Raw genomic sequence first — 56,911 nt, 5'->3', positions numbered from 1 at the left:
GTCTTGCCGCCGAGTTCCAGCGACACCCGCTTGAGATTGCCGGCCGCGGCCCGGACGATCTCGCGGCCCACCTCGGTCGAGCCGGTGAAGGAGACCTTGTCGACGCCGGGGTGGTCGATCAGCGCGCGGCCCGTCTCCGCTCCGCCCGTGAGCAGGTTGACGACTCCGGCGGGGATCCCCGCCTCCTGGCACAGTTCCACCAGCCGGACGGTGGTCATCGGAGTCTGCTCGGCGGGCTTGACGACCACCGTGTTCCCGCAGGCCAGGGCCGGGGCGATCTTCCAACTCGCGATCAGCAGCGGGAAGTTCCACGGAGTGATCAGTGCGCAGACGCCCACCGGCTCGCGCCGGGTGTACTGGAAGACCCCCGGGATGGACACCGGCTCGGTCTCACCCGCGATCTTGGTGACCCAGCCGGCGTAGTAGCGGAAGTGCTCGGCTGCTCCCGCGACGCTGATGGCGTGGGCGACGCCGAGGGGCTGTCCCTGGTCGCGGGTCTCCAGCGCGGCGAGTTCCTCGGCGTGCTCCTCGATCAGGTCGCCGATCCGCCACAGGACGCGGGCCCGCTGGGCCGGGGTGAGGCCGCCCCACTCCGCGCTGTGCAGGGCCGAACGGGCGGCGCCCACCGCCGCGTCGACGTCGGCACCGGACGCCTCGGAGCAGCGTGCGTGCGGCTGCCCGGTCGCGGGGTCCAGGGTGTCGAACTCGGCGCCGGAGGCGGCTGCCTGCCACTGGCCGCCGATGGAAAGGGTCTGGGCGGTGCTCATGAGGACTCTCCGAGGACGAAGTCGGCGCAGCGCTCGCCGATCATGACGGCGGGTGCGTGGGTGTTGCCCGAGGGGACGGCAGGCATGACCGAGGCGTCGGCCACGCGCAGGCCCGGTACGCCGTGGACGCGCAGCATCGGGTCGACCACCGCGTCGGGACCGGTGCCCATACGGCAGGTGCCGACCTGGTGGTGGTAGCTCATCAGGGCCTTCTTGGCGTACGCGGCGATCTCGGCATTCGTGACGACGCCGGGGCCCGGAGCGATCTCGAAGGAACGCCAGTCGCCGAGTGCCTGCTGCCGGCCGATCTCGCGGACCTGCTTGATCGCCGTCACCATGGCCGCGAGGTCGTACGGATCGGCGTAGTACTGCGGATCGAGCGCGGGCGGCTGGGTGGGGTCGGCTGAGCGCAGCCACATCCGGCCGCGGCTGAGCGGGCGGATCGTGCCCGCCATGACGGTGTAGCCGTGCCCCTCGGCCGGTACGTCGTAGCCGGCCACGGGGATCGGCGCATGGGACATCAGCGGCTGGAGGTCGGGGGCCGGCATCGTCGGATCGGTCTTGGCGAAGTAGTGCGCCTCCAGCTTGTTCGCCGTGCCCGGCGGCAGCGGACGGCTCGACTGCCACACCACCGGGACGAGCGCGTGATCGTGCAGGTTGGAGCCCACTCCGGGGAGGTCGGCTGCCACGTCGATGCCGAGCGCGCGCAGTTCGTCGGCCGGGCCGAGCCCACTGAGCAGCAGCAGCTGGGCCGAGCCCATGGTGCCGCCGGAGAGGATCACGTCACCTGAGCAGCGGATGGAGGCGGCGGAGCCCTCTGCGATCACCTCAACGCCGCGGGCGCGCCCTGACTCGATGATCACCCGGGAGACCGGGGACCCCGTCATCACGGTGAGCAGCGGGTTGTCCAGCACGGGCTGCACGAAGGCGGTCCAGGCGCTGACCCGCTTGCCGTCACGGATGGTGCGGTGCAGCAACTGCACACCGAGGATCTCCTCGGCGTTGCAGTCGTCGTTGCGCGCGATCCCGTACTCCTCGCACGCCGCGATGAACGCGCTGGTCACCGGGTGGGGGTCGCGGTTGCGGGTGACCGGCAGCGGGCCGCCCGTCCCGTGGTAGTGCGAGGGCCCGTCCTCGAAGTCCTCCGAGCGTCTGAAGTACGGCAGGACCTCGTCGTACGACCAGCCGGTGGCCCCGTGGCGCTTGGCCCAGTCGTCGTAGTCGGAGCGGTGGCCCCGGACGTAGATCATGCCGTTGAGGGCACTGGATCCGCCGAGGACCTTGCCGCGCGGCCAGAAGACCTGCGTGCCGTCCGCGTGTTGCTGGGGTTCGGTGAGGTAGGCGTAGTCCTCGGGGGCGTTCCACAGTTCCCAGGAACGTCCCGGGTCGTGGATGGCCGGGTTGTCGTCACGTCCCCCGGTCTCGATCAGCAGGACCTTGCGACCGGCGTCCACCAGCCGACGTGCGATGACACAGCCGGCTGACCCGGCGCCCACCACGATGTGGTGGTAAGTGGTGTTTGCGGCTTCCATGACCGGAAGCGTGCGGCCTGGAAGCGGTCAGGGCTTGCGGTGTGGTGCACGGGTTCTTGCGTTGTCGTGCACGGTGTCGCGATGCCGACCGGTGCCGTCACCGGGCGCAGCTCTAGCCACGCCCGGCCTGGGGCGGATGCGGGGCCCGGCCCGTCCGAACCTCCCGAGGGCTCATGCCGTAAGCGGCCTTGAAGGCATGGCTGAAGTGAGCCGGGTCCGGGAACCCCCAGCGCCCCCCGATGGCGCCCACCGACAGGTGTCTCAGGGCCGGATCGCCGAGGTCGCGTCGGCAACGGGCGAGACGCTGGTCCCGCAGCCACCCCGAGACGGTGTAGCCCTCCTCGGCCATGAGTTTGTAGAGATGGCGACGCGAGACGCGATGAGCGGCCGCGATCTCGTCGGGGCCCAGCGCCGGGTCGTCCAGGCGTTGCTCCATGTACGTCAGGATGCGGCGGACCAGCAGGTCCCGGCCCTCGTCTCCCGGTGCTCGGTCCACGCCCATGTACTCGGTGAGCAGGGTTCCGATGAGGTCCGCCACGTTGTGGCCGAGCCGTGGCGTGTCGAGGGACTCGGACTGCTCCACCTGCCGAACCAGCCCGTCCAGAAAGGGACGCACCAGAGTGCCGACGCCTTCGTGGCACGGCACGCGGGTCGCCGTGACCCGCGCCAGATCGCGCTCCGGCATCCGGAGCAGGTCCCGCGGGAACATCAGGACAAGGCCCCGGTAGGGCCGGTCCAGGTCGAGCGAGTAGGGACGCCGGGTGTCGTAGACCACCAGGTCGCCCGCACCCAGCTCGGTCTGGTTGCCACCCTGGGACAGCACGCACCGCCCGTGGAACAGCAGGTTGACCTTGACGTAGTCCGGCGGTGCGGATCCGATGTGCCGCCGGGTACGGGCGATGGCGTGCGGTTGGGCGGTGATGACGGAGACCTGGACCGGGCCGATGCGGGCCGTGCGCAGCTCGGCACGGAAGTCCGGAGTCTCCCGGGGCAGCGCTTCCAGGGGAACGAAGCTCTGGCTGACGACGTCCCGCCAGAACTCGAGTCTTCGTTCCGAGGTGTCCTCGGCCGACGTCACTATCGAGGGCATGCGGTTCTCCCCTCAGCGAACTGGATCAGGGCACCGAGTTCGATTACCGAGTCAACCTAGGTAGCCGCACTTCAGCGTGTCAACGGGTCGCGGCGGTCCGGATTCAGGCCTCCGTGGCCCCGGCGAGGAGCTTGGTGATCCGCTCGGCCGCCTCGGCGAGGGTGGGCGCATGGTCGGTGAAGCCGGGCGTGCGCGTGGTCGGCACGATGACCGCCAGACTGGCGACCACCTCGCCGTCCCCGTCGCGTACCGGCACCGCCAGGCCGTACGCGCCGACGCGTAGCTCGTCGTGCGTGACGGCGTAGCCCAGCGCGCGCACCTCGGCGAGGCGCCGGGTGATCCGCTGGGGTTCCTCAGTGCGCGCGGTGAGGGTTTCGCGTTCCTGCTCGCCGAGGAAGGCCAGCAGCGCCAGGCCGCTGGCCCCGAGGGTGATCGGGTGACGGTAGCCGAGCTCGTACTGGGCGCGGACCAGGTGGTGGGAGCCTGCCACCTGCTCGACGATCACCACTTGGTCGTCCTCGCGGACGGCGAGCACGAGCGTCTCGTGCAGCCGCTCCGCCAAGTCGGCCATCACGGTCCGGGCGACCGCCCGCAACTCCGGCTCGAACTGCCCGGCCATGCGCATCAGCGCCGCCCCGAGGGCGTACCGGTCGCCGCGCTTGAAGACGAATCCGCGCCCCTGCAGCGTGGCGAGCAGCCGGTGCACGACCGTGCGGTTCATGCCGGTGGCCCGGGCCAGTTCTGCCGGGGTCCGGGCGCCCTGGTCGGCGATCCGCAACAGCAGGACCAGTGCCTGATCGGCGGTCTTGGAGATCTCCATCGCTGCCTTTTCGAACGTGGGACATCGTAAAACGAACGATAGTCGCGCCCGCAGCAGCACGTCGACCCCATGAAGCGGTGCGATCACGCTTGTTGACAAGCGTATCGCTGCCACCTCACGATGAGCCCCAATGAATCGAACTCATGAGTTCGTTTAACGAACCACAGGGAGAGTCGGATCACGTGCCTTACTTCATGCAGATGGGCGAGACGCCCCGCACCCGCCACACCCGGTTCCGCCGACCGGACGGCGTCCTCTACCGCGAGGAGCTGATGGGCGAGGAGGGCTTCGTCTCGGATTCCTCGCTCCTCTACCACCGGGAGACGCCGACCGACGTGGTGGCGGTGGACGCGGTGGAGGGAGCCCGGCCGTCGCTGGCGGCGAACTTCCCGCTCAAGCCGCGGCACCTGCGCCCGCACGAGCTCACGGGCAAAGGTGACCTGGTCCGCGACCGGCACGTGCTGCTGGGCAACGACGACGTGGTCATGACCTACTCGGTCGCCGACGAGCCCTCCCCGCTCTACCGCAACGCCATCGGCGACGAGCTGGTGTACATCGAGGCGGGCAGCGGACGGCTCGAGTCGGTGTTCGGCACCCTGGAGGTCGGCAAGGGCGACTACGTGATCGTGCCCACCGCCACCACCCACCGCTGGGTCCCGGCCGACGGCGACGCCCTGCACGCGGTGGTGTTCGAAGCCTCCGGACACGTGCGGCCGCCGAAGCGCTTCCTCTCCGAGGCCGGGCAGTTCCTGGAGAACGCGCCCTACTGCGAGATGGACCTGCGGCGCCCCGAAGGCCCGTTGCTCGCCGAGGGCACCGACGTCGAGGTCCTGGTGCGCAACCGGGACGGCGTCACCCGCTACGTGCACGCGACCCATCCGTTCGACGTGGTGGGCTGGTTCGGCTGCCTGTACCCGTACGCCTTCAACATCGCCGACTTCTCGCCCGTCACCGGCTCCCTGCACCGGCCGCCGCCGGTGCACCAGACCTTCGAGGGCCCGGGCTTCGTCATCTGCTCCTTCGTGCCCCGCCTGTTCGACTACCACCCCGACGCGGTGCCCGTCCCGCCGTTCCACGCCAACGTCGACTCCGACGAGGTGCTGTTCTACGCCGACGGCAGCTTCATGAGCCGCAAGGGCACGGGCATCGGCCAGGGCTCGGTCTCGCTGCACCCCGCCGGGTTCATCCACGGCCCGCACCCGGGCAGCATCGAGGCCGCCCTCGGCGCCCGGCGGACCGAGGAGACCGCCGTCATGCTCGACACCTACCGGCCCCTGCGCCTCGGTACGGCCGCCATGGACTGCGAGGACCCCGCGTACCTGAGCAGCTGGCGGGTCCGGCGATGAACACACCCGACCGGGAGCTGCTGGCGGTGCCCATGCGCACCCCCGCCTCCGCGAACGAGATCTACTCCGGCGTGGCCCGGATGGCGGGGACGCTGTGGTGCACCCGACACCGCGCACGGCCGGGGAGGATCGCCCGCACCGCGGTGGTCGCCGTCCACCCGTCCTCGAACTTCCTCGGGCACTACGCGCTGGGCGCCTTCGCCCGCGCGGGCGTGGACGCGATCGGCATGACCACCCGCTACATCGGCAACGACACCGCCCTGCTGCTGGAGAACTGCGTCGTCGACGTCGGGTCGGTCGTCCGGCACCTGCGGGAGGAGGGCTACGAGCGGGTCGTGCTCTTCGGCAACTCGGGGGGCGGGGGCCTCGTCTCGCTGTACCAGAACCAGGCCGAACGCCCCACGATCACAGCGGCCCCGGCGGGCGGCGGACCCGACCTGACCCAGGCCGACCTGCCCCCCGCCGACGCGCTCGTCCTCGCGATGGCCCACCCCGGCCGGGCCCAGTTGCTCGCCGAGTGGCTCGACCCGGCGGTCCGCAGCGAGCAGGACCCGTTCGACCGCGACCCCGGCCTGGACCTGTTCGACGCCCGGAACGGACCGCCGTACACACCGGAGTTCCTGCGCCGCTACCGAGCCGCGCAGGTCGCACGCAGCGAGGCGATCACCGCCTGGGCCGAGAAGAAGCTGGCCGAACTGGACGAGCGCGGGATCGCGGACATGCCGTTCCTGGTGCACGGCGTCTGCGCGGACCCCCGGTTCCTGGACCTCTCGCTGGACCCGTCCGACCGCGAGCCGGGGACTCTGTGGGGCGACGCGTGGAACGCGAACTTCCAGCCGGCCGCGCTCGGGCACTACACCACCCTGCGCTCATGGCTGTCCCAATGGTCCCTGAGCCGTTCCCGCGGCGACGGCCCGGCCAGGCTGCGCACCGTCGACACCCCCGTGCACGTCGTGTACGGCACCGCCGACCAGGGCTGCTTCCCCTCCCACGCCCGGGCCCTGTACGACGCGGTCCCGCACGACCGCAAGGCACTGACACCCGTCAAGGGCGGCAAGCACTACCTGGTCGGCCAGCCGGAGCTCACCACCCTCATGGTGGACACGCTCCTGGACTGGCTGGACGACGTGCCGGCATGACCCGCACGTCACCCCTTCCACCACACTGGGCGACGGGACGGCCGACGTCCCGGGGCGTACGCAGGAAAGGCCCTCACCGATGTACTTCGACTACGTCACCCACCCCGTCCACCTCCCTGGAACGACCGACGGAAAAGACCCCGCGCGCCACCGAGTCGTCATCGCCGGGGGCGGCCCCACCGGTCTGGCCCTCGCCCTGGGACTGGCCCGGTACGGCGTGCCCTCGGTGGTGCTGGAGTCCGACCGCACCGTCTGCGTCGGCAGCCGGGCCGCGTGCCTGTCGCGGCGCACGCTGGAGATCATGGAACAGCTCGGTGCGGCGGACGCCTACCTGGCCAAGGGTCTGGCCTGGACCGGTGGCGTGAGCTACTACCGCGACACCGAGGTGCTGCGGTTCGCGATGCCGCACGACGAGAACCAGAAGTTCCCGCCGATGATCAACCTTCAGCAGTGCTACGCCGAGCAGTACCTGTTCGACGCCGCCGACCGGTACGGCGACGGCCTGGTCGAGGTCCGCTGGGGCAGTCGCGTCGAGGCCGTGCGGCACAACCCGGACGGGGTCGACCTGGAGGTGCGCGCCGACAACGGCGACACGTACACCATGACCGCCGACTGGCTGGTGGGCTGCGACGGCGCCCGCAGCACCGTGCGCGAGCAGCTCGGCCTGCGCCTGGCGGGGACCGCGTACGAGGGCCGGTACGTCATCGTCGACGTCGAGCTGAAGACCGACCGGCCCGCGCTGCGCTACGCCTGGTTCGACCCGCCGTCCAACCCGGGCTCCACGCTGCTCATACACCGGCAGCCCGACGACATCTGGCGCCTGGACTACCAGTTGCGGCCGGACGAGGATCCGGAAGAGGCGGTGCGGCCGGAGAACGTGATGCCGCGGGTGCGCAGCCACCTGCGGATGATCGGCGAACGCGACGATGTCGAACCGGTGTGGATCTCGGTCTACAAGGCCAACGCCCTCACGCTCGACTCCTACCGGCACGGCCGTGTCCTGTTCGCCGGGGACGCCGCGCACCTGGTCCCGATCTTCGGTGTGCGGGGCATGAACTCCGCCATCGACGACACCCACAACCTCGCCTGGAAGCTGGCGTTCGTGGTGAGCGGCCACTCGCCGGCCGAACTGCTGGACACCTACTCGACGGAGCGGGTGCACGCAGGCCGGGAGAACATCCGGTACGCCTCCAAGAGCACCGAGTTCATGGCGCCGCCCTCCTTCGCGTTCGACACCATGCGCACGGCCGTACTCGGCCTGACCGCCGAGGGACACACCTGGGCCTCCTCGCTGATCAACCCGCGGCAGACACAACCGATCTCCTACGGGGGCTGCGGCTTCACCGGTCCCGCCGACGCTTTCCACGACGGCCCGCGCCCGGGCGATGTCCTGCCCGAATGCCCGCTCACCCCCCCGGGCGGCAAGGAGGGCCACCTCACCGACCTGCTCGGCTCGCGGATCACGGTGCTCGCCTTCACCGCCGACGGCGAACTCGCCCCCGGCCTGCGGGCGGAGCTGGACGCGCTGGCCGCCGGGCCGGTGCCGCTGGCCACGGCCGTGATCTCCGCCGCGCCGACGCCGACCGCGTCCCACGACCACACCGGGCGCCTGTTCCCCCTCTACGGCGCCCAGCCGGGAACCGTCTGCCTGATCCGCCCGGACGGGCACCTGTACGCACGCCGACAGCACCCGGGGCCCGGCGAGATCCGGGCCTGGGCCAAGGCCATGACCGCCGGACGCGGCATCGGAAGGGACACGCGGTGAACGCCGAACAACTGGACGAGATCTACTCGGAGATCTGCCACCGGATGACCGCGGCGGGCGAGGACGGGGCGCTGCTGTACCTGAGCCGGCTCGCCCTGCTGCTCGCCCACGAGGTGGACGACGCCGAACGCGTCCGCACGGCCGTCGAGGCGGCCGCGACACCCGTCGGCCGGTAACCCCCCGGCCGCTGCGCGCCTCTGGAGGAAACGTGCGACTCGACAAGACCATCGACGACTCCGCACTCGCACGAGTGCTCGCCGCGATACGCCCGGGATCGACGCTCGCCGTCGGCGGTTTCGGCCTCTGCGGCACCCCCATGTCCCTGATCCAGGCCCTGCACGCCACGGGCGTGGACGACCTGCGTGTGGTGTCCAACACCTGCGGCGTGGACGACTGGGGCCTGGGCATCCTGCTGCGCGACCGTCGGCTCTCCCGCGTCACCGCCTCCTACGTCGGCGAGAACAAGGAGTTCGCCCGCCAGTACCTCACCGGCGAGTTGGAGGTCGAACTCATCCCGCAGGGCACCCTCGCGGAGAAGCTCCGCGCCGGAGGGTGCGGCATTCCCGCCTTCTACACACCCGCCGGCGTCGGAACCCCGCTCGCCGACGGCGGCCTGCCCTGGCGCCACCACCCCGACGGCACGGTCGCCGTCGCCTCACCTCCCAAGGAGACACGCACCTTCGGCGACCGGGAGCACATCCTGGAGGAGGCCATCACCGCCGACGTCGCCCTGGTGCACGCCGCGCGGGGTGACCGGCACGGCAACCTCGTCTACGCGTCCTCGGCGCACAACTTCAACCCCCTGTGCGCGATGGCGGCCAGGGTCACCATCGCGCAGGTCGAGGAACTCGTCGAGCCGGGAGAACTGGACCGCCGGCGTTCACACCCCCGGCATCTTCGTCGACCACGTCCTGCCCCTGCACGGCCCGGCCGCCAAGCGCATCGAGCGCCTGACCGTCCGCCCCCGACCCGGAAGTGTGCCCGCATGAGCCTGACCCGCGACCAGCTCGCCGCCCGTGCCGCCCGGGAACTGCTCCCCGGCGACCACGTGAACCTCGGCATCGGCCTGCCCACCCTGGTGCCCGGCCACCTGCCGGACGGCGTCGAGGTCGTCCTGCACTCCGAGAACGGCATCCTCGGCGTCGGCCCCTATCCGTACCAGGGCGGGGAGGACCCCGACCTGATCAACGCCGGCAAGGAGACGGTGACGGTCCGCCCGGGCGCCTCGTTCTTCGACTCCGCCCTGAGTTTCGGCATGATCCGCGGCGGCCACATCGATGTCGCTCTCCTGGGTGCCATGCAGGTCTCCGCCCACGGCGACCTGGCCAACTGGATGATCCCCGGCAGGATGGTCAAGGGGATGGGCGGCGCCATGGACCTCGTGCACGGCGCCCGGCGCGTCATCGTCGTCATGGAGCACACCACCCGGGACGGCGACCCCAAGATCGTCCAGGACTGCTCACTGCCGCTGACCGGGCGCGCGGTCGTCGACCGGATCATCACCGACCTGGCCGTCATCGACGTCACCGACAACGGCCTCGTCCTGCGCGAACTCGCGCCCGACGTCACGTTCGAGCAGGTCCAGCGGGCAACCGAACCGGCCCTGACGGCCGGTTGACCGGGTCGACGGGGCGACGACCGGACGGCGCAGCCGCGAGTTCCGCGTAGACCTGGGAGTCGGACCGATCGCCGTTGAACGGTCGGCCAGTTCACACACCCGTGCGGGTCATGCGGGCCCGGCCGAGGGCTCTTGACACGGCGCGCGTGTCCGTATCAGTTCCGGTAGACGTCGAGCCGCCTGCGCATCCCGAACTTCCCACGGGCCGCGGGCTGTTAGGAGCGCACGACGGCATCGGCGAGGTGCGGGGATTCCCCCGCTCCAGCGCGTCGGCTGCACCGCGGTGGCCGCGGCTGCGGCCTCGGCGCCCTGCCGCACCGTTCCCGCCACTCGGCTATGCGCGGCCGTACGAGCGCGGCGGCGACCCGGTGGAACGCCGCCAGGGCCTCGGGCCCCTCGGTCGCCCGCAGCGCACGGCAGCCCGGACTGGCCCCCTCGCCAGTGGCCGCAGCGGGGGCCATCTCTGGGGAGCATCTGGGGAGTACGGGCGGCGCTGGGTAGCGCACGGGGAGAATCGGCTGCGTAGCCCGGCAGGAAGCTGAAAGATTCAGAAAGATGGATCAGCCCAGGTCAGCGATGGGTTCAGCGGTATCGCCGCAGGTCAGAGCCCTCAGGTAGACGACTTCCGCACCTTCGGTCGGTCGATCTCATCACCGTCCGCTACGCCGTTCCGGTCCGTAGGGGCTCCATCCCCTGAGGTACGACTTGAGCTCCTCCGGCGTGGGTTCACGTGTGTGCGGCATCCCAGGAAGTCCGTCCAAGGGGTCCATCGACCTCACGTACCCCCTTGCCCACTCCAACCAGCGACGGGCCGAGTCCAGAACCGACTCGTCCACAGTACCGGCCAACTCGCCGATACGACGTTCCAATGCCACGCAGTACTCACGGAGGACAGCGGCCTCCTGCCCACACCCGGCCTCTTCGCGAAACACCTGGGCAAGTTGTTCGCGAACAGCTTGCCCCTTCGCCCCCTCCATGGCCGCTTGCCAGCGAACTTCGCGTTCTGCCCTGACCTGCTGCTCATCCTGCCGGCGCCGAGCATCTTCCACCGCTCGTGCCTCGATCTCTCCAAGGACCACGCCCAAAACTTCTTCAAGCGCCCGGTTCTTCCGGTCCCGCCCGCGACCGGGCCGACCGGTCGGACCATGAGCAAGCTCCACGACAAGACGAGCGGAGCGCTCCGATCCGCGGAAGAAGGACGACTCGGCTTTCCGCACCTCGTACCCTCGCCGTACCGCCTCAGCCGCCAGACACCGCAGCAGCAGGAGCGACCTACGGCGCTGCGCATGCGGCAGCACCAGCCGACTTTCGTCGTTTTTGAGCGTAGCCACCACTGGATGCAGGTGCACCAGTCGCACGGGGACAGACACCAGGCCCCCGCCCGCCTGCGGCCTCTGACTCCGCGCGTTGGGATGCGGGCCCTCTGCGAGGAACAACTCCGGCCCAGGCCCGCCGTATGGGGCCCTCTCGATGCGCTTTCCCAACCGCTACGGCCAGTTCCAGGACCTCCACGCGCACCGGCGCTCCTTCGATCAACCTTGAGAAAGACCTCGTCCAGGTGCCACTTGTCGCCGGGGCCCGGGCTGCCTACGCCGCAGCGCGTCGTCGTACGTCTGTCCGAACTTGGCGCACCAGCGGCGGATGGTCTCGCAGGAGACGATCACGCCGCGGTCGAGCATGAGTTCCTCGACCTCGCGGAGCCGAGCGGGAAGCGGTGGTACAGCCACACCGCCTGGGAGATGACCTCGACCGGGCACCGGTGCCCCTTGCGCAACGGTGACACGTTCCCCACGGACGCCTCCTCCAGCATGATCAATCCGAAGATCCTCCCACCCCGTCAGCGAACGTGACAGTGCCCTCCTGACGCCCGACCGTATGTCGAGACAGCGTGCCGCATCCACTGTCTGCTGGCGGCGCCCACGAATGAGGACCGCACCCCTCTTGACGTGAGCACCGGGGTTGCATAGATATGGTCGCGCGGCCATACGGCTGACACGGACGGCCGGATACGGAGCCAAAGGCTTCGGACAGCGGGCATCCACTTCCTCGAAAGGTGTCAGGTCCATGCCAAATCTGCCTGGACTTGCGAGGAAGAGGTTCCTCGCTGCTCTGACGGCCGGCACTTTGCTCGCCGCCCTGCTGGCGGCTGTAGGGCCGATGTCGGCGCAAGCGGCCGAGACCGACTTCACCATCTACGACGGTGTCGCGACCAGTCCCGTGCTGATCGACCGGTCCTACGGCGGGGATCACGACGATCGCGACTACAGGCAGGTGCACCGCGCGGTCCAGGATCTGCGCCAGGACGTCGCGATGGTGACCGGCGCGATCGACGCCGGCGAGCTGCAGCGGCGCTTCGTCGACGACGAGGCGGCCAAGAAGGCACGCCTGGCGAGCGCCGACCAGAGCAAGGTCCCCGCTCTGCTGACCGAGGCGGACGGCGTGAAGACCGCGATCATCGTCGGCGTGATCGGTCAGAGCGAACTGATCGACGGGATCATCGACGCGGGCAAGTTCGACGAGGCCGCCCGGATCACCGGTGAGTGGGAGGGATACGCGATCAAGAAGGTGGTCGACCCCGTCGCCGGGGTCGACCGCGCTCTCGTGATTGCGGGGAGCGATGCCCGCGGGACGATCTACGGGATCTACTCGGTCTCCGAGGAGATCGGCGTGTCTCCGTGGTACTGGTACAGCGACGTCCCGGTCGAGCAGCGGGACGACATCGTCGTCGACGGCTCCCCGGAGATCGATGACGGCCCTGACGTGAAGTACCGGGGAATCTTCATCAACGACGAGGAACGCACCATCGACTGGGCGAAGGAGAAATTCCCCACGGACAGGGGGACGCCCGAGGTCAACTACTACAGGCACGTCTACGAGATGATGCTCCGTCTCAAGCTGAACACGCTGTGGCCCGCGATGCACGAGGGCACAACGTCGTTCAACGCGGCCACCGACACGGGGATGTTCGACGCCGGCACGCCGATCAACGCACGCGAGGCGGCTGCGTACGGCGTGGTCATGTCCTCCTCGCACGCCGAGTTGATGCTGCGCAGCAACGTCGAGGAGTGGCGACCGTTCTACGAGCGCAACAAGGAGGCGCTCGACATCAAGGGCTCGGATTACCGGTCGGCCTTCGACTACTCGATCAACAAGCCCGCGGTCGTCGAGTACTGGCGCGAGCGCCTGGTCGCCAACGCCGGCTTCGAGAGCATCCTCGCGCTGGGCATGCGCGGCGTGCACGACGGGGCGCCCGCGTTCACTCCCGGCAATCCGTACGGATTCGCCAACAGGGTGGAGATGGTCGGTGACGCCATCACCGAGCAGCGCAAACTGATCGAGGACGTCTACGGCAGCGTTGACGCCGTGCCGCAGGTGTTCATCCCGTACAAGGAGATGGCCGATCTCTACAACAACGGGCTGAAGGCCTTCATCCCCGAAGACGTGACGCTGATGTGGGCGGAGGACAACCAGGGCTACCTGCGCCAGGTGCCGACGCGGTCCGAAGCGGCCAGATCGGGCGGCAACGGAATCTACTACCACAGCTCCTACTGGGGCAGCCCGAAGAGCTACCTCTGGCTCAACTCCATGCCGATGTCGCTCATGGTCGAGCAGCTCGACCGAGCATGGAACACCGATGCGGGACGGTACTGGATTCTCAATGTCGGCGACATCAAGCCAGGCGAGATGAAGACCGAGCTGTTCGCGAAGCTCGCCTGGGACGTCGGCGGGTATGACGACACGAACATCGAGAGCAAGTTCCTCGTCGAACAGGTGAAGCGAGACTTCGGACTCACCGGGCGCGGGGCGGCTGTGGTCGCCGACGCGCTCGACAGGTTCTCGACGCTCGAAGGCACCAAGCGCGCCGAGCTCTGGGGCACGCAGAACCCCTCCGGCGTCCACTCGGCGGGTTTCCCCGGTAGTCGCTCGTTCCCCTTCAGCGCGACGTCGGACGGGGACGAGCTCCAGCGCTACATCAACGAGGCGAACGAGCTGGTGGACATGGTCGAAGGTGTCTCGGACGGATTGCACGAACGCTATCGATCCGCTTTCTACCAGCAGGTGGTCCACCGGGTTCGCTCGTACCGGAACATGGCCGAGCAGATCGGTTACTACTGGAAGAACCAGCTGTACGCCGAGCAGGGCCGCTACGGCAGCGCGAGGGTCTACGCGGTGCTGTCGAAGAACGCGCGCGACCGCATCAGGTCCGACGAAGCGCACTGGGACACCCTCAGCGACGGCAAGTGGAGCGAGGCGATCGGTTACAGCCATCCGATCACCTACTACGGCGGCGTCAACGAGGGCGTGGTGATGCTCACCGACGACCGGTATGCCACCGTCGCGTCTCCGTCCGACGGGGTGAGCGCCAACGCGGAGGGCCAGAAGGTGCCGGGCAGCGGCAGGCTGCGGTTCAACTCGGCATCACCCGAGGACGAACGGTATTTCGACGTGTTCTCGAAGAACGACGTCGCCGAGGAGTGGGTCGCCGAGGCGGACACCCCGTGGATCACCCTCTCGGGTGTGTCGGGCAAGACCTCTGCCGAGCAACGTGTCACCGTGACGGTCGATTTCGCGCGGCTCGATGCGAGCGCCACGGGGACGATCCGGGTCTACAACGCAGGCGACGGTGAGAAGACCGGCGATCCGGTCGCGACGTTCACGGTGGACGCGGAAAGGGCCACCGTGGACTTCCACGGCCGACCTGGAGGGTGCCGGCCGTCCCCGTCCCGGGGCTGTACGCCCGGCCACATCGAGGCGAATGGCTACGTCGCCGTCGAGGCCGAGCACTTCGCCGAGAATGTGGCCGGTGCCGACGGGGCGAGATGGCGCCCGATCGAGGGCATAGCTCAGCGCGGGGACGCCATGAAGGCGTTCCCGGAGACTGCACGGAGGGTCGACGCAGACTTCACGACCACCGCGCACCTGAAGTACCGGGTGTACTTCACGTCGAGCGGTCGGTTCACCGGCACCTTCTACCGAGTGCCGACCCTGAACGAGGGAAGAGAGGACGACGGCACCATCCGAAGCTCACGGACCGCGATCGGGATAGACGACCAGGTTCCGGCCTCGGCCAACCTCCGAGGCTGCGCACAGACGAGTTGTGGCAGCGCCTGGGGCGACAACGTCATGCGTGGGATCGAGCCCCTGACGTTCACGGTCAACGTCCCGAAGCCGGGTTGGCACGACCTCGTGGTCTACCGGTCGGACGTGGCCATCCTCTTCGACCGGATCATCATCGAAACCGACAGAGGTGCCGTCGGCGACGGCCTCGTCGGCCCGGCGGAGAGCCCCAACAACATCGCACAGGGTGGAGCTGTGCAGACGGCCGCGGTCGCGCCGCTTCCGGACGAGCTCTCGACACATCGCGCACTGCCAGCGGTCTCCCTGCCCGTCGGCGGGACTCGCACCGTCGACGACGTGGTGGCAGTGGAGTCGGACAGCGAGACCGCCTCGGTCGGCGACGACGGCGAGGTGATGATCATCGTTCCGTCGACGGGCAGTGGAGGTACCACTCGAGCAAGGGCGCGCAGGAGACTGCCGTCGAAACGTGGTACCGCAACCACGACCGTCAACGGGGCCGCGCTGGCTCCCCGGCGAGCACTCCGATCTCGCTCTGGGCACGGGAGTCCGGGACTCACGTGAACCAGACGCGTTGACGACGAATGCCTCGGCCGGGCGCTGTCACGTTGGTTGACTGGATGGGATGATCTTCTGGTTGATCGTGCGGGAGGGGGCTGTTCGTGGGGGCCGTGCCGCCGTCGTACAAGGGGCACCGGTACCCCGGTCGAGATCATCTCCCCCTGCGTGTGGCTGTGCTTCCGCTTCCCCCTCAGCTTCCGCGAGGTCGACGAGCTGATGCTCGAGCGCGGGATCGTCGTCTCCTATGAGACGGTCCGCCGCTGGTGTGTGCTTCGGAGTTCGGAAGCGGTCGACCGGTGGACTGGCTGGTGATCGCCGCCTACACCCAGCTCCGGCTCGCCCGACCGCTGGCCACAGACCTCCGCAGGCCCTGGGAGAAGCCCGCCTGACCTCCCATACGCTCAGCAGCCTTCCCGCCTGGATGTACGACGACCTTCCGGCGGCGACCCCAGGAGATGCTGAGCGGCCTCGCCGCCCAGCATCTGCCTCAGGTCGAGGAGTAAACGCTGGACGACCAGGTACCCCGTCTCGTGGCCCTGGATCGACACGGCCAGCAGCACGGCGCGCGGAGACAGCCGCAGCAGCCGCTCGACTCCGACGCCCCGGATGTCGGGGGTGTTGCCGGCGACCACGCTCAACAGGCCCTTCTGCACGCCGTCGCCCCTCAGTCGAGGTGGGCGACATGCGGCGGGGCGGGCACCGCGCGGAGCCGGTCGGGCAGCGTACCGTCGTCGGGCATCCCGGCCCTCAGCCAGGCACCGACCGCTTCGGCGTCGGCCCCGGTGACGAGCGGGCCGAGCCGTACGACGGCCCCGGCCGGCCTGCGATCCGCCGTACATGGCTGCACGGCGGCGTGCGGTCCGCGGTCCGACCGGCAGTGCAGAACCTTCTCCAGGCAACCGGTGGAGACCATGACCCCGTGGGGGCAGCCGCGGACGGCGCGACGCAGCCCGTCCATCAGCCCGTCGGTCTCGGCGTGACACGACGCGCAGACGACGAGGGTGAACGGACGGCTCTCACGGCCACGTGCCGCGTCACTCATACCCGCACCCTTCCACGATTTATTGAAAATGGTTTCCATTTTTATAGCACAGCCGGGCGCCCGCATCGACGCCCCCCAAGCCGACCGGCACACCCCCACCGGGTTCGGTGACCCAACTCTCGGCAACGGAGCGACAGTTGGCGGGCCCGTCTTTCGACACTCGCACCACCCCCTCGCAACAGTTCCTCGATGGCACGGACATCTCGTTCGTGGCGGCAAGGTCGCGCAGGTCCATCGGCGAGGAGCGGGTCTGACTGGTCCGCGACGGCTTCGCGTTCCCGAACTGCCGCACACAGAACCCGCGCACGGCCAAACCCAGCCTGCTCTGCTCCTGCTCCCAGGGCTTAAAGGCGTATACAGCGGGAAATGATGATCCCCGAACGGTTGTCTGAGTGGCTTCCGGTGCTCGACGGTGTCGCTCGACCGCCGGGGGCTGCAGCCGCCCGTGCATGGAAAGGGGGCCTGCCGTGCGTGCGCCCTTGTATCTGCAGCCGCGGTTGGAGCCACCGCTCTCTTCGTTGCTGGAAGCCGCTTCCTTCCTCCACTCCCTCGCCGACGCCCTCGGCTCACCGCTCAATGTGCTGCTGCCCGACCGGATCGTGGAGAACGCCGCGGGATTCCGCGGCGTCTACCGCGAGCACCACCTCACCGGCCGGGTCTACTTCGCGCACAAGGCGAACCAGGCGCACAGCCTGGTGCGGCGGCTGACGGCGACCGACCCGGCCGCGGTGGGCATCGACGTCGCCTCCCTGGGCGAGTTGCGGCACGCGCTGGAGTGCGGATTCACCGCCGACCGGATCATGGCCACGGGCCCCAAGGACCGCGAGTTCCTGTGGCTGGCCGCCCGCACCGGTGCCTGCGTGAACATCGACTCCCCCGCCGAACTCGAGCAACTGGCCGGGCTGATACGGGCGTACGACCTGCCCCGAGCAGATGTGCTGCTGCGGCTGACCGAGTTCGAAGCCTCCGCGTCCGCCGCGTCGGGCGCCCGGGTGCTCTTCCGGCGCAGCCGCTTCGGCTCGCCCGTGCGGGAGGTGGACCGCCTGCTCGACGCGGTCGACCGGCACCGGGACGCGGTCCGGTTGACGGGGGTCGCCTACCACCTGGACACCACCGGGGTCGCGGAGAAGGCTGTCGCGCTGGAGAGTTGCATCACGGTCATGGACGAGTGCCGTGCCCGGGGAATGGATCCGCGGGTCATCGACATCGGCGGCGGTTTCGGAGTCGGTTATGTAGCCGACGCAGGTCAGTGGGAGCACTACACCACCGAGCTGGCCGAGGCCGTGCTCGGCACCCGTCCAGCGCTCACATGGCGGGGCCACGGCTACGGGCTGCGGAACGAGGGCGGCACACTGCGCGGGGCGCAGGCGCTCTATCCGGCCCATCGTCCCACCGCAGGACCCGGATACCTGGACGAGTTGCTGGCCCACACCGCCCCCGTCTCGGGCCGCCCGCTGGGCACGCTGCTCCTGGAGCACCTCTACGACCTCGTCTGCGAACCGGGCAGGGCTCTCGTCGACCAGTGCGGACTCACGTTGGCGCGGGTGCTCGACGTGCGTCGGGCCGGCGCCGACTCGGACGACGTCCTGGTGCGTCTCGGTATGAACGCCGGGGACGTGAGCCTGGAGGAGCACGGTGTGCTCGTCGACCCGGTACTCCTCCCCCGCCCAGGAGCCCAACAGGACGCCGACGGCGGACCTGTGGGGGTCTATCTGGCCGGCAATCTGTGCCTGGAGGCCGACCTGATCACGCGCCGCAAAGTCTTCCTGCCCCGGATGCCGCACCCCGGCGATCTGATGGCCTTCGCCAACACCGCCGGATACGCGATGGACTTCCACGCCCATCATGCGCAGAGACAGCCGGTCGCCCGCACGGTCGCCGTCACTGGGGAAGGGGACACCTGGCGTTGGTGCCTGGACGAGGAGTACTGGCCGATCACGCGAGGGGGACCGGTTTCATGAGGTACGACAGCATCACGGACGCCATCGGCAACACACCGCTGGTGCGGATCGATCAGGCCGTGCACGGCCTGCGCCACATCGACCTGTACGCCAAGCTGGAGATGCTCAACCCCTTCGGCTCGGTCAAGGACCGGGCCGCATGGAACATGGCCCGCCCCGGTCTCGCCTCGGCGGCGGAGCGCGGTGCGACGGTCGTGGAGCTGTCGAGCGGCAACACGGCCAAGGCCCTCGCCCTGCTCGCGGGCATGCACGGCCTCAAGTTCAAGAGCGTCACCAACCGGATGCGGGTACCGGAGATCAAGGAACTTCTCCTTCTGCTGGGTGCCGAGATCGAGGAGCTGCCGGGGCAGAGCGAATGCCTCGACCCGACCGACACCGACGACCCGCTGACCCGCTTCTACCGGGCGCTCACCGAGGACGGAAACGCGTATCTGCACACGGACCAGTACTTCAACGCGCGCAACACCGAGGCGCATGCCACGGGCACCGGCCCGGAGATCGTCAAGGATCTGGACGGGCGGGCGCCGGACTGGTTCGTCGCCTGCGTGGGCACGGCGGGCTCCTCCACCGGTGTCGCTCAGGTGCTGCGCGAACAGGACCCCGGAGTACGGGTGGTCGGGCTCGTCGCCCACAAGTCGGACTTCATCCCCGGCATCCGCACCATCGACGAGGTGCATCAGGTGGGCCTGTTCGACCCGGCGACCTACGACACCATCGAGGCGGTCACCGCCGACGAGGCCATCGACGGGATGCTGACTCTGATCCGCCGCTGCGGACTCCTGGCCGGCCCCACCGGCGGCGCCGCCTATCACGGCGCGGTACGCCATCTCCGTACGGTGGACACCGAACTAGGACGGGCAGGTACCGCGGAGCGGCGGACGGCGGTCTTCATCGTCTGCGACCGCGCCGAGAGCTACCTCAGTTACGTACGGCAGCGCCGCCCCGAGCTCCTGGGCCGGCCGCCCCGGAAAAACTCCGCCGCTGCCCTGTCCGATGCCGAGGTGCGAGCGCAGGCCACGGTCATCGACACGGCGGACGCGCGGCGGTGGATCGAGGACGGGCAGCCGCGGCCCCTCGTGGTCGACCTGCGCGGGCCGCACGCGTACGCCGTGCTGCACATCGACGGCTCGGTCAACATCAACGACGAGCTGTTCGACGAACTCGTGCGCGGCGGCCTGCCGTTCAGTAAGCGGCAGCCGGTGCTGCTGGCGTGCCCGGTCGGCGAGAAGTCGGCCCGCTATGCCGCGCTGCTGACCCGCATGGGCCACCCCGACGTGCGCAGTCTGACCGGCGGGATCGTGGCGTGGCGCGACGCCGGTGCGCCGCTGGTGAGGGACTGACCCCATGGCCGACCTCGATCTGACAGAACTGGCGGACTGGCACAACGAGCTGCGGGAGCAGTTCCCTATCATCACCGCACACCCGGACGTTGCCTACCTGGACAGCGCCGCTACCTCGCAGAAGCCACGGGCCGTGCTCGACGCCGTGCAGAGGTATCTGACGACGGCGAACGCCAACGCCGGGCGGGGCAGCTATCCGTGGGCCAACCACACGACGGCACTGGTGGAACGGACACGGCAGCGTGTCAAGGAGTTCCTCCGCGACCCCGAACCGGAGCGCTCGGGTGTCCACTTCACCAGCGGCACCACCGAAGGTCTGCGGAACATCGCCCGCGACTGGCTCCCCGGCCATCTCACGGACGGCGACGAGATCCTCGTCCCCTTCGCCGACCACCGGGCGAACCTGGACCCCTGGCTGGAGGCCCGGCGGCTGCTGGCGGAGCAGGGCGTCACCGTGCACCTGCGGGAGCTGCCGTACCAGGAGTCGTCCGGCGACTACGACCACCGGGCGCTGGCCGAAGTCGTCGGCCCACGCACCCGCTTCGTCGCCGCCACACACGTCCACCACGTCTACGGCGGCGACATGAACGTGCACCGCATCCGCGAGGCCGTCGGTCCGGACGTGCCGATCTGTCTCGACGCCGCCCAGAGCATCGGTCATCTCCCGGTGTCCGTGAACCGGCTCGACGTGGACTTCGTCGTCTTCTCCGGGCACAAGGCGTTGGCCCTGCCCGGCTCCGGCGCGGTCTGGGCACGTAACGCACCCGGACGCGGCGGGGAGTTTTGGCCCGGCGGCTGGAGCGGCACCCCGAACACCGTGGGCATAGCCTCCCTGGAGGCCGCGCTCGACTGGCTGGACGCGGCGGGCACCGAGCGGATCGCGCGCTGGACGACCGCCCTGGGCGCCCGGCTCACCGAGGGGCTCCGCCGTCTGGCCTCGTACGAGATCCTGGGCTGTCAGACCAGTCTGGGCGCCGGCTCGACCGTGCAGCGGCGCCACGGCATCGTCACCATCCGACACTGCGAGATCCCGTCCGACGACCTGGGATTCATCCTGCACAGCCACGGCCTCATGGTGCGGGCCGACAACCTGTGCCAGGCGGGTACGGACAAACGGGACGGCTCGGTGCGGATCAGCCTCCACGTCCACAACACCGCGCAGGAGATCGATCGCCTACTGACCGTGCTGGCGACCCTGGAAGGGTAAGGTCAATGGAAACCGTTTCCAATAAGGGGTAGGTTCTGAGCCTACCCGGTACGGAGAGACGGAAGAGGCGACGCGAAGCATGGGCGTAGGCATGGGGACGGCCAGGCTGTGGGTGGAGCGCTGGGAACTGCAGCAGCAGCACTACGCCATCGCCCGCGAGGAGCGGTTCACAGTCATCGCCGACGTCGTCGAACACGTCGTCGCCCACCAGGACCGACCGTTGGTCCTCGACCTCGGCTGCGGACCGGGGTCGCTGGCCTCCAGGCTCACCGAGAGGCTGCCGGACGCGGAGATCGTCGCCGTGGACATGGACCCGGTGCTCCTGGAGCTCGGCCGTGCTCATCACGCGGACGCCGCCCGCTATGTGGACGCCGTGATCGGGGAGAGCGGATGGACAGACTCCCTCGGCCTGGACCGCCCCCTGGACGCGGTCGTCTCGACCACAGCCCTCCACTACCTCTCGGAACGGACCCTGCTGCGGACCTACCGTCAGCTGGAGAACCTGCTGAGGCCGGGGGGCACCCTGGTCAACGGTGACCACTTCGCCCCGGACGACCGGCGTTGCTCGGAGCTCACCGCCCATGTGGGGCGACGACGAGCCGAACGGTCACGCACACACGACCACGAGAACTGGGACGCCTGGTGGAGCGCGGCCGCCCAGGATCCGGAACTGACCGACCTGTTCGCCCAACGCGAGGAGCGGCAGGCGGCGCTCGCCCACCACGGAAGCGACAACGACCTGCCACTCGCCCGCCACGTCGAGCTCCTGGGGCAAGCGGGCTTCTGCCACATCACCCCGGTCTGGCAGTTCGGCGACAGCCAGGTCCTGGTCGCACTCAAGGACTGACCGACCTGTTGGAGAGGACGTCATCGGCGATGGGGAACAACGCTGGGGGAATCGGTGCGAACCTCCCGACGGCCCGACAGCGGGCAACCTGGCAGCGCTCGGCCGTCGTCGAAGCCCTCGCGAAGCGCCATGACTTCGTGTCCGCGCAGGACCTGCACACACTCATCGTCGCTGACGACACGCGCATCGGGCTGGCGACCGTGTACCGCGCGCTGCGGGACCTGGAGGCCACGGGCAGCGTGGATGTCCTCCAAGCGGGCGCCGGAGCACGACTATTCCGGCTGCGGGCGGCCGACGGGCACCGTCACTACCTGATCTGCCGCAGTTGCGGCCGCAGCCGACCAGTGGACTCCCAGGACGTCGAGGAGTGGGCCGAACGCGTCACCGCCGACACCGGATTCGCCGCGGTGGAGCACACCGTCGAACTCACCGGTGTCTGCTCCGGCTGCCGGTCCCGCCCGGACACCGGAGGAGAGCCGGCAAGCCCGTTGGGGCCGGGCCGGGACACCACGACGCGGCGAGCCCACGACGGCGCGAGCTGAAGGCGACCGTTTCACCGCCGCTGCGCCTCCGCGAGCATGCGGCCGCCCTCGTCACCGGCAATCCGCACCGAACCGGGCTGCCGGTCCCCGGAGACCGCCGCCGCACGTCCCCCATCGCCCGGCGACGAGTCCCTCCGCCGTCCGAAGGACCGCATCGCACAGTCACGCCCCGGGCCGACAGGACATGTCGAGAGAATTCCCCACGCCGGCGCGGAGCTTCAGGATGGCGTGAGGGTCAGGACTCGGTTGAGCGCGCCACCAGGGCGGGCGGTCAGGTCGGCCCAGGTGCCCGCCTCCGCGATGCGGCCGGATTCCAGCACGGCGATACGGTCCGCGCGACGGATGGTCGCGGGGCGGTGTGCGATCACGATGGTCGTACGGTTGCCCCGGGCAAGCGCGGCGGCGAGTCGGGCGTCGCCGCCGTTGTCCAGATGGGCGGTGGTCTCGTCCAGCACAAGGACCCTGGGCTCGGCCAGCAGGGCGCGGGCGAGGGCGATACGAGCCCGCTGGCCGCCGGAGAGGGTGACGCCGCGCTCCCCGACAAGAGAGTCCATGGGGGCGATCCCGTCGACGCCGCACAGCCGGGCGATTTCGGTCAGGAGGTCGTCGCCCGCGTCCGGTGCGGCGAGGCGCAGGTTCTCGGTGAGGGTGCCGTGGAAGAGGGGGGTGTCCTGGCCCACGACGGCGACGGCACGGCGCAGTTCGGCGTCGGCCACGTCACGGAGGTCGACGGGGTCGCCGTCGCGGGGCAGCAGGTGGACAACTCCCCCGGAGGGATCCCAGAAGCGGCCCAGCAGATGGGCGCAGGTCGACTTGCCGGCCCCCGAGACGCCGACCAGGGCGAGGGTCTGCCCTGCGGGAACCGTCAGGTCGACCGCGTCCAGCACGGGCCGGCCCCCGTAGTCGAAGCTCACTCGGTGCAGCCGGACGCCCAGCGGGCCTGCGGGAAGCAGGCGGGGTGAGGCGGGCTGCGGGGCAAGAGAGGGGGCCTTCACGGCCGCGTCGACGCGGGCGGCGGCGGCGCGCAGACCGACGGCCTGGCTCAGGGCCCTGGCCGACTCGGCGACCGGCCCGAGTACCGACAACGCCAGCGCCATCGCCGCCGGGGCCCACGCGCCGTGCAGCCGCCCCGAGTTCACGGACTGCGCGGCGGCGGCCACCACGCCGAGGACCGCGAGAACGATGAGCAGATCGCGGACGGCGGCCGCCATGGCCTCCCAGGCGGCCTCGGCCCGCTGCGCCTCACCCACCCGTCGGCCCTGCGCGGCGAGACGACGGCGCCGCTCGGCCAGCCCTCCGAAGGCGAGCAGTTCCCGCAGCCCGTCGACGGCCTCCACGGTGTCGGCCGAGAGCTTCGTTGCCGCGGCCCTGGTTCGGGCCCCGCGCGTGGCGCGTCCGCGCGCGTCGGCGAAGGGAGCCACGGCGAGCAGCGCGGCGACTGGCAGCACCGCCGCAAGGAGCCACGGCTCGACGGTGGCCAGCACCGCGGCCCCGCCTGTGAACACCACGCCGGATGCGAGGAGTTGTGCGGTGGTGTGGGCGTAGAAGAACTCCAGCGCCTCCACGTCGGCCATCGCCGTGGCGGCCAGGTCCCCGCTGCGCCGGCCGGCCACGCGGGCGGGAGCGCTGCGAGCGAGCCCGTCGAAGACCCGCACGCGCAGCTCGGCCAGTACCCGGTAGGCCAGGTCGTGCGAGAGGTCCATCTCGCGCCAGGTCGTCAGGGCACGTACGAGGACGAGGACGACCAGCGCCGTGACCGTGCCGGCCGACGGGGAACGGGACTCGATGACGGCGGTTCCCACGCTGTGCGCGGCCAGGGTGAGCAGCGCCACCAGAGAGCCCTGCTCGACGAGTGCGGCAGCGCAGGTGCGGGCCATCATGACCCGGTGCCCGGCGAGGGCGGGCAACAGGGCGCGCAGCGCGCCCCGCGGGGGCACGGGCGCGTCGATGGAGCCGGCCGGTGTCACGCCGGCGCCGGCGTCGATGGTGCTGCTCATGCGGCGAGCCCTCCTTCGTAGGTGCGGCCCGCTTCGACGAGCTCGGCGTAGACGCCCCCGGCGTCGATGAGGTCCTCGTGCCCGCCGATGGCGTCCACGCGTCCGCCGTCGAGCACCACGATGCGGTCGGCGTGCCGGACGGCGGCGAGCCGGTGGGCGACCAGCAGGACGGTCCGGCCGCCCGCGGCGTCCAGCAGTTCGCGGACGATGTGGGCCTCCCGGCGTTCGTCGACCGCGCTGGTGGCCTCGTCGAGGACGAGGACCCGGGCGTCGGCCAGCAGGGCGCGGGCGAGGGCGAGGCGCTGGCGTTGTCCGCCGGACAGGGTGGCGCCCCGTTCGCCGAGCACGGTGGCGTAGCCGTCGGGGAGGGCCGCGATCTCGTCGTGGATGCCGGCGGTCCGTGCCGCGCCGAGAAGTTCGTCGTCCGTGGCCGTCGGCCGGGCCAGGCGCAGGTTGTCGGCGATGGTGGCGTGGAAGAGGTAGGTCTCCTGCGAGACGACGGCTATGCCCTGCCGCAAGGAGTCGAGTGCGTACCCGGTGACGTCGCGGCCGTCGACGGTGATCCTGCCCTGCTGCGGGTCGCGGTGGCGCAGGAGCAGGGCGAGCAGTGTGGACTTGCCGGCGCCGGAAGGGCCGACGAGGGCGGTGGTGCGCCCGGCCTCGGCGGTGAAGGTGACATCGCGGAGGGCGGGCACCTCGGCACCGTCGTAGCTGAACTCCACCTGTTCGAAACGTACTTGGGGCGGATCCGGCCAGTGCGCCTGTTCCGTTGCCGTGTCGGGGACCACGGGGTCTGCGGTGCGCAGCGCCGCGAGTCCGTCCGCGGCCGATACTCCCAGGTATCCGGCGTGCCATTCGCGGGACAGGTCGCGTACGGGCCTGAAGCACTCGGAAGCCAGCAGCAGCATCAGATAGGTGCCGGTGGGAGTGGTGGATCCGGTGACGGCCGACCAGCAGGCGAGCAGCGCGGCGGCCACGGTGCCGCCCTGGATGGCCAGGTCGGTGAGTCCGGTGTCGACCAGTGACACGCGGAGCTTGGCGACGGTGGCCCGGTGCAGCGCCGCCGAGCGTTCCTCCAGCCGCTCACGGGTGCGTCCGACGGCACCGGCCGCTCGCAGCGCGGGCATGCCCTGCAGCGCTTCGAGGTAGTCGGCGCCCAGTTGCTCGTAGGTGTCCCAGTGTTCCTTGCCGCGCTTGGCGAGGAGCCGGTCCCAGGCGCGTGGGCCGAACAGGCCGAGCAGCAGAGCGGGTACGAGGCCGAGGAGGGCGACCGGTTCGACGGCGGCCAGTGCGGCGAGCAGCAGGGGCGGCACGGTGAGGGTGATGAGGAGCTGCGGTAGGTAGCGGGAGACGTAGGCGTCGACGCCTTCCACCCCGTCGACGAGGGTGGTGCGCACCGCCCCGGCGCGCGCGGAGGTCAGATGCGCGGGCCCGAGCCGGCCGAGGTGGGTGAGAAGTTCGTCCCGCAGACGTACCCTGACCCGCGCGCCGGCGCGGGTGGCGGTGTGCCGCTGCCACTGGCCGAGCCCCGCTCGGGCGGCGACGACGGCGAGCACTCCCCCGAGGAGCAGCGGGAGCCGGTCCGTCTCGCCCCGGGCCACGTCGGCGAGGGCGACCGCGAGCAACACGGCCTGCGCGAGGTGAGCGAGGGTGACGGCGCCCTGCAGGACGGTGGCCGCGAGCAGGGGGCGCTGTGCGTGCCGTGCGGCGCGGCGCAGCTCGGGGTGGACGATCACGAGGTCCCCTTTTCGGAGTGGGTGGTGCCGAGGGCCAGGCCGTGGACGATCCAGTCCCTGCCCGGTGCGGCACCGAGCGCGGCACCGAGGTCGGCCTGCTGCCAGGCGCCGACGGGGCGACCGGCCAGGCCGTGCCGGCCGGCGGTCACGTGAGCCACGTGGACGGCGAAGCCGGCGCGTAGATGGACCCGGCGGATCTGTGGGGCTTCGGCTTCCGTCGGACAGCCGTAACCGAGCAGCACGGCGCCCGCGTCCGCGATCCACGCCTGGCCCGCGGCCCAGGCTGCGAGGGTCGGGCGGGCCTCACCCGCGGCGAGACGCCGCAGTGTGCCGTCGGGTGCCGACTCCACGAGTGCGGGCTGTGGTTCGCCGACGGCCGCACACCACGCGAGTTCACCGGGGCTCGCCTCGGCGGCGGCGGCGAGCACCGCCCGCAGTGCCTCCTGGGGCGGGGTGCCCCGCAGCGGTGGCCGGGCGCTGCGACGGGTCGACAAGTCGTGGGGAGTGGGTGCGTCCGCGACCCGGTGGGCGGTCTCGGACGGGGCGAAGTGCAGTGCGGCCAGGGGGTCTTCGGCGAGCCCGTCGAAGTCGAGTGCCGTCGGCGGGACGCCCAGGGAGCGCGCCGCGAGCCACAGCGCCGCGGCGGCGTGCCCGGTGTCCAGCAGGATCAGAGGCCAGGCACGGTGGCCGTAGTGCGAGAGCGTGCGCTGTGCGGTTACGGACAGTTCGACGGTGGCCCCGGGCGGTGTGCCGTCGGGTGCCGGGCCGAGGCGGTGCACGCGGTGGCCCAGCGGGTCGTAGCCGTAGCGTCCGGGCGGCAGGGGGCAGCCGGTGCCCACGACGAGCCGGGCGTCCACCGGGTGCAGCGCGCCCGCCGACGGGGCGGGCCGCAGCCGTCCGGCGCCGTTCGAGGCCGCCAGGGAGAGGCGGAGCAGCCGGCCCAGGTCGAGTTCCCCGGGGCGGGCTTCCGGCAGGGGAAACACCGGTCCGGGCCATGGTCGGACGGCGGACCCCGCAGGCGTGTCCGGGCCCGGCTTCTCCGGGGTACGGGCTCGGGCGAGGGCGGTGACGAGATCCACAGGTGGTCCTCACATGTGGGGCGGAGGAGCCAGCGTGAAGTCTTCCGGCACACTCGGCGCGGTGGTGCGCCAGCCACGGGCGACGGCGGTGTCGGCGAGGCGTGGGGAGCCGAAGTACCCGAAGGCGGCCGGTGCGTTGGGTATGAGGCCGGAGACGAGGACCCGGGCGACGCGCAACGGCGTTTCGGCCACGTCCTCGGTGGTGAGGTCGAACGTCATGACGCGGTGACCGCCGTCGTGGAGTGCGCGCTCCAGCCGGTCCCGGCTGCCGGGCTCGACGGCGTCGACGGGTACGGTCCCGTGCGCGGGCTCGGTGAACCGGCGGGCCTCGGGCGCCATCCGTTCGTCCAGCCAGACCTGGACGTGCGCGCCCAAGTCCCGTACGTGGGCGAAGTCTTCGCCGCATGAATCGAGGTAGCGGCGGTCCTCGCGGTGGTCGAGGTAGAGCCCGCGGGCGAGCAGTCCCGCCTCGACGGCCTGGAACACCCAGCCGTCGGGATCGGCGAGGCCCCGCGTGAAGACCCAGGTGTGGACGGCCTCCAGCACGGCCTTGCGGGCGGCCTCGGCCGGGTCGTACTTGCAGGCGAAACCGGCGGCGTAGAGCCCGAACCGTGGGTCGCGGACGAGCGCGGCCATGCAGGGGGCGAACTCCGAGGGCATCTCTGCGAGATGGACGTCGAGCCCGGACCCGGCGAGGTCGTCGGCGAGGCCGGGCACGCTCGCCGGATCGATGCCACGGGTCGGGCCGTCGAGGTGCCACCACAGTTCGAGGGCGTCGCGTTCGACGATCTCCAGCAGGCCACGCTCGACCGCGTCGTCGAAGCCCTGCCCGGTGGCGATGCCCGCGTAGTTGAGGTGGTGGGTGCGGGGCAGCGAACGCAGGTCGCCCTGGCGCCAGTTGAGATGGGTGAGAGCGACGGGCGCCCACACTTCGGCCCTCTCCCCGTGGGGCAGTCGTTCCTCGCCGCGCGTCCACAGGGAGGGGGTGTCGGGGGTGAGGGGGTGGTAGGGGAACTTCTCGCGGGCGTACTGCCAGTCGGCGTAGGCGGGCAACTCGTCGGGGCCGTACAGCCGCAGACCCTTGCCCACCAGTTCGGCGGCTGTGGCGCGCAGGGGGGCGTCGGGGTGGCCGGGCGGGGGCACGCGGTTGCCGCAGTAGCGCTCGATTCCCTCGGCTATCGCGGCGATCCGGGCGGCCTCGGGGTCGCCGAAGGTGGTACCGAGCGACACCCGGTCGGCCGGCCACAGGCCGAGCTTGCGGGCATCGGCGATCTCGGCGGTGAGCGCGGTGTAGCGGGGTGGGGTGCCCGGCGGGTGCTCGACGGGCTTGACCGAGCGGACGATGCCGCACACGGGGTCGACCAGGGCTTCCAGTGGCAGCGCCGTCATCGCAGGATCTCCTGTACGGGATCGGTGGGGGTGGGGCGGGAGCGGAGCGCGGGCAGGCGGAGCGCCACGTGCCCGGGGTGGACCTCGCGCCGGGAGGCGAGGAGCCGGGTCGCCGTGACCGGGTCGTCGCCGGTGTGGGGGTTGCGGGCGTGGGCGGGGAAGTGGTGTCCGGCGATCTCCAGACGGAGCCGGGTGCCCGCGGGCAGCCGCCGTGCGAGCGGACCGAGCCCCACGGTGAACTCGGCGGCCCTTCCCGGGGGGTCCGCGCGCCGGACGATTCCGACGGCGAGCCGCTCGGCCACGCCTTCGGAGGTGACCGCGACGAGCCGTGCCGCCCAGTCCGCGGACCGGGTGTCGGCGGTCGCACGGATCCGGACCTCAGCGGAGCCGATGACGTCCAGTGGGCGCGGCAGCGGCGGGGTGACGAACAGGCAGCGGTCGGGCGTGCCGTCTGTGGGGACGGTCAACTCCTCGGAAGAGACGGGCTGTTCGGGGTCTGCCGTGAAGGAGGCCCCGTGCAGCAGCCGTAAGTTCTGTGGGTGCGGCTCACCCTGTGTCTCGACGGGCACCCACAGGGGGCTGCCGCCTAGCCCGACCGCGCCCCCGCGTCCGGACGTGAGGCCTCCGGTGAGGGCCAGCCGGGCCCAGCGCGCGTAGAGCTCGCCGAGGTGCACCCGGTGCGCGGGCCGGGCGTCGGTGCCGGGCGCGGCGACGAGGCCGTGCCCCCAGGGACCCAGCAGCAGGCGTGAGGAGCCGCCCCATCGGCGCCACAGGCCGACGGTGTCGTCGGTGAAGTGGTCGTGGTGGCCGCCCACCGCGAGCAGGGGCATCCCGGCGCGCTCGGCCCGTGCCGCGAGCAGGTCGCGCTCGCGGTGCCGCCACAGGCCCCGCCAGGAGGGCAGGCTTCGGCCGAGCCGGGCAGGGAGGTCGGTCAGCGGCAGGTGGGCCAGCAGGCCGGGGTCTTCGGTGAGAGCGTTCGCCAGGGCGTCCTCGTCGGAGTCGCGCCGGTCACCGTGGGCGGCCCACCATCCCGCGCGGGCGGACAGCCGTTCCACGCCCGAGGGTTCACGAGCCGTCTCGGCGAGGCCGAGTGCGGGCACGGCGGCGATGACGGCGTCGGGGCGGGCGTCCTCGGGTGCGTCGAGCGCGAGGGCGACGGCGCAGTGAGCGGCGTAGGAGGCCCCGACCGCCACGACGCGCCCGTCGCTCCAGGGCTGCCGGCGGATCCAGCGAGCCGCCTGCGCCCCGTCGGCGACCTCGTTCTCGTACGGGTGCCACTCCCCCGGCGACGCGTGTCGGCCGCGTACGTCCTGAACGAGGGCGACGAACCCGCGTTCGGCCCAGCCTCGCAGTTCGGCGCGGTGCCGACGCCGGTCGTAGGGCGTGCGGATCAGGACGGCCGAGAAAGCACCGTCACCGTCCGGGAGTTGGACGTCGGTGGCGAGGCCCTCGACGGCTTCGGTGAACGACGTCATCCGGCCTTCCCCGGCATCGGGGCGACGTCGGGGACGGGCAGGACGGGGTGCTCGGTGACGGTCAGCGTGCGCAGATCGACGCGCCGGAGCCGACGGCGCGCGGGCAGCCCGCCGGGGTGGGGGGCGTCGGTGGCCCACCGGATGAGGTCGTCGGCCAGCAGGGCGGCGAGCAGCCCGGCTGCGGGCACGGTGAACTGCACGGGCGCGCCGGACGTGCGGGGTCCGCTCCAGTAGGCGGCCAGCTCGCGGTGGGCCGGCGTGGCGGCGAGCCTGCGGGCCCGGACATGAGCCGAGGTGACGTCCCCCGGAGCGGCCGCGAGGGGTTCGACGCAGACCTGCCAGCCCTCACGGTGACAGCGCAGCCAGGCGACGCCACGCTCGGGCAGCCGGTCGGCGGCGTCCCACAACCCCTCGGGAACGGGACCGTCGAGACACCACACGACGGCGGCGGGCACCGCGTCGGCCGGGGCGCCGGATGCGGCCTGATCCGCACGGCCCAGGTCGTCGGGTGCCAGGGAAGCCTCGTCCGCCGGGCGACCGGACGTCGCAGGCGCCGCGTCGGCGAGGCCGGCCACGGAAGTGACGCCGGTCAAGCCGTCCGCCACGGGAGTCACGCCTGTCAGATCGTCGGGTTCCGCCGACCGCGGCTCCGCACCCGAGGCACGCAGGAGCGCGGCCAGCGGCTCGGTCAGCGCGGGGGCGCCCAGCAACAGGATGTCCCGGCGCTCGTCGGGCCATTCGGCGCGGCGCGGGACGTCCGCCATGTATCCGGCGCCGTCGAAGGCCCGGAGGAGTCGGTCGAGTTCGGCGTCCGGCTCGCCGGTGGACCGGCCGGACAGCCGGGAGAGCAGGGCGCCGTCGTCCGCGTCGCCCGTCCGTACGCTGAGGAACTCCCCGTCGGCCGTGCGGACGGCGAGCCCCCGCCCGGGTACGGCGACGATCTCGACACCGGATGCGAGCTGGCTGCGGGACACGTCGGTTCTCCTGTGGGAAGGGGGGCCTGAGTGGGCGTGGGCCCGCCCGCACGGTGACGGGCGGGCCCACGGTCGAGCTGCTTGACCCGCGTTTACTCCTCGGTGTCGTCGAAGGGGTTCTCGACGAGCGCGTTGGAGTGGGTGGCCGAGGCGTGAGCCAGCTGGCCCGGGTCGGCGATCGGCGCGAAGACCTGCTCGTTGTCCATGAACTCTCCTTCATCGCGAGGGAAGTACGGCGTTCTTTGAACGCCACATGACAACCTACTGAATATGATTTTCATATTCTAGTCCTGTGAGGGGGTGATCTGGGTAACACACCGGCCAGCCGCCCTCGGGGTCCCGGCCGACCCGTCCCGCCACCTTGAGCACATCCGCGAGCAGCCCGGGGGTGACGACCTCTTTCGGGGTCCCGTCGGCCACCACGCGGCCGTCCCGCAGGGCGACGATCCGCTCGGCGAACCGGGCCGCGTGAGCCAGGTCGTGCAGCACCATCACGACGGTCAGACCGCGCTCCTCGCGCAGCCGCACCACGGTCCGCAGCACATCGAGTTGATGGTGCAGGTCCAGGTACGTGGTCGGCTCGTCGAGCAGCAGGACGCGGGTGTCCTGCGCGAGCGCCATCGCGAGCCGGACCCGCTGCCGCTCGCCCCCCGACAGCGCGTCCACGTCCCGGTCGGCCCACCGCTCCACGCCGACGTCGCGCAGGGCACGCCGCACGACCGGGTCGTCGCCTTCGCGCAGCATGCCGAGAGGGCCGCGTGCCGCGTACCGCCCCTGCCTGACGAGGTGCCGGACGGTCATACCGGGGACTGCCGGGGCCGACTGGTGCAGCAGCGCGACCCGTCGGGCGGTGGCACGCCGGGAAAGCCCCGCGAGGTCGTCGCCCCCGAGCAGGACGCGCCCCTCGTCCGGCCGCAGCAGGCCGGCGGCCAGCCGCAACAGGGTCGACTTGCCACAGCCGTTGAGGCCGATGAGGGCGGTCAACTCGCCCGGTTCGACGGTCACGTCGACGCCGCGCAGCACGGGGCGGCCGGGGTAGCCGAAGCGGACTCCCTCGGCGCGGATACCCAGGGGTTCGGTCATGTTCTGTCCTTCGTCGACATCAGAACGTCCGGCCGGGCGCCCGGCGTACGACGACCAGCAGCAGCACGGCCCCGAGGCAGGTGGTGAGCGCCCCGACCGGCAGCGTGAGCCGTCCGCTGTCCAGTACGACGGCCAGCAGCCGCGAGGACAGTTGCGCCGCCGCGTCCGCCCCGCACACCACGGCCGCCCCCACGAGGGCGGCGCCGGGCAGCGTCAGCCGCAGGTCCGCACCGAACAGGGCGAACGCGAGGTGCGGCACCAGCAGCCCGACGAAACCCAGCGCCCCGACGGCAGCTACGGCACCCGCCGTCAGTGCCACGGCGCACAACAGGGCGAGGGTCCGGGCACGCGCGGCGGACAGCCCGGCCGCACCCGCGATGTCGTCACCGCAGCGCAGCAGGGTCAGCGGTCCCGCCAGCAGCCACGCAAGCACACCCCAGGCCAACGCCCACGGCCACAACAGGTGCCAGTGCTGCCACACCCGGCCCTCCGTCGTGCCGACGAGCCACTGGACGACACTGCCGAGCTCTCCCGGCGCGACCAGCAGCACCATGGCGGTGAGCCCGCCGAGCACCGCCGACACCAGCACCCCGTAGACAGCGGTCTGCGCGGGATCGCCCCCGCCACGGCCGGCGAGCAGCCACAGGAGCGCGGCCCCGGCGAACCCGCCCAGACACGCGGCGGCGACGACCGCGAGGGGCGATTCCCAGCCCGCCAGTCCGAGACCGGTCGCGGTGACCGCCCCGAGCACCGCGCCCGGGGTCACGCCGGTGACCTCGGGGCCGGCGAGCGGGTTGCGCAGCGCGGACTGCAGGACCAGGCCCGCCACGCCGAGGCACGCCCCCGCGCCGAGGGCCACCAACAGCCGAGGCAGACGGAGTTGGAGCAGGATGTGCCGCTCCGTCGCGTCACCACCCCCGCCGAGGACCTCCCGGACCACGGCCGGGGACATACCGCGCCCGGCCAGCAGTTCCGCGCAGGCGCACACGACGAGGAGCACGGCAAGCGCCCCGAATCGCCGACTCACTTGGTCTCCTCCGATGTGGTTGCCCCATCGGCCGGGAGACGGGGGCCGGAGGGACCGGCGCCTTCGGACATCTCTCCATGGCCGCGGCGTCCTGGCCGTCGAGAGGGTTCCACCCCCGATGGCTCGATGTATGCGGCTTCAAATCCGGCCTCCGGCCGCTCCGAGCGCTCGGCCTCGGAGCCCGCCGCCGACTGGGGAATCCTCGGTCTCCGCTTTCCCGACCGGAGCAGAGCGACACCGACGGGCACACCGAACAGGGAGGTCCAGGCACCGACGGGTGTCTCCACGGGTGCCAGCGCCAGCCGGGCCGGCACATCGGCGACGGTCACCACGACGGCGCCCCACGCAGCCGCCCATGGGAGCCAACGCACCGCGTCCGCCGACGGGTTGAGCCGCCGCGCCAGATGCGGGGCGAGGAACCCGACCCACGCCACCGGACCGCACACGGCGGTCACGGGTGCGATCAGCAGGACGGCGATGGCCAGCGCCGCGAACCGGGCACGGTGCACACGGACACCCAACGCCTCGGCGTCCTCGTCCCCCAGCCGCAGCACCGAGAGCACCGGCGCGCACAGCACGAGCGCGGGCGCCGCGACGAGCAGCCAGGGCCACAGCCCGGTGACGTCGTCCCAGGTACGGGCGGAGAGCGAACCGAGCAGGTACCGGTAGATCAGTTGGAGGTCCAGCTGGTCGGCCATGACCATGAGCACGAGCAACGCGGCCTGCAGGGCGGCGGCGACCGCGGCCCCGGTGAGCAGTACGGCGGACGGGCTGCGTCCCAGTCCGGCGGCGAGCAGCGTGAGCCCGCCGCCGAGCGCGGCCCCGCCGACGGCCAGCACGGGCTGGGCGGCGGCCGGGATGGACACCGCCAGCACCAGGGGCGCGGCGACCCCGAGCGCGGCCCCGGAGGAGACGCCCAGCATCTCGGGGACGGCCAGCGGGTTGCGCAACGCTTCCTGCAGGACGAGCCCTGCCGCGCCCAGGCAGGCCCCGGCGATCAGCGCCAGCACCAGTCGGGGCACGCGCAGTTCGGTGACGACGATCCCGGCGAGTGCGCGGTCCCCGTCCAGCAGCGCACCGGGCAGGCGGTGCAGGGGGACGTAGGGCGTGCCCAGGCTCAGCATGCAAGCGGACGACGCGACCAACAGAGCGGTCACTGCGAGGAGTTGCCACGGCCTGCCGGGGCGCGGGAACCGTACGGACCGCCGCCCGTCCGAGGTCGCGTCACCGGCCGCGGTTTCTGTCGCGGTCGGTGCGGTCACCGCAGGGCGGCCGTGGCTTCGTCGAGGACGATGCCCAGCGAGCGGGTGCCCCGGCCCTTGGCCCACACCTCGGAGTTCACCTCGTGAACGTCCCCGTTCCGCACGGCCGGGATCTTCCCCCACAGCGGGTTCTCGGCCAGCTTCTCCGACAGCTTGCCGTCCGGCTCGCCGAAGCTGATCGTCTCGACGAACAGCACGTCCACGTCACGCGCAAGGATCTCTTCGAGGCTGTAACTGCCCTCCACTCCACGGGACTTCCAGGGGTAGTCCGCCAGCTTGGGGAAGAGTCCGGCGGCCACGTCCGTGCCCGGGGTGGCGACGCCGAAGTTCTCGTCGCTGCCGTAGATGACGAGCGCGGTCTTGTCGCTCTTGGTCCGCTCCGCGTCGGCGAGCTTGGCGCGGAAGGTCTTCTCGGCCTTCTCGCCCTCGGCGGTGCGGCCGGTGAGCGCGGCGACGTCGCGCAGGTAACCGACGCTGTCCTGCCACTTCTCGGGCTGCATGGGCCAGAACGTGGTGGCGCCCTTCAGAGACGGCGCCAGCTTGCCGTGGGTGTCTTCGAGGCCGATCACGAGGTCGGGCTTGTGGGAGAGGATCGCCTCCACCTCGGGCGCGATGAAGCCGCCGGGGATGACGTCGACCTTCTTCGCCTTCTCCGCCCCGAGAAATCCGGGCTGGGCCAGGAGCGCGCTGTTCGTGGCCGTGGGGACGATGCCCAGTTCGGTCAGGATGTCGTCGCAGAGCGCGAACAGGCAGACGATGCGCTGCGGTTCCTGCTTCAAGGAGATCTTGACGCCGTTCACGTCGGTCAACTGACGTGTCGCCTCGATCGGTTCCACGGTGACGTCGGTCTTCGCGTCGGCCACCGCGTCCTTTTCACTCGTGGGTTCGGTGGACGCCCCGCACCCGACCAGAGCGGAACCCACGATCGCCGCGGTGATCCAGGTACGGACGAATCTCGACGGTGAGCCCAGCATCGATGCCCTCGCTTCTTCTCATAATCCCGGAACGCATCGAAGATACACGACGATAATCGTTTTCATTAGATGGTCTCTCAGAAGGGTTCTCGATGAACGCCGACCCACTGCTGCTGGTCTCCGACCACGTAGGCGGATCCGTCCATGTGCTGACCGTCCCGGACGGCGTGGAGACACATCGCCTCACCGGCCGCCACCTCTCCGAACACGCCGGCTTCCTGGCGCTGCCTGGCGGCAGAGCGGCCTGCGTCGACGACCGCAGGGGCGAGCTGCTGGTACTCGACCCGTTCGGCACCGAGCTGGTGGAGGCCGCAGTCCCGGTCGCCGTGCCGGCCGAGCACCTCGCCTGCGACCCGTCAGGGCGGTGGGTGGCCGTCACCACGGGCCTGGGGGAGAACGGCAGTCCATGGTCCGACCTGCTGACGGTCGTCGACCTGGCCACGGGAGACGCCACGCGGGTGCGCACCCGCGTGGGCGAGCCGGGCGTGACGGTCATGGGCAGCGGCGACCCTCTGGTCGTCCTGCGACACCGGGAACCCGGCGCACTCGCCGTCCACCGGTTCGCCGACCTGCTCGGCTCACAGCCCGGCTGCCCGCCGGTCACGCCCCACGCACACCTCGCCCTGCCGGACGACGGGCACGGCGACGCCCAAGCCCCTTGCCTCGGCCACGTCTTCGCCGCCACGGGAGAGGGCGTGCACCGGGCGCGCCGCGAGGGTGACGCACTCGTTCCGGAGCCGACGATCCCGTGGGGTTCGCCCGCCCGAGGCTGGTACCTGCGGCTCGCTCCCCGGCGACGGGCGCTGTGGTCGACCCTGCGGGGCGGCCCCGCGGACCCGCTGCGCTGGCCGGAGTGGACGAACCAGGCGTGGCGCCATGATCTGGAAACGGATCGCACGACCCTGACGAACCTCGGCCCGGGACTGGTCTTCCGGCTGGCCCTCGCCAAGGACCACACCGCGTTCACCCGCATCCACCCGGACGGCGACGAACTGGTCCTGCTGGACGACGACAACACCGTACGTCGTGTCCCTCTCCCCGCCATGGACGGGGCTCCCCATCGCGGAGGCACACCCTGGGAGGGCGTCCAACGCCGTGCGGTGGCCGCCTCGCCAGGTGCCGACTGGGTCGCCGTCACCCGCGGCGGCCACGGCGAAGTCCACGTCTTCGACGCCCGAACCACCTCTGAGACAACCCGCTTGAAGCTGGACACGCCCCTGCACCACGGCGGCCACGTGATGCTGCGCACGCAGGACGACGGTGCCGAGGGGGACCCGGCAGGGAGGTGATCCCACCACGATGCGGCCGGACTGCCCGGCCGGAGGGCCGCGGCGCGGAGGTGACCGTGCCCCAACGGACGGTCGAACACGGACCGCATGAGGCGCCGACCGCATCGCCCGCGCCAGCGCAGCCGATCTCACGACGAAGCCGCACCGGAGCGCTCCGGTGCGGCTTCGTCGTCTCACGGCTCCGCGCAGAGGTCCCATCAGGATGGTTTCCGGCCGGGCTTCGCCGTATCACCCGCTATCACAGCCACCCCTATGACTACCGAAAGGGCATTCATGCAGGTCAGCGACCTGCGACGGCAAGACGCCGCAGGTCACGGAGTTGGCTGGTCCCTTCCGGGACATCTGAGCGGCACGGTGTCGTACCCCGCGAAGGCATGGGGGCACGGCACCTCAGCATGATGACGACGCGAATGTGCTGTGCCGTTCGGGTCGGCAAGGTGACGGCGATCATCCCTCCGGCAGCAGCGCCCGGCGACGGCGTCGGGCGTCACCGTCAAGAGCACCTCCAAGCCGCTGATCAGCCGCACGGCCAAGGGCAAGGCACTCGACATCGAGGCGACCTTCTCCCTCAAAGACGCCGACCGCTTCGGCCCGAGGGTGCGCACCGGCGCAGGCGGCGAGGAGACCGTCATCGGCTACGACACGACGACCCAGGAACTGTACGTCGACCGCACCCGCTCCGGCGTCGGCGACTTCAACAGCACCTTCCCCGGCGTCCAGACCGCACCCCTGAAGCCCAAGAACGGCAAGGTCAAGCTGCGGATCCTCGTCGACTGGTCCTCCGTCGAGGTCTTCGGCGGCAACGGCGAGGCCGTGATCACCGACCAGATCTTCCCCGACCCTTCCAGCACCGGCGTCGAGGTCTTCGCCGAGGGCGGCACCGTCACCCTCAACCACATGCAGGCGTGGCATCTGAAGTCCATCTGGCGGTGACGAGCCGCGGGTCCGTGCGCCGGCCGGCCAGGGGCGGCTACCGGCGCGTGCCTCGGCCATCGAGCTGGGGCTGCTCCCCGAACAGGATGCGGCGGTTCTCGAAGCGGGCGAACAGGTCGGCCGCCACCTGCCGGGGCACGGGGTCGGTCTCGTCGTACTTCTCCGGCCCCTCGGCGACGGCGACCGCGTGCGCGCGGGACAGGCGCAGCCCGAACCGCTCGGAACGGGCGACGAGTTGGCCCTGGTCCCCGCGGCCGTTGAGCAGGTCGTCGATGAACTCGCGGCGGGCGGCCTCCTCCTTGCGGACCACGAGCCGCTGGGCGCGCTCGTAGCCGTCGGCGAAGGCGTCCACGGCCTGCTCGATGACGGCGAGGACGCTGTCGGGGTCGGCCGCGCGCAGCCAGTTGTCCCGGCCGGCCACCAGGTGCGCCCGCACCAGGGAACGCCAGCCGTGCCCGGCCTGCGCCGCCCGCGCGCCGAGCGCCCGCCGCGACTCGATCTCGTCGCGGGTCAGACGGCGGCCGGTGGGCGCGGCGTCCGCGAGGACCTGCTCGAAGCCGTCGAGGAAGTCCTCCCCGGGGAGAGCGTCGCCCGCGTGGGCCGTGGCGGCACCCTCACCGGCCGCGGCCCTGGCGCCCGCGCTCCGGCCTGTCCGCGCCCTGGATGTCCGTGCTCTGGACAACCGCGCTGCGCATGTCCGCGCCCCGGCCGTTCAGGCCGGTCGTTCACGCTGGTGACGTCGCCGTGGTGACCGTTCATGGTGCAGGTCCTCCCCGTGCGGTTCGAGGCCCGAGGCCGATGTGGTGTCACCGCCCGGTGGCGCCGCGCGGCGCGTCAGACGTTCGCGTGGACCGCCTCTGCGGTGGGCTCGGGGTCGGGGTCGGGTCGTGTCGCCGGTGTCGGTCGGGCCTCGGCCGGCCCCCGGCCGACGAGCCGGGTGAGCCGGGTGGCCAGGGGCTCGGTCCAGCGGGCCGTGAGGGGGCCGAGGACGACCAGGATGAGGACGTACGCGGTCGCGAGCGGACCGACGCGGGGCTCGACGCCGACGGCGAGGCCGGCGATGACGATCGAGAACTCCCCCCGGGCGACCAGTGTTCCGCCCGCCCGCCAGCGGCCCTTGGCGGAGATCCCGGCGCGGCGGGCCGCCCAGTAGCCGGTGGCGATCTTCGTGAGGGTGGTGACGGCGGCCAGCGCGAGGGCCGGGAGGAGGACGGGCGGGATGGCGGCGGGGTCGGTGTGCAGGCCGAAGAAGACGAAGAAGACCGCGGCGAACAGGTCCCGCAGTGGGCTGAGGATGCTGCTTGCGCCCTCGGCGACCTCACCGGACAGCGCGATGCCGACCAGGAACGCGCCCACGGCCGCCGAGACCTGGAGGTGCTGGGCGACCCCGGCGACGACGAGGGTGAGACCGAGGACGACCAGGAGGAGCATCTCGGCGCTGTCGGAGGAGACGGCACGGCTGATCAGCCGGCCGTGGCGCAGGGCGACATAGAGGACGGCGCCCACCGTGCCCAGGGCGATCAGGAGAGTGAGGGCGCCGCCCGCGAGGCTCACCCCGGCGAGCAGCGCGGTGAGGATCGGCAGGTAGACGGCCATCGAGAGGTCTTCGAGGACGAGGACGCCGAGCACGACCGGGGTCTCGCGGTTGCCGAGGCGGCGCAGGTCGCCGAGGACCTTCGCGATGACGCCGGAGGAGGAGATCCAGGTGACGCCGGCGAGCGCGACGGCGGCGACCGGCCCCCAGCCGAGCAGCAGTGCCATCGCGGCGCCGGGGACGGCGTTGAGGACGAAGTCGACCGCGCCGGAGGAGTACTGGGTCTTGAGGTTGGTGACGAGTTCCGAGGCGCTGTACTCCAGGCCGAGCAGGAGCAGCAGGAGGATGACGCCGATCTCGGCGCCGGTGGCGACGAACTCCTCGCTGGCCTGCAGCGGAAGTATGCCGCCCTGGCCGAAGGCGAGCCCGGCGAGCAGATAGAGCGGTATGGGTGAGAAGCCCACCCGTCCGGCGAGGCGGCCCAGCAGACCCAGGGCGAGAATGATCGCCCCGAGTTCGATGAGCATGGCGGTGGTGTCGTGCACGGGCGTCTGTCCTCCGTTGACGAGTGCGGTGACGGCGTCTGTGCCTGGTTCGGTGCGGCGCGGTGTCGGGTGCGCGTGCGGATGCGCGGGGCGAAGGGCGCGGGCGGCCGTGCCCGTGCCGCGGGCGAGAGGCGGGCGGGTCCTCCGGCCGGGCGGGGCCGTCGGTGGCGTACGGACGCGTGGGTTCCCCCGGGGGCGATCGCCCGCATGACGAGGCGTCGACCGTCCGACGGCGTCGGGCGGTCGACGGACTTCTCTCCGGCGGCGGGGGCGTCAGTGCGCGCGGCGGTCGCTCGGACCCGCGGCGCGGCCGGTATCGGGTACGGCGTCGCGAGCGGCGTTCAGGACGCGCACGCGGATGATTCGCCCCATGTCACGCCTCCCCCACACATGGTCGGCGCGGCACCGACCCACCCTCGAGCGAATGAGCAAATAGGCGCTCAGCAGAGCGTAAGCGCTTGGTAAGGAATTCTAGCGCACTACAAAAAGGTAAAATCACACAATAGGTGAAGCGCCGCCCATTTCCCTTGACCTCAGGCTCATCCTGTCACTCGCCGATCTCGACCTTGCCGTTGTCACCGGCCCGCGCGGGGGTCTTGTCCCGCACAACGCCTCCTGGGTAAGCCCACGATGCCGTCCTGCCGCATCAGGAACCGCTGGGCGGCGGCCCGGATCGAGTCCTCCGTGCCGCCGACCAGGCGGGCCGGTTCATTGCCGCATTCCGGCAATGTTCGCGCGCCTTCCCTTGCTGCTTTCCGGCTCAGGCCGCGGCCCGCCGTACGACCTCCGCGACCTCGTGGCCCGCCTCGACGATCGCCGCGCGGACGGCCGCGTCGTCGGCCGTCTCCCCGCGTACGGTCACCAGGCCGGCGCGAATGTCGACGTCGACCTCGGTGACGCCGGGCACCTCGGCGACCTCCTCGGCCACACGCGTGGCGCAGTGGCCGCAGCTCATGCCGGACACGGTGAAGTACTTCTCGGCCATGGGTCGCTCCTGTCCTCGGGCGGCCCGGTGACCGTGCCGTCGGGGGCGCACGGGCCGCGTGGCACGAGGTACGGCGGACCACCTCTCGACGTTCACCCCCGGCCCGTAAGTGACCGGCAGGTAACCCGCCCGGTTTCAAGGTCACCCCAGGGAGGGCAAGGTCACAGCCGTGCCCCCTGCTGCTCCTTTGCGCCTCTGGCCTAGCATCCGAGCATGACGGTCCTGCCTGACGACGGGCTTGAGCTGGCCGCCGAGTTCCCTGACGCAACCCACGAGCAGTGGCAGCGCCTCGTTGCGGGCGTGCTGCGCAAGTCGGGCAAGGACGTCGAGGGCACTCAGGCCGAGGAAGCCTTGTCCACCGCGCTGGAGGACGGGCTGCGCACCCGTCCCCTCTACACCGCGCACGACACCGCGCCCCCTTCCGGCCTCCCCGGTTTCGCGCCCTTCGTACGAGGAGGCCGGGCCGCGGGCAACACCGTCGGCGGCTGGGACGTACGCCAGCGGCACACGGCGGCGGACGGCGACGCGGTGCTCGCCGACCTGGAGAACGGCGTCACGTCCCTGTGGCTGGTGCTCGGCGAGGCCGGCCTGCCGGTGTCGTCGCTCGGCCGGGTCCTGGACGGGGTGTATCTCGACCTCGCGCCGGTCGTACTGGACGCGGGCGCCGAGACGGGGTCCGCGGCCGGTGAGTTGCTGCGCCTGTACGCCGAGTGGGGCGTCGCCGGGGAGGCGGCGCGCGGCAACCTGGGCGCGGACCCCCTGGGCCACGAGGCCCGCACCGGCCAGACGTACGACATCGCACCGGTGGCCGGGCTCGCCCGCCGGTGCGCCGAGGAGTACCCGGGGCTGCGGGCGCTCACCGTGGACGCCCTGCCGTACCACGAGGCCGGCGGCTCGGCCGCCCAGGAGCTGGGTGCCTCGCTGGCCACCGGCGTCGCGTATCTGCGGGAGCTGACCGGGGCCGGGCTGAGCGTCGAACAGGCCTGTGCCCAGCTGGAGTTCCGGTACGCGGCCACCGCCGACCAGTTCCTGACGATCGCCAAGCTGCGGGCGGCGCGGCGGCTCTGGGCCCGGGTGGCCGAGGTGTGCGGGGCGCCGGCGGCCGGGGCGCAGCTCCAGCACGCGGTGACCTCGCCGGTGATGATGACGCGCCGCGACCCCTGGGTGAACATGCTGCGCACGACCATCGCCACGCTGGCCGCCGGGGCGGGCGGCGCCGACTCCGTCACCGTGCTGCCCTTCGACCACGCGCTCGGGCTGCCCGACGCGTTCGCCCGGCGCATCGCCCGCAACACCTCCACCATCCTGGTCGAGGAGTCCCACCTCGCCCGGGTGATCGACCCGGCGGGCGGCTCCTGGTACGTGGAACGGCTCACGGACGAACTGGCCCACGCGGGCTGGGAGTTCTTCCAGGAGATCGAGCGCGGGGGCGGCCAGGCGGCGGCCCTGCGCTCCGGCGCCGTACGGGAGCGTCTCGCCGAGACCTGGGCGGCCCGCAGCGCGAAGCTCGCGAAGCGGCGTGAACCCGTCACCGGTGTCAGCGAGTTCCCCCATCTGGCCGAGAAGCCGGTCGTCCGTGAGCCGGCGCCCGAGCCGCCGTCCGGCGGTCTCCCGCGGGTCAGCCGCGACGAGGCGTTCGAGGCGCTGCGCGCCCGCTCGGACGCCCACCTCGCCGCGACGGGCTCCCGCCCGCGCCTCTACCTGGCGTCCCTGGGCCCCGCCGCCGCGCACACCGCCCGGACGACCTTCGCCGCCAACCTCTTCCAGGCGGGCGGCATCGAACCCGTCATCGACGGCACGTTCGAGGAGAGCGGCGCCACCGAGGTCTGCCTGTGCTCCAGCGACGCGCTGTACGAGGAACGGGCCTCGGCCGTGGCGGCCGAGCTGAAGGCCGCCGGTGCCGCGCACGTGTTCCTCGCCGGGCGCCCCGGGCAGTACACCGACGTCGACGCCTTCGTCTTCGCGGGCTGCGACGCCGTGGCCGTGCTGTCCGCGACCCTCGACCGTATGGGAGTGTCCCGATGACCGTCCCCTCCGTCCCCGACTTCTCCGGGATCGAGCTGGGTTCCCCGGCCGTCGGCGGCGGTGCCGACGAGTGGCGTACGGCGGTGAAGAACGCGGCGGGCGGTGACGACCTGCTGTGGGAGACCCCGGAGGGCATCCCGGTCAAGCCGCTGTACACCGGGCAGGACCTGGAGGGCCTGGACTTCCTGGGCACCTACCCCGGCATGGCGCCGTATCTGCGCGGCCCGTACCCGACGATGTACGTCAACCAGCCGTGGACGATCCGGCAGTACGCGGGCTTCTCCACGGCGGAGGAGTCGAACGCCTTCTACCGGCGCAACCTGGCGGCGGGTCAGAAGGGCCTGTCGGTCGCCTTCGACCTGCCGACCCACCGCGGCTACGACAGCGACCATCCACGTGTCACGGGTGACGTCGGCATGGCGGGCGTGGCGATCGACTCGATCCTCGACATGCGGCAGCTCTTCGACGGCATCCCGCTGGACCGGATGACCGTGTCGATGACGATGAACGGCGCCGTGCTGCCCGTGCTCGCGCTCTACATCGTGGCGGCCGAGGAGCAGGGCGTGCCGGCCGAGAAGCTGGCGGGGACCATCCAGAACGACATCCTCAAGGAGTTCATGGTCCGCAACACCTACATCTATCCGCCGAAGCCGTCGATGCGGATCATCTCCGACATCTTCGCCTTCACCTCGCAGAAGATGCCCCGCTACAACTCCATCTCCATCTCCGGCTACCACATCCAGGAGGCGGGCGCGACGGCCGACCTGGAGCTGGCGTACACGCTCGCGGACGGGGTGGAGTACATCCGCGCGGGCCGTGAAGCGGGCCTGGACGTGGACGCGTTCGCGCCCCGGCTGTCGTTCTTCTGGGCGATCGGCATGAACTTCTTCATGGAGATCGCCAAGCTGCGCGCGGCCCGTCTGCTGTGGGCGAAGCTGGTGCGGCAGTTCGACCCGCAGAACGCCAAGTCCCTCTCGCTGCGCACCCATTCGCAGACCTCGGGCTGGTCACTGACCGCGCAGGACGTGTTCAACAACGTCACGCGGACCTGTGTGGAGGCGATGGCCGCCACCCAGGGCCACACCCAGTCGCTGCACACCAACGCCCTCGACGAGGCCCTGGCCCTGCCCACCGACTTCTCGGCGCGCATCGCCCGCAACACCCAGCTCCTCATCCAGCAGGAGTCCGGCACCACCCGGGTCATCGACCCCTGGGGCGGCAGCGCCTACGTCGAGAAGCTGACCCATGACCTCGCCCGCCGCGCCTGGCAGCACATCCAGGAGGTCGAGCAGGCGGGCGGCATGGCCCAGGCCATCGACGCGGGCATCCCCAAGATGCGCGTGGAGGAGGCCGCGGCCCGCACCCAGGCCCGGATCGACTCGGGGCGGCAGCCGGTCATCGGCGTCAACAAGTACCGCGTCGAGACCGACGAGCAGATCGACGTCCTCAAGGTCGACAACTCCTCCGTCCGCGCCCAGCAGATCGAGAAGCTGCGCCGACTGCGCGCGGACCGCGACGAGCGGGAGTGCCAGGACTCGCTGGACGCGCTCACCCGGGCCGCCGGCGGCGAGGGCAACCTGCTGGAGCTGGCCGTGCGCGCGGCCCGCGCCAAGGCCACGGTCGGCGAGATCTCCGACGCCCTGGAGAAGGTGTACGGCCGGCACGCGAGCCAGATCCGTACGATCTCCGGCGTGTACCGCAACGAAGCAGGCGAGTCCCCGAACGTGGAGCGCACCCGGAGCCTGGTGGACTCCTTCGCCGAGGCCGAGGGCCGCCGCCCGCGCATCCTCGTCGCCAAGATGGGCCAGGACGGCCACGACCGGGGCCAGAAGGTGATCGCGACCGCCTTCGCCGACCTCGGCTTCGACGTGGACGTCGGCCCGCTGTTCCAGACCCCGGCCGAGGTGGCCCGCCAGGCCGTCGAGGCGGACGTGCACATCGTCGGCGTGTCCTCGCTGGCGGCCGGCCACCTCACCCTCGTCCCGGCGCTGAAGGAGCAGCTGGCCGAGGAGGGGCGCGCGGACATCATGATCGTGGTCGGCGGGGTGATCCCGCCGCAGGACGTCCCCACGCTGCTGGAGATGGGCGCGGCGGCGGTGTTCCCGCCCGGGACGGTGATCCCGGACGCGGCGTACGACCTGGTGGAGAGGCTGTCCCACGACCTCGGGCACGCCCTGTGATCGATGTCGGCGCCTACGTCGAGGGTGTGCTCGGCGGGAAGCGGGCGACCGTCGCGCGCGCCATCACCCTCGTCGAGTCCACCCGGCCGCAACACCGTGCTCTGGCACAGGAGTTGCTGACCGCGCTGCTGCCGCACAGCGGCCGGGCGCGGCGGATCGGGGTCAGCGGGGTGCCGGGGGTCGGCAAGTCGACGTTCATCGACGCGTTCGGCACGATGCTGACCTCGCTCGGGCACCGGGTGGCGGTGCTGGCGGTGGACCCGTCGTCGAGCCGTACGGGCGGCTCGATCCTCGGCGACAAGACCCGGATGGAGCGCCTGGCCGTCGACCCGGCGGCCTTCGTCCGGCCCTCCCCCACGGCCGGCACACTCGGCGGGGTCGCCAAGGCCACCCGGGAGTCGATCGTGGTGATGGAGGCGGCCGGCCACGACGTGGTGCTGGTGGAGACCGTCGGTGTCGGCCAGTCCGAGACGGCCGTCGCGAACATGGTCGACTCCTTCCTCCTCCTCACGCTCGCCCGCACCGGCGACCAGCTCCAAGGCATCAAGAAGGGCGTCCTGGAGCTGGCCGACGTGCTCGCCGTCAACAAGGCGGACGGCCCGCACGAGCGCGACGCCCGTACGGCGGCCCGCGAGCTGGCGGGCGCCCTGCGGCTGATGCACGGCAGGGAAGCAGTCTGGACGCCGCCCGTGCTGAGCTGCAGCGCCCGTGAGTCGACCGGTCTGGACGCCGTGTGGGAGCGCCTGGAGCAGCACCGCGCGCTCCTCGACTCCACCGGCCGCCTCGCCGCCAAGCGGCGGGACCAGCAGGTCGACTGGACCTGGTCGATGGTCCGCGACGAACTCCTCGGCCGGCTGCGCACCCACCCCGGCGTCCGCTCCCTCGCGCCGGGCCTCGAACAGCGGGTCAGGGACGGCGAGCTGACGGCCACCCTGGCGGCCGAGCGGATCCTGGAGGCGTTCGCGGACGACGCGCGGGAGGCATAGCAGGGTCGGGGCCGGAGGAGCAGCCGGTCCGGGGCGGGCGCGCCGCGGTTCACCCGGCTGAGCGCCCCGAGTGGTGGTGGGCGTGGATCCGGCTGACGGTGGATCACGTCGGAGCCGGGTCAAGTCAGCTGACGAAGCACCAGCTGCCCGGCTGTGACGGAAGGACCATCAGATGCGTTCTGCTCGCATGCTTCTCGCCACCGCGGCGGCCGGCGCCGTCCTCGCCCTCACCGCACCCGGCGCCTACGCCAACGGTGACACGTGGGACCACGAGGACCATGGCTACAGCAAGGAGCACGACAAGGACAGCAGCCACGACCGACCGCGCGGCGGGGTTCACACGGGTGGCGGTGCGCTGACCTCGCTGAACACCGAGGACTGGGGCTCCGAGCGGGGCGCCAAGCCCGACGCGGGGGGCTGGGACAAGGAGGAGGCCACGAAGGAGGGCCAGGACAAGGAGTCCTGGAAGGGCGAGAACGGCAACGAGTCGTGGAAGGGCGAGCACGACAAGGGCTCCTGGAAGGACGAGCAGGAGGGGTCCTGGAAGGGCGACCACGACAAGCCGCGCGGCGGTATGCACACCGGTGGCGGCGCGCTCGCCTCGCCCACGGTGACCGCGGGCGGGATGGCCGTCCTCGCGGTGGCCGGTACGGGCCTGTACGCACTGCGGCGCAGGAAGACCGCCGGAAGCGCGGCCTGAGCCCATGCCGGGCGCGATACCTGGCGCGATAGCGGCCGCGGCCGCCACACCGTGTGTCGTGTGGCGGCCCGGCCGGCGTTCCGGCGCGTCCTCCTACCGCGTGCGCCCTTCCGTCCGTTTCGCTGCCGTACCTGGTGAGGTGGTGTCCGATGGCAGCCCGCCCTTCTCCTCCCGGCACTGATCCGGTGCCGACCCGCCCCAGCGCCCGGGTCAATATGACCGCGGTGTGCGCCGTGGGCCTGATGATTCTGGCGGTGGCCCTGTTCGGCGGTGAGGACTCCCCGACCGACGCCTCCCGCCCCCCGAACGCCCGGCACGCCCCACAGGCCGCCCCCGCCGAGGAGGACCGCCCCGCGGAGCCCCCGGCGGAACGGGCACAGCGGGCGAGCGGGTCCCGGCCGGTCCGACTGCTCATCCCGAAGATCCGGGTGAGCGCCCCGTTCGTCCCCCTCCACGTCGGCCGCTCCGGGCAACTGGAGGCGCCGCCCGCCGACGACGTGAACCTCGTGGGCTGGCACGCCGAGGGCGCCGCCCCCGGGGAGACGGGCACCTCGGTCATCGCCGGGCACGTCGACACGAAGACCTCGCCGGCCGTCTTCGCCGGGCTGGGCGAACTGGAGAAGGGGGACGTCTTCCACGTGGTGCGCGCCGACCGCAGCCGGGTGTCCTTCGTCGTCGACGACGTCGACACGTTCGAGAAGGACGACTTCCCCGACGAGCGGGTGTACGCCGACGCGTCCCGGCCGGAGGTCCGGCTGATCACCTGCGCGGGCGACTACGACCGCACGGTCATGGACTACACCGAGAACCTGGTGGTCTTCGCGCACCGGACATGAGGGGGTGACGCCCGCGCGCTCCCTGCCCCTGAAGGCGAACAGCAGAGGACCAGACGGCCAAAATCACGCACTGAAGTGACCAAGAACCCTTCAAGGGTCGGCCATGATTGATCAACGCTCGTCCATGATTGCGCATCTTGAACGTTTGAGCGTTTAGGCCGGACGTACGTTCCTGCCGTGATTCCTGACGCAGCACCCCACAGAGGCGATGCCGCCGAGGCGACCGCCACCGGCGCCGACGCCGACGCCCCGATATTCCGCGCGAAGCCTCGCGGCCGACGCTCACTCCTGCGCGCCGCCCTGGCCGGCACCGCCGTCCTCGGCGGCGGCCTCGCCGTCGGCGCCTTCCCGGCGACCGCCGAGACCGTCTCCCGCTCCACCCCCGCGCACCAGGCGCCCCCCACCCGCAAGCGTCCGAGCACGGCGGACGAGGCGCTGAAGGAACTCTCGCAGGGCAACCGCCGCTGGCGGACGCTGCACGAGAAGCACCCGGACGAGGGCTCCGCCCTGCGCAAGGCCCTGACGACCGGTCAGCAGCCCTTCGCCCTCGTGCTCGGCTGCATCGACTCGCGCGTCCCCCCGGAGCTGGTCTTCGACCAGGGCCTCGGCGACCTGATGACCGTGCGCAGCGCGGGCGAGGTGCTGGACCAGTCGGTGCTCGGCAGCGTCAAGTACGGCGTTCTCGAACTGAACATCCCGCTGGTCGTGGTGCTCGGTCACCAGTCCTGCGGCGCCGTGAAGGCCGCCGTCGCGGTGGACGAGAGCGGTGAGGAGCTGCCCAGCGGCATCCAGTACATCGCCGACGAGATCGCTCCGGCCATCGACCACAGCGTGACCGGCGACGCCCGGGTCGCGGCGACCATCGACGCCAACATCCGGCTCGTCCGCTCCAAGGTCATGGCCGACCCCGACGTCGCCGCCCGGCAGAAGGCCGGCAAGGTGGCCGTCGTCGGTGCCCGCTACGACCTGACGACGCAGCGCGTGCACCTGCTCAAGTAGTAGGCCCGGCAGGCGGAAGGCGGCTCCGGTGAACCACCCACCACCGGAGCCGCCTTCGTGCTGTCGCGGGCTCAGCCCTCGACGAGGGTGATGTCCTGCTGCCGCACCGCGTGGAACCTGGGCAGCGGCAGACCGCCGCCCGACAGCTCGGTGACGGTGGCCTCCACCCGGGCCGGACCCGGCAGGTAGCGGCCCGGCTCGGCCCTGTCCGTGTTGGTCCAGGTGTGCTCGGCCCCGTCGCAGACGGCCGACGACCCCCCGACCCCCTTGCGGACCCTGCTGTCGCCCTGCTGGAGCGAGGACGAGACGAAGACGGGGCCGCTGCTGCCGAGGCAGCGGTAGGTGCCGGACAGGGTGAGGGTGCCGTCCGGGGCGACGTGCCCGGTGGGGTCGATGGTCACCGTCTCGGTCGCGTCGTGGGCGGCGCCGGCGGACGGGGCGGCGGCGAGCAGCAGCAGCGCGGCACCGGCGGCGGCGCCGAGCACGCGCGGGAGCTGCGAGAAGGCCGGGGGCAAGGGCAAAGGCATGGGAAACCTCCTACTGTAGGACCGGGCCCTAGAGGTACCGGCCCCGCCGCCGCGCACCGGTGATCGTCACCCCCGCGTCGGCGCGTCGGTTCGGCCGTCCTCACTACCGGCGGCGGCCCGCGCGCCGGGCGTAGTGTCCGCGTCCTGTCACGGCACGTCCGGGTGCTGTCACGTCTCGCGGAACCATGTGGCCACGGGGCCCCGGCACGGGCATGGTCTGTGGTGCGAGGCGGTGACTCGCCGCCGGCACTCACCACGATGTGGAGGTGCGCCATGTGTGCTCACCAGTCCCAGTGCCCCTCGATCGACCGCACGGACCGCGACACCGCGCACGTCGTCGCCGCCCACCCCGAGCAGGGCTGGAACCTGCTGTGCAACGGGGCGATCGTCTTCGACGACACCGGTGAACTCCTGCCGGACGGCAGCGTGATCGCCCCGCGCCGCCCGGCCCCCGGCGAGCTGGCGACCGCCGCCTGAGCCTCCCCCGTACCCTCACGTCAGCAACGCGCCCTGCGTGACCAGCGGCGATACCGGCAACCTAAAATGATCAACGTGTCGGAACAGCACGCACCACGTTCGCTCATCGTCACTTTCTACGGCGCGTACGGCCGTTCGGTGCCGGGTCCCGTGCCCGTCTCCGAACTGATCCGGCTGCTCGCGGCGATCGGGGTCGACGCCCCCTCCGTCCGCTCCTCGGTGTCCCGGCTGAAACGGCGCGGCCTGCTGGTGCCGGCCCGCACGGCGACGGGGGCGGCGGGCTACGAGCTGTCGGACGAAGCGCGGCGGCTCCTGGACGACAGCGACCGGCGGATCCACGCGCCGGCGCCCCAGCACGACGAGGGCTGGGTCCTGGCCGTCTTCTCGGTGCCGGAGTCGGAACGGCAGAAACGGCATGTGCTGCGCTCCCGGCTGGCCGGACTCGGCTTCGGCACGGCCGCCCCGGGCGTGTGGATAGCTCCGGCCCGGCTGCACGAGGAGACCCGGCACACCCTCACCCGGCTGCGGCTCGACGCGTACGTGGACCTGTTCCGGGGCGAACACCTCGGGTTCGCGGCGAGCGCGGACGCCGTGGCGCGGTGGTGGGACCTGGCCGGACTCGCCAAGCGGCACGAGGCGTTCCTCGACCGGCACGCGCCGGTGCTGCGCGGCTGGGAACGCCGCGAGGACACCCCGCCGCAGGAGGCGTACCGCGACTACCTGCTGGCCCTGGACTCCTGGCGGCACCTTCCGTACGCCGACCCCGGGCTGCCCGCCGCGCTGCTTCCGGCGGACTGGCCGGGAGTGCGCTCCGCGGCCGTGTTCCGGGCCCTGCACGCACGGTTGCGGGACCCGGGGGCGGTGTTCGCGGACGTGGCACCGCAGGGACGTCGCGACGGCACCGCGGAGATGTCCGGGACGACCGGGGACCGATGACGATCGCGTTCACCGGTCCCCCTCGTCGCCCCGTAGCCGAGGTGCATGTCGCCACCCCGCCGAGGTGTGCGGCGAGCGTGAGGTGAGCTGAGCGGGCCGACCCCGGCGTCGTCCGCCGGGGACGCCTCCGTGACTCGGTCACGGCCGTTCGACAAGCCCGTAACGACGGGCTCGGCCGGGCGCGGCGGAGCGTTGCCGTGGGTAGACCGGCGGCAACGGGGCCGAAGGTCCCCCGCGGCGCCCGCCGAGCGGCTTTGCCGGTTCGCGCCGTACCATTCATCACGTTGAAAGCAGGACGAGCCATGACCTGCGCCATGAACGGACCCGCCGCCTTGCAAGAACCCTCCGCCCCCGCCTCCTGGCGCATCGCGCTGCCGCACACCGCCGCGGCCGTGCCCGTGGCCCGCGCACTGGTCCGTACGGCGCTGACCGAGCTGGAGCACGGGGCGGACCGCGACACGGCAGAGCTGCTCACGGCGGAGCTGGTCGCGAACGCGATCGAGCACGCGGCCGGGGAGGGCCCCATAGAGCTGGTCGTCGAGCTGGTGCCGACGGGCTGCAAGGTGGAGGTCCACGACCCCGACCCGGCGCCTCCGGGCGATCTCACCGCTCCGGGGCACCTCGACCCCGACCCCTGGCAGGAGCACGGCCGAGGGCTCCTCCTCATCCGCGCTCTCAGCTCCGCCTGCGGCCACCGTCCGACGGACTCCGGCAAGGCCGTGTGGTTCAGGCTGCCGACGGTGCCGCCCCAGCGCCGTCACCCGTAGAGCCCTTCCGGCAGGCGCGGGGGCCGCACGAGGGCTCAGCCCAGCGTCGCCACCAGGACGGCCTTGATCGTGTGGAGCCGGTTCTCGGACTCGTCGAAGACGACCGAGTGCGACGACTCGAACACCTCGTCCGTCACCTCCAGCGAGTCCAGCCCGTGCAGCGCGTGGATCTCGCGCCCCACCTTCGTGCCGAGGTCGTGGAAGGCCGGCAGGCAGTGCAGGAACTTGACGTTCTCGTTTCCGGTGGCCCGCAGGACGTCCATGGTCACGGCGTACGGGGACAGCGCGCCGATGCGCTCGTCCCAGACCTCCTTGGGCTCGCCCATGGAGACCCAGACGTCGGTGGCGACGAAGTCGGCGCCCTCGACTCCCTCGTGGATGTGCTCGGTGAGCGTGATGCGCGCCCCGCTGATCTCCGCGAGCTTGCGCGCGTGGGTGATGATCTCCTCGGCCGGCCAGTAGGCCTGCGGGGCGACGATCCGGACGTCCATGCCGAGCAGGGCCCCGGTGACCAGGTAGGAGTTGCCCATGTTGAAGCGGGCGTCGCCGAGGTAGGCGAAGGCCGTCTCGTCGAGCGGCTTGTCGCAGTGCTCGGTCATGGTCATCACGTCGGCCAGCATCTGGGTGGGGTGCCAGTCGTCGGTGAGACCGTTGTAGACGGGGACGCCGGCGTGGGCGGCCAGCTCCTCGACGTTCGCCTGGCTGTCCCCCCGGTACTCGATCGCGTCGAACATCCGGCCGAGGACCCGTGCGGTGTCCTTCACGGACTCCTTGTGGCCCATCTGCGAGCCGGAGGGGTCGAGGTAGACCGTCCGGGCCCCCTGGTCGGCCGCCGCGACCTCGAACGCGCAGCGGGTGCGTGTCGAGGTCTTCTCGAAGAGGAGGGCGATGTTCCGGCCCCGCAGGTGCTGGGTCTCCGTCCCGGCCCTCTTGGCCGCCTTCAGCTCCACGGCCAGCTCGATCAGCCCGCGGAACTCCTCGGCGGTGAAGTCCAGCTCCTTGAGGAAGTGGCGCCCGGCGAGGGCGTGGGGAACGGTCGCCATGGGGCGCTCCTGGGTCGGCGGGACGAGGGTCAGCGTAAGGAAGGCTGGAAGTCTATACGATGTTCCACATTTCTATACGGTCACGCGGTCCATACGTCACACGGTCCGTACGGTCACACGGTCCGTACGGTCACACCGGCGTCCTCTCCACCGGGCAGCTCATGCAGCGCGGCCCACCCCTCCCCCGCCCCAGCTCGCTCCCGGGGATCTCGATCACCTCGATGCCCTGTCTGCGCAGATGCGTGTTGGTGGTGGCGTTGCGTTCGTAGGCGACGACCACGCCGGGCTCGACGGCGAGGACGTTGCAGCCGTCGTCCCACTGCTCCCGTTCGGCCGCGTGGACGTCCTGCGTGGCGGTCAGCACCCGGATGGAGTCGAGGCCGAGCGCGGCGGCGATCGCGCGGTGCATGTGCTCCGGCGGATGGTCGGTGACCTTCAGCTCCTTCTCGCCGACCCCGGGTTCGATGGTGTACGAGCGGAGCATGCCGAGTCCGGCGTACTGGGTGAAGGTGTCGCCGTCGACCATGGTCATGACGGTGTCGAGGTGCATGAAGGCACGGCGCTTGGGCATGTCGAGGGCCACGATGGTCTGCGCGGAACCGGCGGCGAACAGCTTGTGCGCGAGCATCTCCACGGCCTGGGGGGTGGTGCGCTCGCTCATGCCGATGAGGACGGCGCCGTTGCCGATGACGAGGACGTCACCGCCCTCGATGGTGGACGGGTAGTCGGCCTGGCCCTCCGACCAGACATGGAACGTCTCCTCGCGGAAGAGGGGATGGTGCCGGTAGATCGCCTCGAAGTGGACGGTCTCGCGCTGGCGGGCGGGCCAGCGCATGGCGTTGATGGAGACCCCGTCGTAGATCCAGGCGGAGGTGTCGCGGGTGAAGAGGTGGTTGGGCAGCGGATCGAGGAGGAAATCGTCCAGTTCCATGACGTGGAAGCGGACGGAGGCCGGCTCCATGTGCGCGTCGAGGAACTCGCGCTTGGTCATGCCGCCGATCAGCGCCTCGACCAGCTCCGTCAGGGGCAGCGACTCGAAGGCGGCCCTGAGGTGGTCCGTGGCGAGCGGGCCGTACTCCTTCTCGTCGAAGACCCGGTCCAGGACCAGCTCGCGGGCGCGCGGGACGCGCATGACGTCGGCGAGGAGGTCCCCGAAGAGGTGGACGGCGACGCCTCGGTCGCGCAGCACGTCGGCGAACCCGTCGTGCTCGGCGCGCGCCCGCCGCACCCAGAGCACGTCGTCGAAGAGCAGCGCGTCCTTGTTGCTGGGGGTGAGCCTTTTGAGCTCAAGATCCGGCCGGTGCAGGATGACGCGGCGCAGCCGCCCGGCCTCGGAGTCGACGTGGAATCCCATGCCCTCATCCTGACCATTCGGGCGCGTGTTCACCCGCCGGTCGGCCGAATCGGAGTCCTTCCATCTCGTCCTCTTGACGATAAAGGGTCGCCTCATTATCGTCTGAGTGACACTAAGCGGTGTCGATCAGTCATCGTGACGAGGGGGACCATCCATGGCCGACATCACCAGACGGCTCGGCTGGCGGCATCTGCGCGGCGCGCCCACCGCGCACATCCGTCACCACCGCTCCGGGCGGCTCGTGCACGACGGCCCGGGGCTGAGCTTCTGGTACCGGTCACTGAGCGCCGCACTGTCCGAGATCCCGGTGGACGACCGGGAGCTGGCGATGACCTTCCACGCCCGTACGTCCGATTTCCAGGACGTGGCGGTGCAGGCCACGGTGACCTACCGGGTGAGCGACCCGGCGACCGCCGCCGTCCGCCTCGACTTCTCCATCGACCCGGACACGGGCGTCTGGCGCGGCGCTCCCCTGGAACAGCTGTCGACCCTGCTGACGGAGACGGCCCAGCAGCACGCGCTGGACGTCCTGGCCCGTACGACGCTGGCGTCGGCCCTCGTCGACGGCGTCGCGGCGGTCCGGGAACGGGTGGCGAGCGGCCTGGCCGCCGAGCCCCGGCTGCCGGCCACCGGGATCGAGATCGTGGCCGTACGCGTGGTGGCGCTGCGGCCCGAGCCCGAGGTGGAGCGGGCCCTGCGCACGCCCGCGCGGGAGCAGATCCAGCAGGAGGCGGACCGGGCGACGTACGAGCGGCGCGCGGTGGCCGTCGAGCGGGAGCGGGCCATCGCGGAGAACGAGCTGGCCAGCCAGATCGAACTCGCCCGGCGCGAGGAGCAGTTGGTCGAACAGCGGGGCACGAACGCGCGACGGGAGGCGGAGGAGAGGGCCTCGGCGGACGCGGTGAAGGCGGGCGCTGAGGCGGCCCGGACGGTACGGCTGACCGAGGCCGAGGCCGAGCGGACCGTGAGGCTCGCGGAGGCGGAGGCCACGCGGAGCGTGAAGCTGGCCGAGGCCGAGGCGGAGCGGCAGGTCAGGCTCTCCGAGGCGGAGGCGCGGGCCGCGCGGGCCGTGGGTGAGGCGCGGGCCGAGGCGCAGGCGGCGTGGCTGCGGGTGCACGCCGAGGTGGACGCGGCGACCCTGAACGCGCTGACCGCGACGCGGCTCGCGGAGAACCTGCCGCGCATCGACAGCGTGACGGTGTCGCCCGACGTGCTGACCGGGCTGCTCTCCAGGCTGGGCGGCACGGGGGACCCGGCGTGAGCCTCGCCCCGCGGGTGGTGCTGGTCCATCGCACCACCGAGTACGAGGAGTTGGTGGCCCGGCACGGGACGCACGGGCAGGCCGCCTTCTTCCTGCGGTCCCGGGGGCGGGACATCGAGGACGTGGCCGAGCGGCACCGGCGCGAGCGCGGGGCGCTGGCGGAGGTCACGTCCTCGGTACCGCTGACCTGGCGTCAGGCGCGGGTCGAGCGGGGCGACCTGGACCGGTTCCTGTTCGCCCCCGAGGACGTCGTGGTCGTCGTCGGGCAGGACGGGCTGGTGGCCAATGTCGCCAAGTACCTCGCGGGTCAGCCGGTGGTGGGGATCAACCCCGATCCCCGGCGCAATCCGGGGGTGCTGGTGCGCCACCGGCCCGACCAGGCGGGGAAGCTGCTCCTGTCCTCCCAGCACGGCGTGGGGTCGGACGAGCTGACCATGGTGGAGGCAGTCGCCGACGACACGCAGCGGCTGGTGGCGCTCAACGAGATCTACCTCGGCGCGGCAGGCCATCAGACCGCCCGGTACCGCCTGGGGTTCGACGGCCACAGGGGTGCCGTCGAACCCCAGGCCTCGTCCGGGGTGCTCGTCGGGACGGGGACCGGGGCGAGCGGATGGATCCGGTCGGTGTGGCAGGAACGGGCGAGCGAGCTGGCGTTGCCCGGGCCCGGCGAGGACCGGCTGCTGTGGTTCGTGCGCGAGGCGTGGCCCTCGCCGGCCACCGGGACGTCGCTGGTGGCGGGGCAGTTGGCGGCGGCCGCCCGGCTGTGCCTCACCGTCGAGTCGGACCGGCTCATCGTCTTCGGGGACGGGATGGAGGGGGACGCGCTGGAGCTGACGTGGGGGCAGACGGTGCGGGTGGGGGTGGCGGGGGTTCGGCTGCGGTTGGTGGGCTGACGCGGTCGGCCGCCCCCGCCTCCCCTACCCGTCCCCTCCCCGGGGGCTGCGCCCCTTCGACCCCGATTCGGTGCGTTCCTCGGGTGCGGGCCCGTCCACGTGCCCGAGCCGCTACTCGGCCCCCTCGACAGGCGTCGGCACCGTCGCGGCGCCCTTGCGGCGTTTGCGGTGGGTGTAGGCGACGACGGCCTCCCACAGGTCGCGGCGGTCCACCTCGGGCCAGGGGGCGTCGGTGAAGTGGAGTTCGGCGTAGTGGGCGTGCCAGGGGAGAAAGTTGGAGGTGCGGATCTCACCGCTGGTGCGCCACAGGAGGTCCACGTCGGGCAGGGCATGGTGGGGCAGGTGTGCGGCGAACAGTTGTTCGGAGATCCGGGCGGGGTCGACCTCGCCCGCGACCGCGGCGCGGGCCAACGCCGCCCCCGCGCGCGCCAGTTCGGCCCGGCCCCCGTAGTTGACGCAGACGTTGAAGGTGAGGCCGGTGCGGTGGCGGGTGGCGTGCTCCTGGGCCCGCAGGACCTCCACCACGTCCTCCGGGAGGCCGTCGGGGGAACCCACCCAGCGCAAGCGTACGTCGTGGTCGAGGAGTTCGCCGTCGAGGAGTTCGGCGCGCATGATCGCGAAGAGTTTGGAGACCTCGTCGGGCGACCGTTTCCAGTTCTCGGTGGAGAAGGCGTAGACCGTCAGATGGGCGAGGCCGATCTCCAGCGCGCCCTGGACGACGTCCCGCAGGGCGACCGCTCCGGCACGGTGGCCCTCGTCGCGGGGCAGTCCGAGCCCGGTCGCCCAGCGGCCGTTGCCGTCCATGACGATCGCCACGTGCTGCGGAAGATGGGCATCGGCTATGGCCGGCGGCCGGACCCCGTCGCGGTGCGGGCGCGGCGGCAGCGGCGGTTCGGCGATCCGTGTGGTGAGCCGTTCGGGACCGTCGGCCGGGGCGGGCGACGGCCCGTCCGGGGCACCGCCGGCGGATGACGTCACACCCGCGCGGGCCC

Annotated in this window: 47 protein-coding genes and 4 pseudogenes (2 of these 51 only partly in view); 26 read left to right on the top strand and 25 right to left on the bottom strand. The window is 71.6% G+C overall.

The features are described from left to right. The 4 genes from ACFU5F_RS13015 to ACFU5F_RS13000 all read right to left on the bottom strand — a co-directional run. Positions 1-767, bottom strand: the 5' portion of a protein-coding gene (locus tag ACFU5F_RS13015; protein ID WP_383886062.1) for an aldehyde dehydrogenase family protein. Its footprint begins 676 nt before the window's first position; the window shows 767 of its 1,443 coding nt (coding positions 1-767); the start codon lies at positions 765-767; the stop codon falls past the left edge of the window. After that, positions 764-2,299, bottom strand: coding sequence for a GMC family oxidoreductase (locus tag ACFU5F_RS13010; RefSeq protein WP_383886059.1), 1,536 nt, complete (start codon positions 2,297-2,299; stop codon positions 764-766). The genes ACFU5F_RS13015 and ACFU5F_RS13010 overlap by 4 nt, the downstream gene beginning before the upstream one ends. A gap of 112 nt (positions 2,300-2,411) precedes the next feature. Beyond that, complete coding sequence (locus ACFU5F_RS13005; RefSeq protein ID WP_383886056.1) at positions 2,412-3,389, bottom strand: helix-turn-helix domain-containing protein; 978 nt, start codon at positions 3,387-3,389, stop codon at positions 2,412-2,414. A 103-nt stretch (positions 3,390-3,492) separates the two neighbouring features. Then, a complete protein-coding gene (locus ACFU5F_RS13000; protein WP_383886054.1) occupies positions 3,493-4,209 on the bottom strand; it encodes an IclR family transcriptional regulator in 717 nt (238 codons plus the stop codon). Between the two features lie 182 nt (positions 4,210-4,391). Here ACFU5F_RS13000 and ACFU5F_RS12995 point away from each other — a divergent pair, with 182 nt between their 5' ends. The 6 genes and pseudogenes from ACFU5F_RS12995 (at position 4,392) to ACFU5F_RS12970 (ending at position 10,077) form a co-directional block, all read left to right on the top strand. Next, complete coding sequence (locus ACFU5F_RS12995) at positions 4,392-5,555, top strand: homogentisate 1,2-dioxygenase (protein ID WP_383886051.1); 1,164 nt, start codon at positions 4,392-4,394, stop codon at positions 5,553-5,555. Next, a complete protein-coding gene (locus ACFU5F_RS12990) occupies positions 5,552-6,694 on the top strand; it encodes a hypothetical protein (RefSeq protein WP_383886048.1) in 1,143 nt (380 codons plus the stop codon). The genes ACFU5F_RS12995 and ACFU5F_RS12990 overlap by 4 nt, the downstream gene beginning before the upstream one ends. Before the next feature lie 79 nt (positions 6,695-6,773). After that, a complete protein-coding gene (locus ACFU5F_RS12985; RefSeq protein WP_383886045.1) occupies positions 6,774-8,459 on the top strand; it encodes an FAD-dependent monooxygenase in 1,686 nt (561 codons plus the stop codon). Further along, the gene (locus ACFU5F_RS12980; RefSeq protein WP_383886042.1) at positions 8,456-8,635 is read left to right on the top strand and encodes a hypothetical protein; all 180 of its coding nucleotides are present in this window, start codon (positions 8,456-8,458) and stop codon (positions 8,633-8,635) included. Before ACFU5F_RS12985 ends, ACFU5F_RS12980 begins: the two co-directional genes overlap by 4 nt. Positions 8,636-8,667: 32 nt before the next feature. After that, positions 8,668-9,279, top strand: a pseudogene (locus tag ACFU5F_RS12975) (CoA transferase subunit A); the annotation flags it as partial. 165 nt (positions 9,280-9,444) lie between these two features. Next, on the top strand, positions 9,445-10,077 hold the full coding sequence (locus ACFU5F_RS12970; protein ID WP_383886080.1) for a CoA transferase subunit B: 633 nt from the start codon (positions 9,445-9,447) through the stop codon (positions 10,075-10,077). 1,531 nt (positions 10,078-11,608) lie between these two features. Here ACFU5F_RS12970 and ACFU5F_RS12965 read toward each other — a convergent pair. Continuing rightward, positions 11,609-11,869, bottom strand: a pseudogene (locus ACFU5F_RS12965) (IS6 family transposase); the annotation flags it as partial. 272 nt (positions 11,870-12,141) lie between these two features. On the opposite strand from ACFU5F_RS12965, the gene ACFU5F_RS12960 reads away from it, so the two are divergent. Then, entirely contained in the window at positions 12,142-15,717 is a 3,576-nt protein-coding gene (locus tag ACFU5F_RS12960) for a glycosyl hydrolase 115 family protein (RefSeq protein WP_383886039.1), read from the top strand. A 69-nt stretch (positions 15,718-15,786) separates the two neighbouring features. Next, positions 15,787-15,978 (top strand): annotated as a pseudogene (locus tag ACFU5F_RS12955) (hypothetical protein); the annotation flags it as partial. A 137-nt stretch (positions 15,979-16,115) separates the two neighbouring features. Here ACFU5F_RS12955 and ACFU5F_RS12950 read toward each other — a convergent pair. Together ACFU5F_RS12950 and ACFU5F_RS12945 are read right to left on the bottom strand one after the other, a co-directional pair. Next, complete coding sequence (locus ACFU5F_RS12950; RefSeq protein WP_383886036.1) at positions 16,116-16,367, bottom strand: hypothetical protein; 252 nt, start codon at positions 16,365-16,367, stop codon at positions 16,116-16,118. 11 nt (positions 16,368-16,378) lie between these two features. Next, the gene (locus ACFU5F_RS12945; protein WP_383886034.1) at positions 16,379-16,756 is read right to left on the bottom strand and encodes a hypothetical protein; all 378 of its coding nucleotides are present in this window, start codon (positions 16,754-16,756) and stop codon (positions 16,379-16,381) included. A 449-nt stretch (positions 16,757-17,205) separates the two neighbouring features. On the opposite strand from ACFU5F_RS12945, the gene ACFU5F_RS12940 reads away from it, so the two are divergent. The 5 genes from ACFU5F_RS12940 to ACFU5F_RS12920 all read left to right on the top strand — a co-directional run bounded on the left by ACFU5F_RS12940 (position 17,206) and on the right by ACFU5F_RS12920 (position 22,653). Further along, on the top strand, positions 17,206-18,717 hold the full coding sequence (locus ACFU5F_RS12940; RefSeq protein WP_383886032.1) for a Y4yA family PLP-dependent enzyme: 1,512 nt from the start codon (positions 17,206-17,208) through the stop codon (positions 18,715-18,717). After that, positions 18,714-20,057 (top strand): pyridoxal-phosphate dependent enzyme, encoded by a 1,344-nt coding sequence (locus tag ACFU5F_RS12935; RefSeq protein ID WP_383886029.1) that lies wholly within the window; start codon positions 18,714-18,716, stop codon positions 20,055-20,057. Before ACFU5F_RS12940 ends, ACFU5F_RS12935 begins: the two co-directional genes overlap by 4 nt. Positions 20,058-20,061: 4 nt before the next feature. After that, entirely contained in the window at positions 20,062-21,264 is a 1,203-nt protein-coding gene (locus ACFU5F_RS12930) for an aminotransferase class V-fold PLP-dependent enzyme (protein WP_383886026.1), read from the top strand. A 79-nt stretch (positions 21,265-21,343) separates the two neighbouring features. Then, positions 21,344-22,111, top strand: a complete 768-nt coding sequence (locus tag ACFU5F_RS12925) for a class I SAM-dependent methyltransferase (RefSeq protein ID WP_383886023.1) — start codon at positions 21,344-21,346, stop codon at positions 22,109-22,111. Positions 22,112-22,140: 29 nt separating this feature from the next. Next, positions 22,141-22,653, top strand: a complete 513-nt coding sequence (locus tag ACFU5F_RS12920) for a Fur family transcriptional regulator (protein WP_383886021.1) — start codon at positions 22,141-22,143, stop codon at positions 22,651-22,653. A 218-nt stretch (positions 22,654-22,871) separates the two neighbouring features. On the opposite strand, the gene ACFU5F_RS12915 is transcribed toward ACFU5F_RS12920, so the two are convergent. The 11 genes from ACFU5F_RS12915 to ACFU5F_RS12865 all read right to left on the bottom strand — a co-directional run bounded on the left by ACFU5F_RS12915 (position 22,872) and on the right by ACFU5F_RS12865 (position 35,649). Next, positions 22,872-24,650, bottom strand: a complete 1,779-nt coding sequence (locus tag ACFU5F_RS12915) for an ABC transporter ATP-binding protein (protein WP_383886018.1) — start codon at positions 24,648-24,650, stop codon at positions 22,872-22,874. Further along, on the bottom strand, positions 24,647-26,386 hold the full coding sequence (locus ACFU5F_RS12910) for an ABC transporter ATP-binding protein/permease (protein WP_383886016.1): 1,740 nt from the start codon (positions 26,384-26,386) through the stop codon (positions 24,647-24,649). Before ACFU5F_RS12910 ends, ACFU5F_RS12915 begins: the two co-directional genes overlap by 4 nt. Then, entirely contained in the window at positions 26,383-27,465 is a 1,083-nt protein-coding gene (locus ACFU5F_RS12905) for a SagB/ThcOx family dehydrogenase (RefSeq protein ID WP_383886013.1), read from the bottom strand. Before ACFU5F_RS12905 ends, ACFU5F_RS12910 begins: the two co-directional genes overlap by 4 nt. A 9-nt stretch (positions 27,466-27,474) precedes the next feature. Further along, the gene (locus ACFU5F_RS12900) at positions 27,475-28,854 is read right to left on the bottom strand and encodes a YcaO-like family protein (RefSeq protein WP_383886010.1); all 1,380 of its coding nucleotides are present in this window, start codon (positions 28,852-28,854) and stop codon (positions 27,475-27,477) included. Next, positions 28,851-30,329: a CocE/NonD family hydrolase gene (locus ACFU5F_RS12895; protein ID WP_383886007.1), complete on the bottom strand. Its 1,479-nt coding sequence runs from the start codon at positions 30,327-30,329 to the stop codon at positions 28,851-28,853. Before ACFU5F_RS12895 ends, ACFU5F_RS12900 begins: the two co-directional genes overlap by 4 nt. Then, positions 30,326-31,303, bottom strand: a complete 978-nt coding sequence (locus ACFU5F_RS12890; protein ID WP_383886005.1) for a hypothetical protein — start codon at positions 31,301-31,303, stop codon at positions 30,326-30,328. The genes ACFU5F_RS12895 and ACFU5F_RS12890 overlap by 4 nt, the downstream gene beginning before the upstream one ends. A 92-nt stretch (positions 31,304-31,395) precedes the next feature. Further along, positions 31,396-31,509: a streptamidine family RiPP gene (gene amiA / locus ACFU5F_RS12885; protein ID WP_383886003.1), complete on the bottom strand. Its 114-nt coding sequence runs from the start codon at positions 31,507-31,509 to the stop codon at positions 31,396-31,398. A gap of 55 nt (positions 31,510-31,564) precedes the next feature. Beyond that, the gene (locus tag ACFU5F_RS12880) at positions 31,565-32,386 is read right to left on the bottom strand and encodes an ABC transporter ATP-binding protein (protein ID WP_383886001.1); all 822 of its coding nucleotides are present in this window, start codon (positions 32,384-32,386) and stop codon (positions 31,565-31,567) included. 19 nt (positions 32,387-32,405) lie between these two features. After that, positions 32,406-33,413 carry a FecCD family ABC transporter permease gene (locus ACFU5F_RS12875; protein WP_383885998.1) on the bottom strand — a complete coding sequence of 336 codons (1,008 nt, stop codon included), beginning with the start codon at positions 33,411-33,413 and terminating at the stop codon, positions 32,406-32,408. Next, positions 33,410-34,537: a FecCD family ABC transporter permease gene (locus ACFU5F_RS12870; protein ID WP_383885995.1), complete on the bottom strand. Its 1,128-nt coding sequence runs from the start codon at positions 34,535-34,537 to the stop codon at positions 33,410-33,412. The genes ACFU5F_RS12875 and ACFU5F_RS12870 overlap by 4 nt, the downstream gene beginning before the upstream one ends. 134 nt (positions 34,538-34,671) lie before the next feature. Then, on the bottom strand, positions 34,672-35,649 hold the full coding sequence (locus ACFU5F_RS12865; protein ID WP_383885992.1) for an ABC transporter substrate-binding protein: 978 nt from the start codon (positions 35,647-35,649) through the stop codon (positions 34,672-34,674). A 92-nt stretch (positions 35,650-35,741) separates the two neighbouring features. Between ACFU5F_RS12865 and ACFU5F_RS12860 the strand changes: the two genes are divergently transcribed. Beyond that, entirely contained in the window at positions 35,742-36,938 is a 1,197-nt protein-coding gene (locus ACFU5F_RS12860; RefSeq protein WP_383885989.1) for a hypothetical protein, read from the top strand. A 450-nt stretch (positions 36,939-37,388) separates the two neighbouring features. Beyond that, positions 37,389-37,871 (top strand): annotated as a pseudogene (locus ACFU5F_RS12855) (GH32 C-terminal domain-containing protein); the annotation flags it as partial. A gap of 37 nt (positions 37,872-37,908) precedes the next feature. On the opposite strand, the gene ACFU5F_RS12850 reads toward ACFU5F_RS12855, so the two are convergent. From ACFU5F_RS12850 to ACFU5F_RS12840, 3 genes are all read right to left on the bottom strand, one after another. After that, positions 37,909-38,553 (bottom strand): hypothetical protein, encoded by a 645-nt coding sequence (locus ACFU5F_RS12850; protein WP_383885987.1) that lies wholly within the window; start codon positions 38,551-38,553, stop codon positions 37,909-37,911. A gap of 152 nt (positions 38,554-38,705) precedes the next feature. Further along, the gene (locus tag ACFU5F_RS12845; RefSeq protein ID WP_383885984.1) at positions 38,706-39,950 is read right to left on the bottom strand and encodes a cation:proton antiporter; all 1,245 of its coding nucleotides are present in this window, start codon (positions 39,948-39,950) and stop codon (positions 38,706-38,708) included. A 760-nt stretch (positions 39,951-40,710) separates the two neighbouring features. Further along, entirely contained in the window at positions 40,711-40,935 is a 225-nt protein-coding gene (locus ACFU5F_RS12840; RefSeq protein WP_383885981.1) for a heavy-metal-associated domain-containing protein, read from the bottom strand. Positions 40,936-41,148: 213 nt separating this feature from the next. On the opposite strand from ACFU5F_RS12840, the gene ACFU5F_RS12835 reads away from it, so the two are divergent. The 6 genes from ACFU5F_RS12835 to ACFU5F_RS12810 all read left to right on the top strand — a co-directional run bounded on the left by ACFU5F_RS12835 (position 41,149) and on the right by ACFU5F_RS12810 (position 48,661). After that, positions 41,149-42,960, top strand: coding sequence for a methylmalonyl-CoA mutase family protein (locus tag ACFU5F_RS12835; RefSeq protein WP_383885978.1), 1,812 nt, complete (start codon positions 41,149-41,151; stop codon positions 42,958-42,960). Beyond that, positions 42,957-45,140 (top strand): methylmalonyl-CoA mutase, encoded by a 2,184-nt coding sequence (scpA, locus tag ACFU5F_RS12830; protein WP_383885975.1) that lies wholly within the window; start codon positions 42,957-42,959, stop codon positions 45,138-45,140. The genes ACFU5F_RS12835 and scpA overlap by 4 nt, the downstream gene beginning before the upstream one ends. After that, the gene (gene meaB, locus ACFU5F_RS12825; RefSeq protein WP_383885972.1) at positions 45,137-46,126 is read left to right on the top strand and encodes a methylmalonyl Co-A mutase-associated GTPase MeaB; all 990 of its coding nucleotides are present in this window, start codon (positions 45,137-45,139) and stop codon (positions 46,124-46,126) included. The genes scpA and meaB overlap by 4 nt, the downstream gene beginning before the upstream one ends. Positions 46,127-46,298: 172 nt before the next feature. Further along, positions 46,299-46,826, top strand: coding sequence for a hypothetical protein (locus ACFU5F_RS12820; protein ID WP_383885969.1), 528 nt, complete (start codon positions 46,299-46,301; stop codon positions 46,824-46,826). Between the two features lie 149 nt (positions 46,827-46,975). Continuing rightward, a complete protein-coding gene (locus ACFU5F_RS12815) occupies positions 46,976-47,662 on the top strand; it encodes a class F sortase (RefSeq protein WP_383885966.1) in 687 nt (228 codons plus the stop codon). A 177-nt stretch (positions 47,663-47,839) separates the two neighbouring features. Next, positions 47,840-48,661 carry a carbonic anhydrase gene (locus ACFU5F_RS12810; protein ID WP_383885963.1) on the top strand — a complete coding sequence of 274 codons (822 nt, stop codon included), beginning with the start codon at positions 47,840-47,842 and terminating at the stop codon, positions 48,659-48,661. A gap of 71 nt (positions 48,662-48,732) precedes the next feature. Here ACFU5F_RS12810 and ACFU5F_RS12805 read toward each other — a convergent pair whose 3' ends face one another. After that, positions 48,733-49,188, bottom strand: coding sequence for a DUF6299 family protein (locus ACFU5F_RS12805; RefSeq protein ID WP_383885961.1), 456 nt, complete (start codon positions 49,186-49,188; stop codon positions 48,733-48,735). Between the two features lie 273 nt (positions 49,189-49,461). On the opposite strand from ACFU5F_RS12805, the gene ACFU5F_RS12800 reads away from it, so the two are divergent. The 3 genes from ACFU5F_RS12800 to ACFU5F_RS12790 all read left to right on the top strand — a co-directional run bounded on the left by ACFU5F_RS12800 (position 49,462) and on the right by ACFU5F_RS12790 (position 51,368). Further along, positions 49,462-49,665 carry a DUF5999 family protein gene (locus tag ACFU5F_RS12800; RefSeq protein ID WP_383885958.1) on the top strand — a complete coding sequence of 68 codons (204 nt, stop codon included), beginning with the start codon at positions 49,462-49,464 and terminating at the stop codon, positions 49,663-49,665. 66 nt (positions 49,666-49,731) lie between these two features. Continuing rightward, positions 49,732-50,601, top strand: coding sequence for a PaaX family transcriptional regulator C-terminal domain-containing protein (locus tag ACFU5F_RS12795; RefSeq protein ID WP_383885955.1), 870 nt, complete (start codon positions 49,732-49,734; stop codon positions 50,599-50,601). Positions 50,602-50,915: 314 nt separating this feature from the next. After that, a complete protein-coding gene (locus ACFU5F_RS12790) occupies positions 50,916-51,368 on the top strand; it encodes an ATP-binding protein (protein ID WP_383885952.1) in 453 nt (150 codons plus the stop codon). Positions 51,369-51,403: 35 nt separating this feature from the next. On the opposite strand, the gene argF is transcribed toward ACFU5F_RS12790, so the two are convergent. Further along, complete coding sequence (argF, locus tag ACFU5F_RS12785) at positions 51,404-52,411, bottom strand: ornithine carbamoyltransferase (RefSeq protein ID WP_383885949.1); 1,008 nt, start codon at positions 52,409-52,411, stop codon at positions 51,404-51,406. A gap of 130 nt (positions 52,412-52,541) precedes the next feature. Then, positions 52,542-53,765, bottom strand: a complete 1,224-nt coding sequence (locus ACFU5F_RS12780) for an arginine deiminase (protein ID WP_383885946.1) — start codon at positions 53,763-53,765, stop codon at positions 52,542-52,544. Positions 53,766-53,919: 154 nt separating this feature from the next. Between ACFU5F_RS12780 and ACFU5F_RS12775 the strand changes: the two genes are divergently transcribed. Next, positions 53,920-55,026, top strand: a complete 1,107-nt coding sequence (locus ACFU5F_RS12775) for an SPFH domain-containing protein (protein ID WP_383885943.1) — start codon at positions 53,920-53,922, stop codon at positions 55,024-55,026. Further along, entirely contained in the window at positions 55,023-55,919 is an 897-nt protein-coding gene (locus ACFU5F_RS12770; RefSeq protein ID WP_383885941.1) for a hypothetical protein, read from the top strand. Before ACFU5F_RS12775 ends, ACFU5F_RS12770 begins: the two co-directional genes overlap by 4 nt. 111 nt (positions 55,920-56,030) lie before the next feature. On the opposite strand, the gene uppS is transcribed toward ACFU5F_RS12770, so the two are convergent. Next, positions 56,031-56,911, bottom strand: the 3' end of a protein-coding gene (gene uppS, locus ACFU5F_RS12765) for a polyprenyl diphosphate synthase (RefSeq protein WP_383885938.1). 973 nt of this gene lie beyond the right edge of the window; 881 of the gene's 1,854 nt are visible here — the last part of the coding sequence; its start codon lies beyond the right edge, outside the window — the gene reads right to left on this strand; it ends in the stop codon at positions 56,031-56,033.

It is taken from the genome of Streptomyces sp. NPDC057438 (assembly GCF_042802995.1).
Classification (GTDB): Bacteria; Actinomycetota; Actinomycetes; order Streptomycetales; family Streptomycetaceae; genus Streptomyces.
The sequence above is the reverse complement of the archived record's forward strand: the minus strand, read 5'-3'. Positions and strand labels throughout refer to the sequence as shown.

Excerpts from the sequence above, each read along its gene's own strand:
- ACFU5F_RS12960 (WP_383886039.1), top strand. The coding sequence starts at position 12,142 with ATGCCAAATCTGCCTGGACTTGCGAGGAAGAGGTTCCTCGCTGCTCTG.
- ACFU5F_RS12860 (WP_383885989.1), top strand. The coding sequence starts at position 35,742 with ATGAACGCCGACCCACTGCTGCTGGTCTCCGACCACGTAGGCGGATCC.
- ACFU5F_RS12925 (WP_383886023.1), top strand. The coding sequence starts at position 21,344 with ATGGGCGTAGGCATGGGGACGGCCAGGCTGTGGGTGGAGCGCTGGGAA.
- scpA (WP_383885975.1), top strand. The coding sequence starts at position 42,957 with ATGACCGTCCCCTCCGTCCCCGACTTCTCCGGGATCGAGCTGGGTTCC.
- ACFU5F_RS12895 (WP_383886007.1), bottom strand. The coding sequence starts at position 30,329 with ATGACGTCGTTCACCGAAGCCGTCGAGGGCCTCGCCACCGACGTCCAA.
- ACFU5F_RS12835 (WP_383885978.1), top strand. The coding sequence starts at position 41,149 with ATGACGGTCCTGCCTGACGACGGGCTTGAGCTGGCCGCCGAGTTCCCT.
- ACFU5F_RS12935 (WP_383886029.1), top strand. The coding sequence starts at position 18,714 with ATGAGGTACGACAGCATCACGGACGCCATCGGCAACACACCGCTGGTG.
- ACFU5F_RS12945 (WP_383886034.1), bottom strand. The coding sequence starts at position 16,756 with ATGAGTGACGCGGCACGTGGCCGTGAGAGCCGTCCGTTCACCCTCGTC.
- ACFU5F_RS12840 (WP_383885981.1), bottom strand. The coding sequence starts at position 40,935 with ATGGCCGAGAAGTACTTCACCGTGTCCGGCATGAGCTGCGGCCACTGC.
- ACFU5F_RS12815 (WP_383885966.1), top strand. The coding sequence starts at position 46,976 with ATGGCAGCCCGCCCTTCTCCTCCCGGCACTGATCCGGTGCCGACCCGC.
- ACFU5F_RS12865 (WP_383885992.1), bottom strand. The coding sequence starts at position 35,649 with ATGCTGGGCTCACCGTCGAGATTCGTCCGTACCTGGATCACCGCGGCG.
- ACFU5F_RS13010 (WP_383886059.1), bottom strand. The coding sequence starts at position 2,299 with ATGGAAGCCGCAAACACCACTTACCACCACATCGTGGTGGGCGCCGGG.
- ACFU5F_RS12920 (WP_383886021.1), top strand. The coding sequence starts at position 22,141 with ATGGGGAACAACGCTGGGGGAATCGGTGCGAACCTCCCGACGGCCCGA.
- ACFU5F_RS12820 (WP_383885969.1), top strand. The coding sequence starts at position 46,299 with ATGCGTTCTGCTCGCATGCTTCTCGCCACCGCGGCGGCCGGCGCCGTC.
- ACFU5F_RS12940 (WP_383886032.1), top strand. The coding sequence starts at position 17,206 with ATGGAAAGGGGGCCTGCCGTGCGTGCGCCCTTGTATCTGCAGCCGCGG.
- ACFU5F_RS12870 (WP_383885995.1), bottom strand. The coding sequence starts at position 34,537 with ATGCTGAGCCTGGGCACGCCCTACGTCCCCCTGCACCGCCTGCCCGGT.
- ACFU5F_RS12880 (WP_383886001.1), bottom strand. The coding sequence starts at position 32,386 with ATGACCGAACCCCTGGGTATCCGCGCCGAGGGAGTCCGCTTCGGCTAC.
- ACFU5F_RS12800 (WP_383885958.1), top strand. The coding sequence starts at position 49,462 with ATGTGTGCTCACCAGTCCCAGTGCCCCTCGATCGACCGCACGGACCGC.
- ACFU5F_RS12985 (WP_383886045.1), top strand. The coding sequence starts at position 6,774 with ATGTACTTCGACTACGTCACCCACCCCGTCCACCTCCCTGGAACGACC.
- ACFU5F_RS12790 (WP_383885952.1), top strand. The coding sequence starts at position 50,916 with ATGAACGGACCCGCCGCCTTGCAAGAACCCTCCGCCCCCGCCTCCTGG.
- argF (WP_383885949.1), bottom strand. The coding sequence starts at position 52,411 with ATGGCGACCGTTCCCCACGCCCTCGCCGGGCGCCACTTCCTCAAGGAG.
- ACFU5F_RS12795 (WP_383885955.1), top strand. The coding sequence starts at position 49,732 with ATGATCAACGTGTCGGAACAGCACGCACCACGTTCGCTCATCGTCACT.
- ACFU5F_RS12805 (WP_383885961.1), bottom strand. The coding sequence starts at position 49,188 with ATGCCTTTGCCCTTGCCCCCGGCCTTCTCGCAGCTCCCGCGCGTGCTC.
- ACFU5F_RS12930 (WP_383886026.1), top strand. The coding sequence starts at position 20,062 with ATGGCCGACCTCGATCTGACAGAACTGGCGGACTGGCACAACGAGCTG.
- ACFU5F_RS13005 (WP_383886056.1), bottom strand. The coding sequence starts at position 3,389 with ATGCCCTCGATAGTGACGTCGGCCGAGGACACCTCGGAACGAAGACTC.
- amiA (WP_383886003.1), bottom strand. The coding sequence starts at position 31,509 with ATGGACAACGAGCAGGTCTTCGCGCCGATCGCCGACCCGGGCCAGCTG.
- ACFU5F_RS12915 (WP_383886018.1), bottom strand. The coding sequence starts at position 24,650 with ATGAGCAGCACCATCGACGCCGGCGCCGGCGTGACACCGGCCGGCTCC.
- ACFU5F_RS12900 (WP_383886010.1), bottom strand. The coding sequence starts at position 28,854 with ATGACGGCGCTGCCACTGGAAGCCCTGGTCGACCCCGTGTGCGGCATC.
- ACFU5F_RS12990 (WP_383886048.1), top strand. The coding sequence starts at position 5,552 with ATGAACACACCCGACCGGGAGCTGCTGGCGGTGCCCATGCGCACCCCC.
- ACFU5F_RS12775 (WP_383885943.1), top strand. The coding sequence starts at position 53,920 with ATGGCCGACATCACCAGACGGCTCGGCTGGCGGCATCTGCGCGGCGCG.
- ACFU5F_RS12780 (WP_383885946.1), bottom strand. The coding sequence starts at position 53,765 with ATGGGATTCCACGTCGACTCCGAGGCCGGGCGGCTGCGCCGCGTCATC.
- ACFU5F_RS13000 (WP_383886054.1), bottom strand. The coding sequence starts at position 4,209 with ATGGAGATCTCCAAGACCGCCGATCAGGCACTGGTCCTGCTGTTGCGG.
- ACFU5F_RS12970 (WP_383886080.1), top strand. The coding sequence starts at position 9,445 with ATGAGCCTGACCCGCGACCAGCTCGCCGCCCGTGCCGCCCGGGAACTG.